39 protein-coding genes (1 of these 39 only partly in view) are annotated in these 42,770 nt (G+C 64.3%); 32 read left to right on the top strand and 7 right to left on the bottom strand.

Annotated elements, in window-relative coordinates:
• The first annotated feature begins 190 nt into the window (after positions 1-190).
• Positions 191-2,407, top strand: a complete 2,217-nt coding sequence (locus tag FXB40_RS17895) for a SulP family inorganic anion transporter (protein ID WP_148773512.1) — start codon at positions 191-193, stop codon at positions 2,405-2,407.
• A gap of 9 nt (positions 2,408-2,416) precedes the next feature.
• Here FXB40_RS17895 and FXB40_RS17890 read toward each other — a convergent pair whose 3' ends face one another.
• Both FXB40_RS17890 and FXB40_RS17885 read right to left on the bottom strand, forming a co-directional pair.
• Positions 2,417-2,782 carry a nuclear transport factor 2 family protein gene (locus FXB40_RS17890; protein WP_148773508.1) on the bottom strand — a complete coding sequence of 122 codons (366 nt, stop codon included), beginning with the start codon at positions 2,780-2,782 and terminating at the stop codon, positions 2,417-2,419.
• A gap of 35 nt (positions 2,783-2,817) precedes the next feature.
• Positions 2,818-3,699: an NAD(P)H-binding protein gene (locus FXB40_RS17885; RefSeq protein WP_148773507.1), complete on the bottom strand. Its 882-nt coding sequence runs from the start codon at positions 3,697-3,699 to the stop codon at positions 2,818-2,820.
• A 187-nt stretch (positions 3,700-3,886) separates the two neighbouring features.
• Between FXB40_RS17885 and FXB40_RS17880 the strand changes: the two genes are divergently transcribed.
• On the top strand, positions 3,887-4,645 hold the full coding sequence (locus tag FXB40_RS17880) for an AraC family transcriptional regulator (RefSeq protein WP_187436950.1): 759 nt from the start codon (positions 3,887-3,889) through the stop codon (positions 4,643-4,645).
• A gap of 10 nt (positions 4,646-4,655) precedes the next feature.
• On the opposite strand, the gene FXB40_RS17875 is transcribed toward FXB40_RS17880, so the two are convergent.
• Positions 4,656-6,149, bottom strand: a complete 1,494-nt coding sequence (locus tag FXB40_RS17875; RefSeq protein WP_148773505.1) for an NAD-dependent succinate-semialdehyde dehydrogenase — start codon at positions 6,147-6,149, stop codon at positions 4,656-4,658.
• A gap of 109 nt (positions 6,150-6,258) precedes the next feature.
• Positions 6,259-6,579, bottom strand: a complete 321-nt coding sequence (locus tag FXB40_RS17870; protein ID WP_148773504.1) for a hypothetical protein — start codon at positions 6,577-6,579, stop codon at positions 6,259-6,261.
• 340 nt (positions 6,580-6,919) lie between these two features.
• On the opposite strand from FXB40_RS17870, the gene FXB40_RS17865 reads away from it, so the two are divergent.
• Both FXB40_RS17865 and FXB40_RS17860 read left to right on the top strand, forming a co-directional pair.
• A complete protein-coding gene (locus tag FXB40_RS17865; RefSeq protein ID WP_187436949.1) occupies positions 6,920-8,113 on the top strand; it encodes a serine hydrolase domain-containing protein in 1,194 nt (397 codons plus the stop codon).
• A 98-nt stretch (positions 8,114-8,211) separates the two neighbouring features.
• A complete protein-coding gene (locus tag FXB40_RS17860) occupies positions 8,212-9,906 on the top strand; it encodes an AMP-binding protein (protein WP_148773502.1) in 1,695 nt (564 codons plus the stop codon).
• A gap of 114 nt (positions 9,907-10,020) precedes the next feature.
• On the opposite strand, the gene FXB40_RS17855 is transcribed toward FXB40_RS17860, so the two are convergent.
• Positions 10,021-11,022: an adenosine kinase gene (locus tag FXB40_RS17855; RefSeq protein ID WP_148773501.1), complete on the bottom strand. Its 1,002-nt coding sequence runs from the start codon at positions 11,020-11,022 to the stop codon at positions 10,021-10,023.
• A gap of 125 nt (positions 11,023-11,147) precedes the next feature.
• Here FXB40_RS17855 and murJ point away from each other — a divergent pair, with 125 nt between their 5' ends.
• The 16 genes from murJ (at position 11,148) to trmB (ending at position 26,156) form a co-directional block, all read left to right on the top strand.
• Complete coding sequence (murJ, locus tag FXB40_RS17850; RefSeq protein WP_148773500.1) at positions 11,148-12,680, top strand: murein biosynthesis integral membrane protein MurJ; 1,533 nt, start codon at positions 11,148-11,150, stop codon at positions 12,678-12,680.
• A gap of 94 nt (positions 12,681-12,774) precedes the next feature.
• Positions 12,775-13,827, top strand: a complete 1,053-nt coding sequence (gene trpS / locus FXB40_RS17845) for a tryptophan--tRNA ligase (protein ID WP_148773499.1) — start codon at positions 12,775-12,777, stop codon at positions 13,825-13,827.
• A 108-nt stretch (positions 13,828-13,935) separates the two neighbouring features.
• Positions 13,936-14,430 (top strand): universal stress protein, encoded by a 495-nt coding sequence (locus FXB40_RS17840; RefSeq protein ID WP_148773498.1) that lies wholly within the window; start codon positions 13,936-13,938, stop codon positions 14,428-14,430.
• 159 nt (positions 14,431-14,589) lie between these two features.
• Entirely contained in the window at positions 14,590-15,159 is a 570-nt protein-coding gene (locus FXB40_RS17835) for a NifU family protein (RefSeq protein WP_148773497.1), read from the top strand.
• A 152-nt stretch (positions 15,160-15,311) separates the two neighbouring features.
• A complete protein-coding gene (tsaB, locus tag FXB40_RS17830; protein WP_148773496.1) occupies positions 15,312-16,007 on the top strand; it encodes a tRNA (adenosine(37)-N6)-threonylcarbamoyltransferase complex dimerization subunit type 1 TsaB in 696 nt (231 codons plus the stop codon).
• On the top strand, positions 16,004-16,489 hold the full coding sequence (rimI, locus tag FXB40_RS17825) for a ribosomal protein S18-alanine N-acetyltransferase (RefSeq protein ID WP_148773495.1): 486 nt from the start codon (positions 16,004-16,006) through the stop codon (positions 16,487-16,489). Before tsaB ends, rimI begins: the two co-directional genes overlap by 4 nt.
• Positions 16,490-16,527: 38 nt before the next feature.
• Positions 16,528-16,983 (top strand): Fur family transcriptional regulator, encoded by a 456-nt coding sequence (locus FXB40_RS17820; RefSeq protein ID WP_148773494.1) that lies wholly within the window; start codon positions 16,528-16,530, stop codon positions 16,981-16,983.
• A 4-nt stretch (positions 16,984-16,987) separates the two neighbouring features.
• Positions 16,988-17,668, top strand: a complete 681-nt coding sequence (locus FXB40_RS17815) for an HAD family hydrolase (protein ID WP_148773493.1) — start codon at positions 16,988-16,990, stop codon at positions 17,666-17,668.
• Between the two features lie 137 nt (positions 17,669-17,805).
• On the top strand, positions 17,806-19,200 hold the full coding sequence (miaB, locus tag FXB40_RS17810; protein ID WP_148773492.1) for a tRNA (N6-isopentenyl adenosine(37)-C2)-methylthiotransferase MiaB: 1,395 nt from the start codon (positions 17,806-17,808) through the stop codon (positions 19,198-19,200).
• Between the two features lie 64 nt (positions 19,201-19,264).
• Positions 19,265-20,260, top strand: a complete 996-nt coding sequence (locus FXB40_RS17805; protein WP_148773491.1) for a PhoH family protein — start codon at positions 19,265-19,267, stop codon at positions 20,258-20,260.
• 61 nt (positions 20,261-20,321) lie between these two features.
• Positions 20,322-20,831 carry an rRNA maturation RNase YbeY gene (gene ybeY, locus FXB40_RS17800; RefSeq protein WP_148773490.1) on the top strand — a complete coding sequence of 170 codons (510 nt, stop codon included), beginning with the start codon at positions 20,322-20,324 and terminating at the stop codon, positions 20,829-20,831.
• Position 20,832: 1 nt separating this feature from the next.
• Positions 20,833-21,951, top strand: coding sequence for a hemolysin family protein (locus tag FXB40_RS17795; protein ID WP_246207680.1), 1,119 nt, complete (start codon positions 20,833-20,835; stop codon positions 21,949-21,951).
• Positions 21,948-23,561: an apolipoprotein N-acyltransferase gene (gene lnt / locus FXB40_RS17790; RefSeq protein WP_148773488.1), complete on the top strand. Its 1,614-nt coding sequence runs from the start codon at positions 21,948-21,950 to the stop codon at positions 23,559-23,561. Before FXB40_RS17795 ends, lnt begins: the two co-directional genes overlap by 4 nt.
• A gap of 231 nt (positions 23,562-23,792) precedes the next feature.
• Entirely contained in the window at positions 23,793-24,206 is a 414-nt protein-coding gene (locus FXB40_RS17785; protein ID WP_148773487.1) for a helix-turn-helix domain-containing protein, read from the top strand.
• Between the two features lie 85 nt (positions 24,207-24,291).
• Positions 24,292-25,449 carry a M20 family metallopeptidase gene (locus FXB40_RS17780; protein ID WP_148773486.1) on the top strand — a complete coding sequence of 386 codons (1,158 nt, stop codon included), beginning with the start codon at positions 24,292-24,294 and terminating at the stop codon, positions 25,447-25,449.
• The gene (gene trmB, locus FXB40_RS17775; RefSeq protein ID WP_148773485.1) at positions 25,446-26,156 is read left to right on the top strand and encodes a tRNA (guanosine(46)-N7)-methyltransferase TrmB; all 711 of its coding nucleotides are present in this window, start codon (positions 25,446-25,448) and stop codon (positions 26,154-26,156) included. The genes FXB40_RS17780 and trmB overlap by 4 nt, the downstream gene beginning before the upstream one ends.
• Here the strand turns inward: trmB and FXB40_RS17770 are convergent.
• The gene (locus FXB40_RS17770; protein ID WP_148773484.1) at positions 26,153-27,235 is read right to left on the bottom strand and encodes a DUF2336 domain-containing protein; all 1,083 of its coding nucleotides are present in this window, start codon (positions 27,233-27,235) and stop codon (positions 26,153-26,155) included. The two genes, trmB and FXB40_RS17770, sit on opposite strands and share 4 nt — an antisense overlap.
• Before the next feature lie 369 nt (positions 27,236-27,604).
• On the opposite strand from FXB40_RS17770, the gene rimP reads away from it, so the two are divergent.
• The 8 genes from rimP (at position 27,605) to pnp (ending at position 37,942) form a co-directional block, all read left to right on the top strand.
• Positions 27,605-28,360, top strand: a complete 756-nt coding sequence (gene rimP, locus FXB40_RS17765) for a ribosome maturation factor RimP (protein ID WP_148773483.1) — start codon at positions 27,605-27,607, stop codon at positions 28,358-28,360.
• 2 nt (positions 28,361-28,362) lie between these two features.
• Positions 28,363-29,973, top strand: coding sequence for a transcription termination factor NusA (gene nusA, locus FXB40_RS17760; protein WP_148773482.1), 1,611 nt, complete (start codon positions 28,363-28,365; stop codon positions 29,971-29,973).
• A gap of 23 nt (positions 29,974-29,996) precedes the next feature.
• Entirely contained in the window at positions 29,997-30,680 is a 684-nt protein-coding gene (locus FXB40_RS17755) for an RNA-binding protein (protein WP_148773481.1), read from the top strand.
• 69 nt (positions 30,681-30,749) lie between these two features.
• Complete coding sequence (gene infB / locus FXB40_RS17750) at positions 30,750-33,437, top strand: translation initiation factor IF-2 (protein ID WP_148773480.1); 2,688 nt, start codon at positions 30,750-30,752, stop codon at positions 33,435-33,437.
• 156 nt (positions 33,438-33,593) lie between these two features.
• Positions 33,594-34,025: a 30S ribosome-binding factor RbfA gene (gene rbfA, locus FXB40_RS17745; RefSeq protein WP_148773479.1), complete on the top strand. Its 432-nt coding sequence runs from the start codon at positions 33,594-33,596 to the stop codon at positions 34,023-34,025.
• A complete protein-coding gene (gene truB, locus FXB40_RS17740) occupies positions 34,022-35,134 on the top strand; it encodes a tRNA pseudouridine(55) synthase TruB (RefSeq protein WP_148773478.1) in 1,113 nt (370 codons plus the stop codon). Before rbfA ends, truB begins: the two co-directional genes overlap by 4 nt.
• Before the next feature lie 2 nt (positions 35,135-35,136).
• On the top strand, positions 35,137-35,406 hold the full coding sequence (rpsO, locus tag FXB40_RS17735) for a 30S ribosomal protein S15 (protein ID WP_008131787.1): 270 nt from the start codon (positions 35,137-35,139) through the stop codon (positions 35,404-35,406).
• Positions 35,407-35,785: 379 nt separating this feature from the next.
• Complete coding sequence (gene pnp, locus FXB40_RS17730; RefSeq protein WP_148773477.1) at positions 35,786-37,942, top strand: polyribonucleotide nucleotidyltransferase; 2,157 nt, start codon at positions 35,786-35,788, stop codon at positions 37,940-37,942.
• Between the two features lie 76 nt (positions 37,943-38,018).
• On the opposite strand, the gene katG is transcribed toward pnp, so the two are convergent.
• Positions 38,019-40,178, bottom strand: coding sequence for a catalase/peroxidase HPI (gene katG, locus FXB40_RS17725; protein ID WP_148773476.1), 2,160 nt, complete (start codon positions 40,176-40,178; stop codon positions 38,019-38,021).
• A gap of 113 nt (positions 40,179-40,291) precedes the next feature.
• Here katG and FXB40_RS17720 point away from each other — a divergent pair, with 113 nt between their 5' ends.
• The 4 genes from FXB40_RS17720 to FXB40_RS17705 form a co-directional block, all read left to right on the top strand.
• A complete protein-coding gene (locus tag FXB40_RS17720; protein ID WP_148773475.1) occupies positions 40,292-41,218 on the top strand; it encodes a hydrogen peroxide-inducible genes activator in 927 nt (308 codons plus the stop codon).
• 6 nt (positions 41,219-41,224) lie between these two features.
• Entirely contained in the window at positions 41,225-41,683 is a 459-nt protein-coding gene (locus tag FXB40_RS17715) for a GNAT family N-acetyltransferase (RefSeq protein WP_148773474.1), read from the top strand.
• Positions 41,684-41,774: 91 nt separating this feature from the next.
• Complete coding sequence (locus FXB40_RS17710) at positions 41,775-42,608, top strand: hypothetical protein (RefSeq protein ID WP_148773473.1); 834 nt, start codon at positions 41,775-41,777, stop codon at positions 42,606-42,608.
• A 16-nt stretch (positions 42,609-42,624) separates the two neighbouring features.
• A protein-coding gene (locus tag FXB40_RS17705) for a hypothetical protein (RefSeq protein WP_148773472.1) crosses the window boundary here: on the top strand, positions 42,625-42,770 show its 5' portion. 661 nt of this gene lie beyond the right edge of the window; the window shows 146 of its 807 coding nt (coding positions 1-146); the start codon lies at positions 42,625-42,627; its stop codon lies off the right edge, out of view.

Genomic DNA, 42,770 nt, shown 5'->3' with positions numbered 1-42,770 from the left:
TAGGGCGTTCGCCGGGACGACACTGAGTGTGAGGCTACCATTTCGGTTTTCCGTCCACCATATGATTGACCGTTCACACGCGGATTGCCGCGGAACTGTCGGATACTTCATATTTGCAAGAATCCTGTTGCGCTAGGCTCGTAGTCGTCTACCTCTCCGGACAGGACATTTCATGAGCGAGTTTCAGGACGTGACAGATCCGGCAATTGGCTTTGATCCGGTCGCTGGGATCAACCCGTCCGTCAAGCGTGCGCTGAATGATATGCTGGGCGGAGGTGCTGCGAGCATCCTCACCGTCACGTTCGGGCTGTCCTATTCGCTGCTGATCTTCGCCGGCCCGCTCTCGCCCTATCTGTCCTACGGCATCGCAGCGACCTTCATCAGCTCGGCGGTGCTTGCCGCCGTGATTGGCCTCGGCAGCTCGCTTCCCTTTACGATCGCCGCCCCCGACAGCTCGACCGCGGCCGTCACAGGAATTCTGGCGGCCTCGCTGGTCGAGCACATCGAAACGGCCAATCTCTCGGCCCCGCTGCTCTCGCCGGTCCTGATCACGCTCGGCCTGTCGACCGTGCTCACTGGCGTCGTGCTGTGCGGGCTGGGCCTGACGCGGCTGGGCCGCGCCATCCGCTACGTGCCCTATCCCGTGGTCGGCGGCTTCCTCGGTGCCACCGGACTTCTCATCGCCCTCGGTGCGGTCAGGGTCATCACCAATTACCCGGTGCAGCTCTCGACACTGCCGCGCTTCGCCAACGGCACCACGCTGCTGGAGCTCGGCGCCGCCTGCGCCATGGCGCTGGTGCTGTACCTGACCTGGCACCGCTCACGGAATCCGTTCGGTCTGCCGATCATCCTGGTCGGCGGCGTGGTCACGGCACATCTGGCGTTCTGGATCTCGGGTGTCTCGCTCGACGGGGCACGCAGTATGGGCTGGACGTTTCAGCCGCCGCCGCAGGCGGCGTTCATGCTGCCCTGGCACACCGGCGAACTCGCCCAATATCCCTGGTTTGCCGTGCCCGACCTGCTCGGCAATCTCGTCGCCGTCATCTTCGTCACCGCGTCGAGCACGCTGTTCAACACCACCGGCATCGAGGTCGCCGTGCACCGCGAGGCCAATCTGGAGCGCGAGTTGAACGTCACGGGCGCGGCCAACATCCTCTCCGGCGTGCTCGGCGGCTACACCGGCTGCAGCTCGATCAGCCGCTCGATCCTGAATTTCTCCAGCGGCGGCCGCGGACGGCTGTCCGGCCTCACCGCCTCGGTGCTGTCGCTGCTGATGCTCGCCATCGCGCCCGAGCTGCTCGGCTTCATTCCGAAATTCGTGCTTGGCGGCCTGCTGCTCTATCTCGGCGCCGACCAGCTGCACAAATGGATCATCGAGTCGCGCAAGCGGCTTTCGAAGCTCGAATATCTGTCGCTGGTGGCCATCATCGTCATCATCGTGGCCTGGGGCTTCGTGCCGGGCATCCTGATCGGGGTCATCATCGGCTGCGCGACCTTTGCCTTCAGCGCGGCGCGGGTGGAATCGATCAAGTACAGTTTTGACGGCTCCGAATACCGCTCCTCGCTCGACCGCTCGCGCGACGACCAGGAGGTGCTGCTGGCCCATGGCGGCAAGATCCAGGGCCTCAATCTGCAGAGCTATCTGTTCTTCGGCTCCGCCAACCGGCTCTACCAGCACGTCAAGCAATTGCTCCATGAGCGCCCGGAGTGCCGCTATCTGCTGTTCGACTTCAAGCTCGTCACCGGTGTGGATTCGTCGGCAGCCTACAGTTTCGCCCAGATCAAGCGCAGCGCAGCCGATCTCGGCGTCGAGCTGATCCTGGTGCATCTGTCGGTCGCGGCCGAGAAGGTGCTGCGCTCCAGCGATTTCGTTGGCGGCAGCGTCACCATCATCCCCGAGCTCGATCGTGCGCTGGAATGGTGCGAGAACGAACTGATCTCGCAGCACCAGGGCCTGGCGCAGGAAGAGGCCAGCCTGCGCGACTGGTTCACCGGCATTCTCGACAGCGAGGACGACGCCGACGAGCTGATCCGCCGCTGCCAGCGCATCGAGGTCGAAGCCGGCGAGGTCATCGTGCAGGCCGGCGATCCCGCCGATTCCATGCACTTCATCCTCGACGGCCGCGTCGGCATCATGGTCCCCGCCGAGGACGACCGCACCACGCGCGTGCGCAGCCTGGGCCGCTACACCACGATCGGCGAGATGGGCCTGGTGTCACAGACCCCGCGCAGCGCCACCATCCAGGCCGAGGTCGACAGCGTGCTCTACGTGCTGAACACGCACCAGTTCGACGCGATCCGGGAAGAAGACCCCGCGCTCAGCCACAAGCTGCTGACGTATTTCGTGTCGGTGATGGCGGAGCGGCTGACATTTGCGAACCGGACGATCGCGGTGCTGCGGCGATAGGGCTTCGAACTACTGGTCCCGCGGATTTACAAATCCATGAAGCTGCCGGATGCGGTCTCCATCCAGGACCGCCATGTCGATGCCGGTGGCAGCCGGCGTTGCGGCTCCGAGCGCGGCCAGTGTCCAGCCAAACAGGGCCTGATCGTGATGCGCATTCACGCGGCCCGCCAATGTGAAACGCAAATCCGGAACCCTTGCCTGCAACGCTTCCACCAGGCGCTCGATTGCATCCCGTCCGGCGACCGAGTCGTTCGGGTCGATATAGACGCATTCGTCGCTAAAAACCTTGTCGATCAGCAGCCGGCGTTTCCCGGCATCGCGCTCGTTCCAAACGGCGATGTAGTCCTGGACGAGATTTGTCACCTGTTCGCTCATTCTGTTTCCTTCCTAGTCACATCCATGCCTGTCACCTACGCGAGGGTGTCACGAACCATCGTGTCCAGGCTGCTCGCGGTGACACCCAGCAGTTTCTCTGTCTCGTCGGCGTCGAGCAGCAGCGGCTTTTCGAACAAATAGGCCATCTCGATTCCCTCGCTGAAGCCGATGGTTTCCAGATCGGCTGCGGTGAGGCGTAGCAGGTTTGGAACGTCGATCTTCAGCGCGGCCGCGAATCGTCGCACCAGCTCGCGTACGGATGCGGACTGCGACGGCACATGAAAGGCGCGGCCCCATTCTCCGGTGAAGCGCGCTGCGGCGACCAGCGTCTTCGCGGTGTCCTTGGTGAACGACCAGGCATGCGCCATATCGGGATCGCCAAGGAAAGAGACCGGCTCGTTCTTGAGCAGCGACGGCAATGCCAACAGTGAGAAATACGCGACCGCATCCTTGCCCAGATAGTCGCTTGCACGGACCTCGACGGCAGGAACGTTCGATCGCAGCGCGCGCTGCCACATGATGTGGCGCGTCGTTCCCTTTCGGGTGGTCGGGTCCGGCTCCAGGTCGGGAGTGAGAGGGCTCACAGCTCCCGCGCCATAGCCGTAGACGTTCCCGACCACGAGCAGCCTGGCGCCAACCTGTTCGGCCGCCTTGACCGTTCCGTCCATGATCGGAAAGAAATCGGTCGGCCATCGATGATAGGCCGCCATCGCGCACATGAAGATCGCATCCGCGCCCTTGCTGAGCGCCGCGAGCTGAGCGGCATCGGTGGCATCCGACGAAACCGTACGCACATCCCCGGCATCGAGCGACCCGGCATTCCTGCTGGTGAGGATGACGCTGTGTCCTTCCTCTGCCAGAAGACGAGCCGTCTCGCGCCCAACGGGACCGGCTCCGACGATCACGTAATGACTCACTTTGCATCCTCATTTACCACAAAACGACAGATGAGTTCTTTGACGCCGGCCCCGTTGAAAATCGCGCACGATCCGCCAAATATCGATCACGTTCCGCCAAGCCTTTGGAGCCCGAAGATTCTGGAGCCTGCCCATGCCTGCGAGATCGAATTGGGCGCCAACATCGACCGGCAGCACCGCCGCAGCCATGCGCACCGAGCCGGATTTCGTTGCGCTGGACCCGATCGGCGATCACCGGATCATCATCCACCTCAGCCCTACGACGCGCACAATTTGTCTCGAGACCGGAGACAAATTTCTGCGTCAGGCCGGCGATATCAATGTGATTCCGTCCGGCGCCGTCGGCGGCTTCGTTGCGGAAACGCCCTACCAGTCGCTTCAGATCCGGCTCGCGCCGGGCATGCTGGATCATGCGGCATCAAAGAGCCGGCAATTGGCATCCGCGCGGCTCGCGCACCATCACATGCTGAGGAATGACCGCATCGTTCTGCTTGGGCAGGCTCTCGAAAGCGACGTCAAGGCAGGCTCGCCGAGCGGCCCGCTGTTTGCCGAGAACGTTGGGATGGCCCTGGCGGTCGAGTTGCTCAACCTGGCGAATGATCCGCTTGATAAGGCCGTTCGCCTATCGAACTCGCAACTCCAGAGAGTTCTGGCCTATATCGATGCAAACCTCGACCAGCCGCTCACCATCGACATTCTCTGCCGCGAGGCCGGCGTCAGCAGCTCACATCTGCGGACCTGGTTCAAGGCGGCCACGGAGGTCACGATTCATCGCTACATCCTGAGACGGAGGTTGGAGCACGCACGCCAGCTCCTCCTCCAGGGCGATCGCAAGCTCAGCGACATCGCCCTGGAAGCAGGCTTTTCCCATCAGTCCCACCTGGCTAAATGGATGCGCCGCGAGTTCGGGCGCAGTCCTGGTGAACTGCGCCGAAGCAAGAACTGATTGGGGGTCCTCACACCCCCGCCATCATCACGTATTTGATCTCGAGATATTCTTCCATGCCGTGGCGCGAGCCTTCACGGCCCAGGCCGCTTTCCTTGACGCCGCCGAAGGGCGCGACTTCGGTGGTGATGAGGCCGGTGTTGACGCCGACCATGCCGGATTCCAGTGCTTCGGCCACGCGCCAGACGCGGCCGAGATCGCGGGAATAGAAGTACGATGCCAGGCCAAACGGCGAGGCGTTGCACATCGCGATCACGTCGGCTTCATCCTTGAAACGGATCACCGGCGCGAGCGGGCCGAAGGTTTCCTCCTGCGAGACCAGCGAGTCCGGATTGACGTCGGCGAGCACGGTCGGCTCGAAGAAGGAACGTCCGAGCTCGCTGCGCTTGCCGCCGGTGACGACCTTGGCGCCGCGCTTGACGGCATCGGCAATGTGGCGCTCGACCTTGTCGATCGCCTTCATGTTGATCAACGGGCCCTGCGTGACGCCGGCTTCGGTGCCATCGCCGATCTTCATCGCCGAGACCTTCGCCGACAGCTTCTTGACGAACTCGTCGTAGATCTTGTCCTGGGCGTAGATGCGGTTGGCGCAGACGCAGGTCTGGCCCATGTTGCGGTATTTCGAGACGATCGCGCCCTCGACTGCGGCGTCGATGTCGGCATCGTCGAACACCACGAACGGTGCGTTGCCGCCGAGCTCGAGGCCGAGCCGCTTCACGCCGACGGAAGCCTGCTGGTAGAGGATCTTGCCGACGGCGGTCGAACCGGTGAAGCCGACAAAGCGCACCGCCGGATGCTCGCACAGCACCTTGCCGATCGGCGGCGCGTCACCGGTGATGATGTTGAGCACGCCCTTGGGGATGCCAGCCTTCTCGGCAAGCACGGCCAGTGCCAGAGCCGACAGCGGCGTCTCGTTGGCGGGCTTCAGCACCACGGTGCAGCCCGCGGCCAGCGCCGGCGACACCTTTCGGGTGATCATCGAGTTCGGGAAATTCCACGGCGTGATCGCGCCGCAGACGCCGATCGGCTGCTTGATCGCAAGCAGGCGCGCATCGGGCCGTTGCGACGGGATGGTCTCGCCATAGACGCGGCGGGCTTCCTCGGCGAAGAACTCGATATAGGCGGCACCGATATCGACCTCGCCGAGCGCTTCCGACAGCGGCTTGCCCTGCTCGGAGGTGAGGATCAGCGCGAGGTCCTCGCGGTTGGCGGTGATCAGCTCGAACCATTTGCGCAGGATGTTGGAGCGCTGCTTGGCGGTATGCTTGGCCCAGGCCGGGAAGGCGCGCTGGGCGGCTTCGACCGCCTTGGTGGTGTCGTCCGCGCCGAGCTGCGGGACCTTTGCGATCTCGACGCCCGTGGCGGGATTGTTCACGGCAAAGACCGGCGCGCCGACCCAGGCGCCGTCGATGTAGCAGGCCTCCTTCAGGAGCGAAGGGTCCTTCAACCGGTCACGCAGGGTGGCGGTGGCGTGCTGGGCGCGTGCGGCGGCGGTCGGCGTCATGGCGTTACTCCATCGGGCGGTTAATCGGCCCGGAATATAGGGACAGACGGTGCGCAATGCACCGTCCCGCAACGCACATCTGCCGGCAGCTAAACTCGGAGCGCCAAGGTTACGCCGCGCCGCTCATATAGGTCTCGCGGCGGCCGATCATACGCTCGGCGGCGGCCTTGGCATCGGCCTTCGAGGAGGTCGCACAGGTCCGATATTCGAGATCGGGCGCATCGGAGGTGTCGCGGCGGCCGAACCAGGATTTTGAGCCGACCGGCAGCAGCGCCAGGGCCTGCGCCAGATTGTCGACCGCGCCGAAGGAATAGAGCGCGCCGGTGCCGGCGATGCGGACCTCGTAAATGCCGGGTGCGATCGGCGCTTCGAGATTGTCGCCCCGTCCGGGACGGGGATAGCGCTTCCATTCGCTCCAGGTCGAAATCATTTCAGGTCCCCTCGCGGCCGGTTAAGCGGCCGCCAAATTTGCTTCAAGTCTTAACGTCAGCCGCCCGTTGGGCCCGATGCTGAACGCCGCAACGCACAAAATGTTTCAAGTGCTTCAAACGCTCGAAACATATCGCCTGAGACCATCCATGGTCACGGTCAGTCGCGGCCATCCACCGCAGATTGTGAAGACGTGTTGCAAATCAGTCGTCCCGCGCCACGCCGGGACCGTCAAATCACGACATCGCGACCGGAGGCTGCATATCGCCACGCTTGCCGCGCAGCGGAGGCGGGAGGACAATCGGTCACTTCCAACAATAATCAAACCGGAGGAAACGCGTATGCAAAGCAAAGCTGAGATCGACGGGATTCTGAGCAAGACAAGCGACGCCAAGGAGATTCCCGGCGTTGTTGCGATCGCCGCGAGCGGCAACGAGGTTCTGTATCAGGGCGCGTTCGGCAAGCGCGATCTGTCCAAGCCCGATGCGATGACCGCGGACAGCGTGTTCTGGATCGCCTCGATGACCAAAGCGGTGACCAGTGCCGGCGCGATGCAGCTGGTCGAGCAGGGCAAGCTCTCGCTCGATGCGCCGATCGGATCGCTGCTGCCCGATCTCGCCAAGCCGCAGGTGCTGGAAGGCTTTGATGCCAAGGGCGAGCCAAAGCTGCGGCCGGCGAAGAGCGCGATCACGCTGCGCCAGCTGATGACCCACACCGCCGGCTTCGCCTACAACATGTGGAACGGCGACCTCGCGGTCTATCTTGAGAAGACCGGCATCCCTGCGATCACCACCTGCCAGAACGCCGCGCTGAAGACGCCTGTTATGACCGATCCCGGCACGCGCTGGGAATACGGCACCAATATCGATTTCGTCGGCAAAGCCGTGGAAGCCGTCAGCGGCAAGCGTCTTGACGCTTATCTGCGCGACAATCTCTTCGCGCCGCTCGGCATGTCCGACACCGGTTTCAAGATCACCGACGACATGCGCAAGCGCCTGGTCGGCATGCATGCCCGCGGCGAGGACGGCCAGCTCGCCGCGATCCCGTTCGAGCTCGAGCAGAACCCGGAATTCCACATGGGTGGCGGCGGCCTCTATTCGACCGCGGGCGATTACCTCAAGTTTACCCAGATGATCCTGAACAAGGGCCGCGGCAACGGCAACCAGGTGCTGAAGGCCGAGACGATCGCCATGATGGGGCAGAACCAGATGGGCGATCTCAACATGACCAAGCTCGCCACGGCGGCGCCGATCTACACCAACGACGTCGATCTCTATCCGGATCAGGTGAAGAAGTGGGGCCTCAGCTTCATGATCAACACCGCCAAGACCGCGGAAGGCCGCAGCGCCGGCAGCCTCGCCTGGGCCGGCCTCGCCAACACCTATTACTGGATCGACCCGGCGCGCGACGTCACCGGCGTGATCCTGATGCAGCTGCTACCGTTTGCGGATGCAAAATGTCTGCAGGCGTTCGCGGGATTTGAACGCGGCGTCTATGCCGGGCTAGATGCGGGCAGCGGGAAGAAGGCGGCCTGAGAGGCTGAGAACTCTCACCACACGTCATGGCCGGGCTCGTCCCGGCCATGACGACCGAGAGAGATCACGCCGACCATCTTTGACGAGAGGATTTCGATTTGGCGGATAAGAGCAACAGCTATGTTTGCGGCATCTCGGACACGCCGCTGCTCGGCGACACCATCGGTCGCAGTCTCGACCACGCCGTGCGGCGCTGGGGCAACCGTGAAGCACTGGTCTCGCCCAGCCACGGCGTACGATGGACCTGGAGGGAGTTTTCGGAGCGCGTCGACGCACTCGCTGCGGGCTTTCTCGCGCTCGGGCTCGAACGCGGTGAGCGGATCGGCATCTGGTCGCTGAACCGGCCGGAATGGACGCTGACCCAGTTCGCGGCGGCCAAGGCTGGCCTGATCCTGGTGACGATCAATCCCGCCTATCGGCTCAGCGAATTGGAATTCGCGCTGAAGAAAGTCGGCTGCGCGGCGATCGTCACCGCGACGGCATTCAAGACCAGCCAATACATGGAGATGCTCAACACGCTGCTGCCGGAGCTGGCGAGCGCAAAACCGGGACAGCTGCAGGCGGCGCGGCTGCCGGCTTTGCGGATGGTGATCCAGATCGGCGGACCTTCAGCGCCCGGCACGATCCCCTTCGAGGAGGTCGCACGCATGGGTGGGCCTGCGCATGGCGGACAGCTCGCCGCACTCGGCGCGGCGCTTCAGTTCGACGATCCCGTCAACATCCAGTTCACCAGCGGCACCACGGGATCGCCGAAGGGCGTGACGCTGACCCATCACAACATCCTCAACAACGGCTATTTCACCGGCCGCGCGATGCGCCTGACCGAGCAGGATCGCATCTGCATTCCCGTGCCGCTCTATCATTGCTTCGGCATGGTGATGGGCAACCTCGCATCCGTCACGCTCGGCACAACCATGGTCTATCCCGGCGAGGGCTTTGATCCGCTCGCGACGCTGCGCGCGATCGAGCAGGAGAAATGCACCGCGTTGTACGGCGTGCCGACCATGTTCATCGCGGAACTCGATCATCCCGAATTCGCGACGTTCAATCTGAAATCACTGCGCACAGGCATCATGGCCGGCGCGCCCTGCCCGATCGAGGTGATGAAGCGCGTCAACACCGAGATGAACATGCGCGAGGTCACCATCGCCTATGGCATGACCGAGACCAGCCCGGTCAGCTTCCAGAGCGCGACAGACGATCCGCTCGAGCGGCGCGTCTCCACCGTCGGGCGGATTCATCCGCACGTCGAGGTGAAGGTCGTCGATCTCGACGGCCGGATCGTCAAACGCGGCGAACGCGGCGAGCTCTGTACCCGCGGCTACAGCGTGATGCTGGGCTATTGGGAGGAGAAGGAAAAGACCGGCGACGTACTCGATGCCAACGGCTGGATGCACACCGGCGATCTCGCGACCATCGATGACGAGGGCTATTGCAACATCGTCGGCCGCATCAAGGATCTGGTCATCCGCGGCGGCGAGAACCTCTATCCACGCGAGATCGAGGAATTCTTGTACCGTCACCCGAAGATCCAGGACGTGCAGATCTTTGGCGTGGCCGACACCCGCTACGGCGAGGAGCTCTGCGCCTGGGTTCGTGTCAGGTCAGGCGAGACGCTGACCGCAGAGGAGGTCCGCGCCTTCTGCGATGGCCAGATCGCCCACAACAAGATCCCGCGCTACGTCGAGTTCGTCGACGAATTTCCGATGACCGTGACCGGAAAGATCCAGAAATTCGTGATGCGCGACGCGGTCGAGCAGCGGCTGGGGCTGAAGGCGGCGAAGACGGCCTAAATTGGCAACCCCGGCGTCATTGCGAGCGCAGCGAAGCGATCCAGAATCTTTCCGCGGAGGCAGACTGGATTGCTTCGTCGCTACGCTCCTCGCAACGACGGGGAGAAAGCGGAGTTAAACCGTCAGCCCGCGCTGCTGGGCCAGCTCCTTCAGCGACACCTGCGGGCGCGCGCCGATGTGCTGGATCACCTCGGCGGCCGCGAGCGCACCGAGTTCGCCGCATTGCTTGTGCGACAGATCGCGCGAGAGGCCGTACAGGAAGCCGGCCGCGAACAGATCGCCGGCGCCGGTGGTGTCGACCAATTGCGCGATGGGTGAGGCCGGCGCAGAAACGGCGTCCGTCGGCGTCACCACCACGCAGCCCTTCTCGCTGCGGGTGACCACGCCGAGCTTGACGTCGCTGCGCAGCTGCTTGAGCGCGGTGTCGAAGTCGGAGGTCTCGTAGAGCGAGTGCAGCTCGGATTCGTTGGCGAACACGATGTCGGCCGTGCCGTTGCGCATCAGTCCGAGAAATTCGTCACGGTAGCGGCCGACGCAGAAGGAGTCCGACAGCGTCAGCGCCACCTTGCGGCCGGCCTCGTGGGCAATCTTGGAGGCCTTCAGGAAGGCTTCCTTGGCGCCCGGCGGATCCCAGAGATAGCCTTCGAGATAGACGATCTTGGCGGCTGCGATCTCGGCCGGATCGATATCGGCGGGCGACAGATCCTGCGCCGCGCCGAGATAGGTGTTCATTGTGCGCTCGCCGTCGCCCGTGACCAGGATGTAGGAGCAGCCGGTGGCCGGGCCGTCTTTCGCGGCCGGCGTGTTGAAGGCGACGCCGGCGGCGCGGATGTCGTGGACATAGAGCTTGCCGATCTGGTCGTCCTTGACCTTGCCGACATAAGCGGCACGCGCGCCCAGGCTACCGATGCCGACGATGGTGTTGGCGGCCGAGCCGCCCGAGACTTCGGTCGCCGGGCCCATGTCGGCATAGATCGCGGCGGCCCGCGCCTCGTCGATCAAGGACATGCTGCCCTTGGTCATGCCGTGCTTGGCCAAAAAGGCTTCATCGGTCCGGACCAGCACGTCGAACAGCGCGTTGCCGATGCCGAGAACGTCATATTTCACGTCAGCCATTCACCTTGATCCTGTTTGCCGGATTGCGATACCCGCGGAAATCCGCTTCCTGTCGCCCTGAAATCTGGTCCGCGGCCTATCACGACCGGGCCTCCACGGGCAAGCAACGGTATTATGTCGGCACAATGATCCGCTCCTTCCTGACAGTCTCGACGGGAACACTGGCCTCGCGGCTGCTGGGCTTTGCCCGCGATTCCCTGATCGCGGCGCTGCTCGGCACCGGCGCCGTGGCGGATGCCTTTCTCGCCGCCTTCCAGCTCGTCAACGTGGTGCGGCGCCTGCTCAGCGAAGGGGCGCTGAATGCGGCCCTGATCCCGGCCTGGCTGCGCGTCCGTGACCGCGATGGCGAAGCGGCCTCCTCCGCGTTTGCGGGGCGGGTGCTCGGCACAGTCAGCGCGGCCCTGATCGTGATCTCGATTGCCATTGCCGTCGCAATGCCGCTGATCATCATGATCATCGCGCCGGGCTTCGTCGGCAGCCCCACGCTCGATCTCGCGGTCCAGAACGCACGGTTGATGCTGCCTTATCTGGCCTTTGCCGGTCCGGTCACGGTGCTGATGGGACTGCTGAACGCGCAAGGAAGATTTGCGCTCACGGCGTTCTCGCCGCTGCTGTTCAACATCGCGCTGATTGCAACAATCGCGATGCTGCTTGTCTGGCACGCCGATGCGTCCTTCGCCACATGGATGCTGGCGGCGACCGTCGGCATTGCCGGCCTGCTGCAACTCCTGATGCTGGCGTCGCAGCGAAGTGCGCATCTTGCGTCACCGTTGCGCGCAAGTTTCGACAAGGAGATGCGCGGCTTCTTCGCCAAGGCGATCCCCGGCATGATCGCAAGCTCGGGGCCGCAATGGCTGATGGTGGCCGGCGCAATCATCGCCTCGGCGACGCCGTCTGCCGTGTCCTGGCTCTATTTCGCCAACCGCCTGATCGAGCTGCCGCTCGGCATTGTCGGCGTCGCCATGGGCACGGTGCTGGTGCCGGAATTGACGCGCGCAGTGGGAGGCGGCGACCGTGAGGCCGTCGCGCATGCGGAATCTCGCGCGCTGGAGCTTGCGACCGGGCTGGCTCTGCCCGCCACGCTGGGCCTTGCCGTGCTGGCCGATCCTATCGTGCGGCTGTTGTTCGAGCACGGCGCGTTCAGCGCGGAGGACAGTACGGCAACCGCGCATGCACTGCTGTGGCTGGCGCTGGGCCTGCCGGCGCATGTGCTGATCAAGGCGCTGTCGCCGGCCTTCTTTGCCCGCAGCGACACGATGACGCCGCTGCTCGCAACCGCCAAAGGCTTTGTCGTCGCGGTCGCGCTCGCCGTCCTGCTCGGCCACTTCTTCGGCGCGAGCGGGGTCGCCGCGAGCATCGCCGCCGGCGCCTGGAGCAGCGCTGTCTCTTTGCTTCGGAACGGCACCAGCGAATTCGGCTTCTCGGTCGACGCCGCCGCCCGCAAACGGCTGCCGCGGATCGTGCTTGCGGCCGCCGCGATGGGCGCCCTGCTCTGGCTAACAGCGGGGCTGATGCCGGTCGAGGCCCACGGCCTCATCCGCTTCATTGTGCTGGGCTTGCAGATCGGCGCCGGAATCGCCGTCTACGGCCTGCTCCTGCAAATCCTCGGCGCGGTGTCCTGGCGCGAGGCGGTTAACGCCCTGAAGCGGCCCGCCTGACCGACCTCGGCCCGCGCGGGTTGATCGAATTACCCTTGACGGGGCAGCGCCGCTGTTGGAAACGACGGCCCGAATACCTCTGGGAACACTTGCCATGCCATTCGTTGAACGGGTTTTTTCGGGCGTCCAGCCGACCGGCAATCTGCACCTCGGCAATTACCTCGGCGCGATCGTCAACTTCGTGAAGATGCAAGAAACCCACAACTGCATCTATTGCGTCGTCGACATGCACGCGATCACGCAGGGCCTGGACGTCTGGGGCGGCCCGGCCGAGCTCGCGCGCAACACCCGCGAGGTGACCGCGGCGTTCATCGCCAGCGGCATCGATCCCAAGAAGCACATCGTGTTCAACCAGAGCCAGGTGTCCGGCCACGCCGAGCTCGCCTGGATCTTCAACTGCGTCGCGCGCATGGGCTGGCTCGGCCGCATGACCCAGTTCAAGGAGAAGGCCGGCAAGGACCGCGAGAACGCCTCGGTCGGGCTGTTCGACTATCCCGTGCTGATGGCCGCCGACATTCTGCTTTACCGCGCCACCCACGTTCCAGTCGGTGAGGACCAGAAGCAGCATCTTGAGCTCTCGCGCGACATCGCGCAGAAGTTCAACAACGACTTCGGCGATTCCATTCGCAGCCACGGCGCCAATGACGGCCTGTTCTTCCCGTTGCCGGAACCCTTGATCACGGGCCCGGCGACGCGCGTGATGAGCTTGCGCGACGGCACCAAGAAGATGTCGAAGTCGGATGCATCCGACAATTCGCGCATCAATCTGACCGACGATGCCGACACCATCGCGCAGAAGATCCGCAAGGCGAAGACCGATCCGGAGCCGTTGCCGAGCGAAGAGAAGGGCCTGGAAGCGCGTCCCGAGGCCGACAATCTCGTCGGCATTTTCGCCGCGCTCTCCGGCCGTTCCAAGGCCAGCGTGCTCACCGAGTTCGGCGGCGGGCAGTTCTCCAGCTTCAAGAACGCGCTGGCGGAGCTGTGCGTGACGAAGCTCGCGCCGATCGCCGGCGAAATGAAGCGCCTGGTCGCCGACCCCAGCCATATCGATACCATCCTGAACGATGGTTCCGACCGGGCCCGCGCCCTCGCCGGGGAGACCATGAACCTCTCCAAGGACATCGTCGGCTTCATCCGCCGTCGCTGATTATTGCGGTTGCGAACTTGGGCCTGCGCCACGGCGCGGGCCGCTTCGCCTCTCCCCAAGCGTGGGCGAGTATGGCAGCATGCTTCCCGTGCACTTTCCGGGACATGCATGACCAGCAAGCGACTTTGCTTCGAGCCGGGTCACAAGCCCAAATGCCTCGTCATCGTCGACGACACCGCCGAATGGGATCGCGCGGTCTATTACGCCAGCCGCTGGGCGATCCGCGCCGGCGGCGGCGTGGTGATGCTGCGCATCATCGAGATCGAGGACCAGAACCAGCAATGGCTGGGTGTCGCCGACATCATGCGCGCCGAGGCGCATGAAGCGGCGGAAGCCGCGCTCGACCGCGCCGCCGGCCGCGCCAACGGCATCGCCGCGATCACGCCGGAACGGCTCATCCGCGAGGGCGCCGCGATGGAGCAGCTGCTCGCGGTGATCGACGAAGACCCTGATATCGCCATGCTCGTACTCGCCGCCAGCCCCGGCGCGGAAGGGCCAGGCCCATGGGTGGCGCTGCTCACGCATGCGCTCGGCACGTTCCCGGTGCCGGTGACGATCATTTCAGGTGCGCTGAGCGACGGAAGCGTGGATTCGCTGGCGTAGCTGCCACTTACCCTCCCCTCCAAGGAGGATGGCACCGCCCTAACCCGCTGAAATAACAGCGGAACGGCCTCCCCTCCCCTTGACCGTGCGTTCGCCGTCGCCATCTGCTACTGGATGGAGTACGCGCCGGCCTTGAACCGGCGACGTCTGGAGAAAACCATGTTCATTCAAACCGAAGCCACCCCCAATCCCGCCACGCTGAAATTCATTCCCGGCCGCGTCGTTGTCGACGGCAGCCCGATGGAATTTGCGAGCCGCGAATCCGCAACGCGCTCACCGCTCGCGGAAAAGCTGTTCGAGGTGCCCGGCGTCACCGGCGTGTTCTATGGATCGGATTTCATCACCGTCACCAAGGCGAACGGTGAATGGCAGCAGCTCAAGCCCGCGATCCTCGGCGCCATCATGGAGCACTACATGTCCGGCGCGCCGCTGCTCGCCGGCGGCACGGTGCAAAGCGATGTCGATCTCGATGACGAAGACGAGTTCTTCGACGAGTCCGATGCCGAGACGGTCGACATGATCAAGGATCTGATCGAGACCCGCGTGCGGCCTGCCGTCGCCAATGACGGCGGCGACATCACCTTCCGCGGCTTCAAGGACGGCATCGTCTATCTCAACATGAAGGGCTCCTGCGCCGGCTGCCCGTCATCGACCGCGACACTCCAGCACGGCATCCAGAATCTGCTGAAGCACTTCGTGCCTGACGTGGTTGAAGTCCGGCCGATGTAATCTGGACGATCGACGCACTGAATTCCGTAATGCCCGGGCCTGTCCCGGGCATCCGCGTTTTGTGGCCGCAAAGTCGTGGATGGCTGGGTCAAGCCCGGCCATGACGGCAAGAACCTTGGGCATCATCCGATTGCCAATGCTATGATGGCTTTATGCTGATCCTTGCTCTCGACACCGCGCTGGAGGCGTGCGCGGCTGCCGTTCTGGACACCGACGCCGGCGAGCTCCTCGCGCAGGAGCAGTTGCTCATGAAGCGCGGCCATGCCGAGGCGCTGATGCCGATGATCGCGCGCGTGATGCAGTCGGCCAATCTCGCTTTCACGGCGCTCGACCGCATCGCGGTCACGGTCGGCCCCGGCAGCTTCACCGGCTTGCGCGTCGGCATTTCGGCGGCCCGCGGTCTTGCGCTCGCGGCCAAGCGGCCGGCTGTCGGACTGACGACCTTGTCGGCCTATGCGGCCGCCATTGTCGGCCAGAGCGGACCGGTGCCGGTGATCTCGGCGATCGATGCGCGGCACGACCACGTCTATTTCCAGATCGTGGCCGGTGACGGCAGCTTGCTGCTGCGGCCGGCCGTCGCTCCCATCGACGAGGCGATCGCAGCCTCGAAATTCGGCCCGCCGCATCTGGTCGGCAACGCCGCGAAAATTCTCGCCGAGCGCTGGCCGAAAGATGCGCCACAACCTGTTTCGATCGACGCGCAGCCCGCGCCCGACATCAGCTGGGTCGCCTGGCTCGGCGCCGCGGCAAATCCCGACACCAATCCGGCGCGGCCGTTCTATCTGAAGGCGCCCGATGCAAAGCCGGCGGCCCAGCCGCTGCTCGCAGCTCAAGCCGCAACGTCATGATGAGATGGCTTTCGGAATGGTGGCGCGGCGGCACCGCCGCCGTCGAACCGGCGTCCGCGCGCGACGCGGCGCGGCTGGCGCAGCTCCACGGCGCCTCCTTCGCGCACGGCTGGGGCGAGAGCGAGTTCGAGACCATGCTCAGCGAGCGCAACACACTCGTCCACCGCTTGCGGCTCGGTCGCAAGACGATCGGCTTTGCCGTGTCGCGGATCGGCGCGGACGAAGCCGAAATCCTCTCGGTCGCGGTCGACCAGTCCCATCGCGGCCGCGGCCTTTCCCGCACGCTGCTGATGACCCATCTCGGTCACCTCGCAGGGCGAGGCGTGCGCACGATATTTCTGGAGGTCGAGGAGAACAATCAGCCGGCACGACGGCTCTATGCGAGAGGCGGATTCGTGGTGGTCGGGCGCCGCGAACGCTACTATAAACAGGCCAACGGGGAACAATTGAACGCACTTCTGATGCGACGTGACTTGTCGTAATATTGATGGCAGAAAGCGCCCCGTCAGGCAGACATCACATGACTGGACTTAAACCCTCTCCCGCATCCAAGGCGTCCGGCATCGAGGCGCGCTGTGCCGCAACCGGCATGCGCATGACCGAGCAACGCCGCGTCATAGCCCGCGTGCTTGCGGAAGCGGTCGATCATCCCGACGTCGAGGAATTGTACCGGCGCTGCGTCGCGGTCGACGACAAGATCTCGATCTCGACCGTCTATCGCACCGTCAAACTGTTCGAGGATGCCGGCATCATCGAGCGTCACGATTTCCGCGAGGGCCGCGCACGCTATGAGACGATGCGCGACAGCCATCACGACCACCTCATCAATCTGCGCGACGGCAAGGTGATTGAGTTCACCTCGGAAGAGATCGAGAAGCTCCAGGCGGAGATCGCCCGCAAGCTCGGCTACAAGCTGGTCGATCACCGGCTCGAGCTCTATTGCGTTCCGCTCGACGACGACAAGCCGACATCCTGATCTCGTGGCCGTTGACCTCATCATCTTCGATTGCGACGGCGTGCTCGTGGACAGCGAGGTGATCTCCTGTCGCGCGCATGCGGATGTGCTGACCCGGCACGGCTATCCGATCACATCGGAGCAGGTGTCCGAGCGCTTCCTTGGCCGCTCGACAAAGCAGGCCAATCTCGAGATCGAAACCGAACTCGGCCGCAAGTTGCCCGAGGCCTATCACGGCGATCTGCAGGACGAGCTGTTTCGCGCATTCGAGGCCGACCTCGAAGCGATCCGCGGCATCCACGACGTGCTCGACGTCGTGACGCAATTTGTCTGCGTTGCCTCGAGCGGTTCGCATCCACGCATGCGGGTGAGTCTCGGACGCACGGGGCTCTACGAACGCCTCGCGCCGAACATCTTCTCGTCCTCGCAGGTGACAAACGGCAAGCCCGCACCGGACCTGTTCCTGTTTGCTGCGAAGGAAATGGGCGTCCCGCCCGAGCGCTGTGTCGTGATCGAGGACAGCCTTGCCGGCATCGCCGGGGCGCGGGCGGCCAGGATGAAAGTGCTCGGCTTTTACGGCGGCAGCCATTGCGGGGCCGGCCATGCCGAGACCCTGCGCCAGGCCGGTGCCGACCTGACCTTCTCGGACATGCATCAATTGCCCGAGCTGGTCCGGCAGGTCGCCGCGGACGCCCTGACGGGCTGAATCCGGCGCCAAACCTCCCGATTCCGCATTTCGCGGCTGCGTCGTACCTTGAAACGCCCCTTTCACGCCCCAATCGCTGGATTTTCGGGCCCCCAGCCTATATCTGAGGGCCGTCCTCCACCTCAATTCCGGGTTCCATGAAGCCGCCGCGCAAGCTGCACATCAAATCATATGGCTGCCAGATGAACGTCTACGATGCCCAGCGCATGGTGGACACGCTGGCTCCGGAAGGATTCGTGGAGACGGCCAACGCCGAGGACGCCGACCTCGTCATCCTCAACACCTGCCACATTCGCGAAAAAGCCTCCGAAAAGGTCTATTCCGAGCTCGGCCGCCTGCGCGTCGCCAAGGAAGAGGCCGCGCGCGAGGGCCGCGCCATGCAGATTGCGGTGGCAGGCTGCGTCGCGCAGGCCGAAGGCGAGGAGATCGTGCGTCGCGCGCCCACCGTCGACGTCGTGGTCGGTCCGCAGAGCTATCATCATCTGCCCGAGTTGTTGAAGCGCGCCGGCCATGAAGGCCGCGCGATCGAGACCGAGTTTCCGGCCGCGGACAAATTCGGCTTCCTCGCCCAGCCGAAGCCCGATGCGATCCGCGCGCGCGGCATTTCCGCTTTCGTCACGGTGCAGGAAGGCTGCGACAAGTTCTGCACCTTCTGCGTCGTACCCTACACGCGCGGCGCCGAAGTCTCGCGTCCGGTGGCAAAGATCGTCGACGACGTGAAGCGTCTCGCCGACAACGGCGTGCGCGAGCTCACGCTGATCGGCCAGAACGTCAACGCCTATCATGGCGACGGACCGGACGGAAAAAGCTGGGGGCTCGGCCAATTGCTGGAGCGCCTGGCCGAGATTCCCGGCGTCGCACGGCTGCGCTATTCGACCAGCCACCCCCGCGACGTCGATGACAGCTTGATTGCAGCCCATCGTGATCTCGCCGCACTGATGCCGTTCGTGCACCTGCCGGTGCAGTCGGGTTCGGACCGAATCCTGGCCGCCATGAACCGGAAACATACCGCCGATGATTATCGGCGTGTCATCGACCGTTTCCGGTCGGCGCGCCAAGACATTGCTTTTTCATCAGATTTTATCGTCGGCTTCCCCGGCGAGAGCGAGCAAGATTTTCTCGCCACACTCGCGCTTGTCACGCAAATCGGCTACGCTGCGGCATATTCGTTCAAATACTCCGCCCGGCCGGGAACGCCGGCCGCGGATATGCAGGAGACGGTTTCCCCCGTCGAGATGGACCAGCGATTGGAGCGGCTCCAGGAATTGATCGACAGCCAGCAATCGGCCTTCAACAAGGCTGCGATTGGCTCAACGGTCGACGTGCTGTTCGAACGTCCGGCGCGCAGGGAAGGCCAGATCGTCGGCCGCACCGCCTTCCTTCAACCTGCCCATGTCATGGCCTCGCCCGACATCATCGGACAGATCCTGCCGGTGCGGATCGACAGCCTCGAGCGTTACAGTTTCCTCGGCGAGCTCGCCACGCCGCGCACGCACGAGCCCGCTTTATCATTCATAGCCACTGGAGCCTGAACCCTTGCCAAAAAGCGCATCGGATTCGTCTTCTATCGCTCCCAGCCGCAAATTTGACCGCGACATGCAAGTTCCGCCCGAGACCCAGGTCGTCATCGACTTCGACGACAACCGCGCCGCATCCGCGCTGGTCGGACCCTATGGCCAGAATTTGGCGCAGATCGAGCGGCGGCTCGGCGTCGTCGTGGACTCCAAAGGCAATCACATCACCATCGGCGGCTCGCGCGATGGCTGCGATGCGGCGCGCCGCGTGCTGGAGACGCTCTACGCGCACGCCGTGAAGGGGCAGGATGTCGACCAGGGCGAGGTCGAAGGCGCGATTCGCGCGGTGATCGCGCAAGGGTCGCTGTTCGAGTTCGACGCCAAGTCAGCGAAGTCGACCTTCGACAGCATCAACTTGCGCAAGCGCCCGGTGCGCGCACGCACGGCTGCGCAGGACTCCTACATCCGCGCGCTGAAGCGCCATGAGCTCGTGTTCGGCATCGGCCCCGCCGGCACCGGCAAGACCTGGCTCGCGGTCGCGCATGCCGCGCAATTGTTCGAGCGCAAGGAGGTCGACAAGATCATCCTGTCGCGTCCGGCGGTCGAAGCCGGCGAGCGGCTGGGCTTCCTGCCCGGCGACCTCCGCGAGAAGGTCGATCCGTATCTGCGCCCGATCTACGACGCGCTCTACGACCTCATGGACGCACGCATCGTCGAACGCGCATTGCAGACCGGCGAGATCGAGATCGCGCCGCTCGCCTTCATGCGCGGCCGTACGCTGACCAACGCCGCGATCATCCTCGATGAGGCGCAGAACACGACATCGATGCAGATGAAGATGTTCCTGACCCGTCTCGGCGAGAACAGCCGCATGATCGTGACCGGCGATCCCTCGCAGATCGATCTGCCGAACGGCCAGACCTCGGGACTGGCCGAAGCAACCCGGCTTCTGAGCGGCGTCGAAGGCATTGCGCAAGTTCATTTTAAAGCCGAGGACGTGATCCGCCACGAGCTCGTGGCGCGGATCGTCTCTGCCTATGAAGGGCAGCCGCAGCGGCCGGCCGCCGGTAAATCCTGACGGGACAACAGCCGGACCCTGCGGGCGCGGACGAAGCGCCCTTTCGTTCCGAACAAAGACAATGTCACATCCCAACCTTCCCATGACCGAGGTTCTCGTCGTCGCCGATTGCTGGCAGAGCGAGCCCGATGCCGAAACCGTGATCCAGCGCGCCGTCGCGGCCGCCGCCGAATCCGTCGATGAAGATGTCGCGGAGGCGGAAGTGGCTGTGATGCTGACCGATGATGCCGGCATCCGCACGCTCAACAGCAACTGGCGGGGCATGGACAAACCGACCAACGTGCTGTCGTTTCCCGCGCTCCAGCCGGAGGGCGAGTGGAAGCCGGGCGATGCGCCGCGCATGCTCGGCGACATCGCGATCGCCTACGAGACCATGCGGCGCGAGGCGGACGAGGAACACAAGCCGTTCGACCATCATTTGAGTCATCTCGCGGTGCATGGCTTCCTGCATCTGATCGGCTACGATCACGAGAACGACGACGACGCGGAAGAGATGGAAACGCTCGAAACCGAGATCCTGGCTCACCTCGGCATCCCCGATCCCTATGCAGACCGCACGGGGACGCACTGAGATGCCGGATTCAGAGCCTATTCACGACAATCCGCGCAACACGGCCAATCTGCCGGCCGTGGTAGCGCCCGGCGAAGTGCTGCGCCCGACAGCGGATGGCTGGCTGCTGCGCGCCATCCGCACGCTGTTCGGTTGGAAGGCCGGATCGGTGCGCGACGATCTCCAGGTCGTGCTCGATGCGACGACACCCGACGACACCGGCTTCTCCGCGGTCGAGCGCACCATGCTGCGCAACATCCTCGGCCTGCACGAGCGCCGCATCGCCGACGTCATGGTGCATCGTGCCGACATCATCGCGGTGAAGCGCGACATCCCGCTCGGCGAATTGATGGACCGTTTCGAGAGCGCGGGCCATTCGCGCCTCGTGGTCTACAACGAGACGCTGGACGACCCCGTCGGCATCGTCCACATCCGCGACCTGCTCGCCTTCATGACCGCGCGTGCGCGCGTGTCGGAGGCCACCAAGACCAAGCGCAAGAAGCCGCTGCCGGCCGGGCTCGATTTGCGCACCGTCGATCTCGCACTGCCGCTGCATGACGCGCGCATCATCCGCAAGCTGCTCTATGTACCGCCGTCGATGCGGGCGATCGATTTGCTCGCGCAGATGCAGGCGACGCGCATTCATCTGGCGCTGGTCGTCGACGAATATGGCGGCAGCGACGGGCTGGTTTCGCTCGAGGATATCGTCGAGCAGATCGTCGGCGAAATCGACGACGAGCATGACAGCGACGAGCCGCCGTCGATCGTGCGGCTGCCCGACAACGCCTTCATCGCCGATGCCCGCGCCAGCCTCGACGACGTGCGCACCGTGATCGGCGAGGACTTTGTCACCGGCGAGGCCGGCGAGGAAGTGGAGACGCTGGGCGGCTATCTCGTCAGCTTCGTCGGGCGCCTGCCGGTGCGCGGCGAGGTGATCTCGGGCCCCGGCCATTACGAGGTCGAGGTGCTCGATGCCGATCCGCGCCGCGTCAAGCGGCTGCGCATCTCGACGCGGAAGGAACGCCCGGCGCCGCGCACCCAGCGCGAGAGCCGCCGCCGCGAGGCCCCGCCCGAGAGCGGCCAGCCGCCGGCCGGCGACACGCCAACCCCGCCGCCTGCCGACGGGACCGGCCCGCAGTGAGCGCGTTCCAGCGACTTCGGCAGATTGCGCTCGCTATCATCCTGACCTGGGGGTGGAAGCGCGCGCTGCTGGCGATGGCGTGCGGCGCGCTGTCGGTGCTGGCGCTGGCCCCGTTCAATTTCTTTCCGGTGCTGTTCATCACCTTCCCCGTGATGGTCTGGCTGATCGATGGCGCCGGGGCCGGGCGATATGGCGGCGTCCCCGCCGCGGCGCTGACCGGCTACTGGTTCGGGCTCGGCTATTTCGTCCCCGGCCTCTACTGGATCGGCATCGCCTTCTTCGTCGACGCGGATGTGTTCGCCTGGCTGACGCCGTTTGCCGTGCTGGGCCTGCCGGCCTATCTCTCGATTTTCACCGCGATCGGTTTTGCGCTGGCCCGCCTGCTCTGGACCAAGGATGCCACCCGCATTCTCGCGCTCGCCGCGAGCCTCACGGTCGGCGAATGGTTGCGCGGACACGTGCTGACCGGCTTCCCCTGGAACGCCTTCGGCTATGCGCTGTCGGAGCCGCTGGCGCTGGCGCAGACCGCCTCGCTGATCGGGCAGTGGGGCATGACCTTCCTCACGGTCGCGATCTTCGCGAGCCCGGCAGTGCTGATCGACCGCACGCGCGATCGCAGCCTGGCCTGGCGCGTGCCCGCCGCGGCCATTGCGCTGCTGGTCGTGATGGGCATCTTCGGCGCCATCCGCATGGCGCTGCATCCGACCACGATGGTCGCGGGTGCCAAGCTGCGCCTGATGCAGCCGAACCTGCAGCAGGACCTGAAATTCAACTACGCCGCCAAGGCGGAGGTGATGAAGAAATATCTCGCGCTGTCGGACCGCGCCTCCGGGCCGCAATCGACAGGCGTGAGCGCTGCCACGATTTTGATCTGGCCGGAATCCGCCTTTCCGTTCTTCCTGACGCGCGAAGCCGATGCGATGGCGCAAATCGCCGAGCTGCTGCCCAAGGGCACGGTGCTGATCACCGGATCGGTCCGCGCCCCCGATCTGCCGCCGGGCACACCGATCACGCGGGCCTATAATTCGATCTACGTGATCGATCATGATGGCAGCGTGCTTGCGGTCTACGACAAGCTGCACCTGGTTCCGTTCGGCGAATATCTTCCCTACCAGGGTTTGATGGAGAAGCTCGGCTTCGAACAACTGACGCGGATGCGTGGCGGCTTCATTGCCGGCACGGTGCGGCACGTGCTGCCGGTGCCGGGCGCACCGCCCGCGCTGCCGTCGATCTGCTACGAGGCGATTTTCCCCGGCGAGGTCGGGACGCGCGACGAGCGCCCGGGCTGGATGGTGAACCTCACCAATGACGGCTGGTTCGGCATTTCGACCGGTCCGTATCAGCATCTGGAGCAGGCGCGGATGCGCGCCATCGAGCTCGGACTGCCGCTGGTCCGCTCCGCCAATACCGGCATCTCGGCCGTGATCGATCCGGTCGGACGCACGGTGGCCAGCCTCGGTCTCGGAATCGAAGGCATTTTGGATGCAAACCTGCCCACCTCAATCCCGCCCACCATCTATGCGAGAGTCGGTGACATCCCCGCAGCCATGCTCGTCGCGCTGGCTGTGATTTTGGCGGTGCGACGACGTGTTGCCAAACGGCACCCCTGATCGTGCCGTCGCTAGCGGTTTCCGGCGAGGCGGCCGGAAACCTTTGACAACCGCAGTCCCACGGTTGACAGACTGCACGCGGGCTCCCCATTCTGCACCGGCTGCACAAGACAGCGGTGCATTGCTAAATTTCTCCGCAATGTTTCCCCAATCAGGGTGAAGTTTTGACGTCGCTGTCACCTGAGGCAATACTTCTATTGCGCCGACGGTGGTGTTTGGAGGGCTGAGGAAATGTCGAAAGCGCCCAACCCTGTTGACAAATATGTCGGCAGTCGCGTGCGCATGCGCCGCATCATGTTGGGCATGAGTCAGGAAAAGCTCGGTGAAGCTTTGGGCCTGACTTTCCAGCAGATTCAGAAGTACGAGAAGGGCACGAACCGCGTCGGTGCAAGCCGAATCCAGCAGATCGCCGAGATTCTGCAGGTGCCGGTGTCGTTCCTGTTCGAGGGCGGACCGAGCGGCGTCGCCGGGCCCAACGGCTTCGCGGAAGGTGCATCGCCCTCTTATGTCTCCGACTTCCTCGCGACCTCCGAAGGGCTCGCGCTGACCAGGGCGTTCACGCGAATCACCGATTCGAAGCTGCGCCGTTCGATCGTCGATCTCGTCGAGCAGATCGCCGCCCGCGAAGGCCCGGACAAGCGCTGAGGCGCCACCTCATTCCGATTTGAGACTGCGCCAAATCTGGCCTATGTCGTCATTTGCGGGCGCTCTTCAGCGCGCCTCCGCTGAGATGATGCGATTCGAAGGCACAGATACGTACATGGCGAACTCCAATTCGTTCGATTCCCAAACTATTCTCGCTGGTATCCGCCGCTGGGTGGAGATCGAGACGCCGACGGAAGTGCCTGACCAGGTCAACAGGCTGGTCTCCGTGGTTGCCGACCATTACCGCGATCTGCCCGTCACGCTCGAACGCGTCGCCGGCGTCGATGGCTGCGGCGATCATCTCGTGGTGCGTTCGACCTGGGGTCAGGACCGGCCCGGTATCCTGGTGCTCAGCCATCTCGATACCGTTCATCCCATGGGCTTCATCCAACGCCTGCCTTTCAAGGTCGAAGGCGACAGTGCGTTCGGTCCCGGCATCTACGACATGAAGGGTGGCGCCTACATCGCCTATCACGCCTTTCGCGAGCTTTGCGCTGCGCCCGAGCGTCCGCCGCTCGGCATCACCCACATGTTCACCTCCGACGAGGAGATCGGCAGCCCGACCTCGCGCGCGCTGATCGAGGCGGAAGGGCGCAAGGCCAAATATGTGCTGGTGACGGAACCGGCGCGCGACGGCGGCAAGATCGTCACCGGACGCAAGGGCGTCGGACGATTCAAGATTTACATCAAGGGCGTGCCCGCGCATGCCGGCTCGCGGCCCGAAGACGGCCGCAGCGCCGTGCGCGAGCTCGCCAACGTGATCCAGACGCTAGAAGGGATGAACGACCTGAAGCGCGGCGTCACCGTCAATGTCGGCGTGGTGCGCGGCGGCACGCGCCCCAACGTCACGCCGGAAGAGGCCTATGCCGAAGTCGATCTGCGCGTGCCGAGCTTCAACGATGCCGAAGAATTCGTCGCCAAGATCCTCGGACTGACTTCGAAGACCGACGGCGTGACCGTCACCGTCACCGGCGAGCTCAACCGTCCTCCTTACGAGAAGGGCAACGCGGGTGCCTCGCTCTATGAGCACGCCAAGACCATCGCCGCAGAGATCGGCTTCGAGCTGATCGACACCCACACGGGCGGCGGCTCCGACGGCAATTTCACCGCGCCGTACACCGGCACGCTCGACGGGCTCGGCGTCGACGGCAAGGGCGCGCATACTCACTATGAGCAGCTCTACGTCTCCTCGCTCGAGCCGCGCGCGCGGCTGCTCCATCGCCTGTACCAGACGCTGCGATGAGCGAACGCAAATCAGATCCTGATCGCGCCGACGGCGAGCGCGCCTTCTTCGGACGGCGCAAGGGCCACAAGCTCAGGCAACACCAGGCCGAGCTGGTCGATCATCTGCTGCCGCATCTTGCGCTCGACATCACGACGGAGAGGCCGGCGGACGCCGCCGAGATCTTCGATCCCGCGGCCGAAGACATCCGGCTCGAGATCGGCTTCGGCGGGGGCGAGCATCTCGCGGCGGAAGCGCAAAACTTCACGACGACGGGCTTCATCGGCTGCGAGCCCTATGTCAACGGCATGGCAAAGATCCTTGCGCAGATCGAGGCCGCCAACATCGCCAACATCCGCTTGTTCGCCGGCGATGCCGCCGAACTGCTGGCGTGGCTCCCGGACGCCTCGCTGTCGCGGGTCGATCTGATCCACCCCGATCCCTGGCCGAAGCGGCGACACTGGAAGCGGCGCTTCGTTCAGGACCGGACGATCGTCGCGATGGCGCGCGTGCTGAAGTCGGGCGGTGAATTCCGTTTCGTCTGCGATATCGACGATTACTGCGCCTGGACGCTGTCGCATCTTGCACGCGCGCCGGACTTTCAATGGCTTGCGGAACGCGCCGATGATTTTCGTCAGCCCTGGGCCGGCTACACCATGACGCGCTATGGACGAAAAGCCGCGCGCGAAGGACGCAAGGCGGCGTACTTGCGATTTCGCCGAAGCTAGATCGTTCGCCGGTTGCGCCAGAAATTCACGACGCGCTCGGCGGTCGCCGGCATCAGGCGGGTGAAATTCGTTCGGGCTTGCTCAAGATCGGCATCGGCCGGCATGCGATGCGGCCCGTACCACATCAGGATCAGCGCGCGCACCGTGGGCCAGCCGAGATTCAGGACACGGCCGAGGATCAGGATCGGATCGTAGCGGTCGCCCGCGATCAGGCGATCGAGCATCGAAAGCCTGACGCCGGCCATCGCCGAGAGCGTGGCGACCGATTCCTCGTATTTGTGCGCCTTGGCAAAACCAAGCAGCGCGCTTTCGCCGAGATGGCCGCCGCGATGCAGGCCAAGCACCGTACGTTGCGCGGCGGAGAAATCGCGCCGCGGGCCGGGCGGCAGCTTTGCTTCCTCGATCGAAGCCATGGCGCGCTTGATCTCGACCTGGCGCGTCGGATTGACCACGCTGGACAGGCGACGGCGAATGACATCGAGCGTGCCGTCCAGGAGTTCCTTGAGATGCTCGCCGGAGAGATCTTCGCGCTGGCCGATCTTGAGCGTCAGCACGCCATCCTGGCTGGCGCGCTTGATCAGCTCCGAATAGCCACCGGCTGAGAAGATCGCACCGGCATTGCCGGCGGCGCGACGCACCACGTCGCGATCGCCGCGCTCGACCAGCACGTCGGTGATCTCAGTCGACAGGGTCGGCCGTTCGGTCATCGCCAGCAGATGGCCCTGGCCCTTCAGCCGGGCAATCTCGACGAGCGCGGCTTCATCGAGCACGGGCGAACGGCGCAGCACCGGACCCGCCACCAGGATTTCGTTTTCACGAGCGAGCTGGCCGACCAGATGAGGCGGCGCATTGTCCAGCCGCGAGAAGCGCTCGGCGAGATCGACGCGCGAGGCAAGCTCCGCATGCGGGACGAGATCGATCAGGAGATTGTCGAAGAGATCGACGAGCTCGGGACGGAGTTTTGAGGCGTCCTGAAAGAACAGCGCGGCAATGGCGCTCGCGATCTCGCCACGACGACGCGGATCGCCGCGTTTGACGATATCGTCCAGTCCGGGAATGAGCGACGTGGCAACGGTCATAAAACGCAACTCGGATTCTGGCACGCCGTGGGCGCGCCATAAGCTCAAGCCGCCCCACAACCGGGAAATTTAGGCCCGTTTCGTGAAAGAAGCGTTGCTCCCGGGGGGCCTGCCGGGTCGCAAAAAGCCCGCATCCGGCTGCGATGGGCCTTGTCCGGGCAGGCGGAAAGGGCTATATCAGCGCCAATTCATCTTCTCATACGATCCGCGTAGTGAGAGTGGGCCCGAAAGGACCCGCTCTTTTTTATTACCTGAACGCGGCTTGGCGGAAGATGCGGCCCGACGGAGTGTCGGGAAAGTTCCGAAGCGGGCTTTGACGTTTTAACCAAGCCTTAACCATCGAGACTATCGAGCGCCTTGACCCCTGATATGACCGAACCGAACACTGGTTCCACCGATGCCGAGTTGCTGGCCGAGCCGAGGCTCGTGGTCGAGCCGGGCGCGGCGGCGCGGGTGTCTGCGGTCGCGGCTCCGGTGCTCGAGGGCATGGGTTATCGCCTGGTGCGGATCCGTATTTCCGGGGAATCCGGCTGCACCGTGCAGATCATGGCCGAGCGGCCGGACGGCTCGATGCAGCTCGAGGATTGCGAGGCGATCTCAAGGGCGCTGTCGCCCGTGCTCGACGTCGCCGACCCCATCGATCGCGCCTATCGGCTGGAGATCTCCTCGCCGGGGATCGACCGTCCGCTGGTGCGCCGCTCCGATTTCGAGCGCTATTCCGGCTATTTGGTGAAGATCGACATGGCGGTCGCCCATGAGGGGCGCAAGCGGTTCCGTGGCACGCTCGGTGCTGTCGAAGGCGACCGCGTGCATCTGCATCGCGACGACGCCAAGCCGAACGACGATGCCAACGTGCTCCTGACGATGGAGGATATCGGCGAGGCACGGCTGGTGCTGACCGATGAGCTGATCGCGGAATCCATGCGCCGCGGCAAGGCCGAGGAGCGCAAGATGCGCCGCGATCTCGGCATCGCGCCGCCGCAGGCACCGCACGCGGAGATCAGTGCGAAGACCACCAAGAACACCAAGCCGAAAAAGAAGCCGGCTCCGGCCAATACGAAGAAACATCGCCTTGCTGCCGAACGTGCGCGGCGCGGCGAGATCGAGCCTGACGAAGGAGACTAGCCATGGCAGTCAGCGCCAATCGACTTGAATTGCTCCAGATCGCCGACGCCGTCGCCCGCGAGAAATCGATCGACCGTGGCATCGTCATCGCGGCGATGGAAGATGCCATCGCCAAGGCCGCGCGGGCCCGTTACGGCAGCGAGACTGACGTTCACGCCGAGATCGACCCGAAGAAGGGCGAGCTGCGGCTGTCGCGCCACATGCTGGTGGTCGAGAAGGTCGAGAACCACTCCAACCAGATTTCGCTGGTCGATGCGCAGCGCGCCAATCCCGGCGCCCAGGTCGGCGACACCATCGCCGACACCCTGCCGCCGCTGGAATACGGCCGCATCGCCGCGCAATCGGCCAAGCAGGTGATCGTGCAGAAGGTGCGCGAGGCCGAGCGTGACCGGCAATACCAGGAATTCAAGGACCGCATCGGCGACATCGTCAACGGCGTCGTCAAGCGCGTCGAATATGGCAGCGTCATCGTCGATCTCGGCCGCGGTGAAGCCATCATCCGCCGCGACGAGATGCTGCCGCGCGAAGTGTTCCGCAACGGCGACCGCGTCCGCGCCTACATTTTCGACGTCCGCCGCGAGACCCGCGGTCCGCAGATATTCCTGTCCCGCACCCATCCCCAGTTCATGGCAAAGCTGTTCGCGCAGGAAGTGCCTGAGATCTATGACGGCATCGTCGAGATCAAGGCGGTCGCCCGCGATCCGGGCTCGCGCGCGAAAATCGGCGTGATTTCCCGCGATTCCTCCGTCGATCCGGTCGGCGCCTGCGTCGGTATGCGCGGCTCGCGCGTGCAGGCCGTCGTGAACGAACTGCAGGGCGAGAAGATCGACATCATTCCCTGGTCGCCCGACATCGCGACCTTCGTGGTCAACGCGCTGGCGCCGGCCGAAGTCTCCAAGGTCGTCATCGACGAAGACCGCGAACGCATCGAGGTCGTGGTGCCCGACACCAACAACCAGCTTTCGCTCGCGATCGGCCGCCGCGGCCAGAACGTCCGTCTCGCCTCGCAGCTCACCGGCTGGGACATCGACATCCTGACCGAGCAGGAGGAATCGGAGCGCCGCCAGGCCGACTTCGAGAACTCCACCCGCGTTTTCATGGAATCGCTCAATGTCGACGAAGTCGTCGGCCAGCTGCTCGCGTCCGAGGGCTTCACCTCGGTCGAGGAACTCGCGATGGTCGATCTCAAGGAGCTCGCCGGAATCGAGGGTTTTGACGAGGAAACCGCGCAGGAACTGCAGACCCGTGCCCGCGAATATCTCGATCAGCAGGAAGCCGAGATCGAGGCCCGCCGCAAGGAACTCGGCGTCGAGGACGCCGTCAAGGACGTGCCCGGCGTCACGTCGAAGATGCTGGTGAAGTTCGGCGAGAACGACATCAAGTCGGTCGAGGACCTCGCCGGCTGCGCCACCGACGATCTGGTCGGCTGGACCGAGCGCAAGGAAGGCGGCGAGCAGACCAAATTCGCCGGCGCGCTCGATGGCCTCGGCGTCTCCCGCGATGATGCGGAAGCCATGATCATGCAGGCCCGCGTCAAGGCCGGCTGGATCACCGAGGCTGACCTCGCCAAGCCGGCCGAAGAGGCTGAGGCGGCCGAAGATCAGCCGGCTTAAGGGCAAAGGAGAATGTCGCCCGGATGCTTGCCAGCATTGACAACGAACTCGACCATGGACCGCGGACCGAAAGGTCCGCGACCATGCGCATGTGCGCTGTCAGCCGCGAGGTCCGGCCGATCGACGAGCTGATCCGCTTCGTCGTCTCGCCGCAAGGCGACATAGTTCCCGATCTCAAGCGTAAATTGCCCGGACGGGGCATGTGGGTCACGGCATCGCGACAGGTGGTTGCGGAAGCCGTCCGTCGTCACCAATTTACTAAAGCCTTCAAGCGCGATCTGCGCATTCCCCAGACGCTTCCCGCCGACATCGATGCGCTCCTGGTTCGGAGCGTGACCGAAGCCCTTGGGATTGCCGCCAAGGCGGGCCAGATCGTTGCCGGCTTCGGCAAGGTCGAAAGCGCCCTGCGGGAAGGCACGGTCGAGGTCCTGATCCACGCCAGCGACGGGGCCGCGGACGGAATCCGCAAATTGGACATGCTGGCGCGTCAAAATGCCGGAAATCGCGGTGCCGAGCCGCAGATTCCCGTCGTCACGGCCCTGAAATCGATAGAATTGGATTTGGCACTTACCCGGTCAAATGTGATACATGCTGCCCTGCTCGCGGGCCCGGCGAGCAAGTCATTCCTGTCACGTAGCCAGATGCTGGTCCGATACCGGATGGCGGACGCTGACAAGACTGCCGAAAAGCCCGGCCAGGATTTCTGAAGATAACGACGACCCAATAGGACGGTGCGGCAACGCACAACACTGATAAATCAGGATTAGGACTGCTGAATGGTTGATACCAAGACCCCTGACGACAAGAAGCTGAGCGTTCCGAGCAAGACGCTATCGCTCAAGCCGCGCGTCGAAACGGGCACTGTGCGCCAGAGCTTCAGCCATGGCCGCAGCAAGCAGGTCGTGGTCGAGAAGCGTGGCAAGCGCCGTATCGACGGTAGCCCTGAGCCGCAGGCGCCGACGGTTGTTGCAAAGCCGGCACCGGCTGCACCTGCGCCCGCCCCGTCACGCCCGGCACCGCCGCGCAACGCCGGTTCCGGCGTGGTGCTGCGCACGCTCACCGAGGACGAACGTTCCGCGCGCGCCAGCGCGCTCGCGGACGCCAAGGTGCGCGAAGTCGAAGAGCGCCGCCAGGCCGAGGAAGAGGCCCAGCGCCGCACCGTTCGCGAGGCCGCCGAGCGCGCCGAGCGCGACGCCGCCGAATCCCGCCGCAAGGCCGAGGAAGAGCGCCACCGTCACGAGGACGAGGCCAAGCGCAAGGCCGAGACCGAAGCCAAGAAGCGTTTTGGCGAAGGCGAGCAGGCAGCATCGGCCGCGCGTCCCGCGGCAACCGCCGCCCCGGCGACCAGCGCTCCGCGTCCCGCGCCGACCACGACGCGACCGGGAGCGACGACGACCGCTCGCCCGGCCACCACCACCACGGCGCGGCCGGGTGTTCCGGCGGCTCGTGCCCCCGGTGTCGCAGCCGGACCGGACGAAGATGACGGTCCGCGCCAGATCCGTCGCGGCCCCGGCGGCGCCGCGCGTCCTGTGGTCGCGCCCAAGCCGACCCATAAGCCTGGCCCACAGAAAGAGCGTGGCCGACTGACCGTCGTCACCGCGCTCAACGCCGACGAGGTGCGCGAGCGCTCGATCGCCTCGTTCCGTCGCCGCACCCAGCGCCTGAAGGGCCACGTCTCGAACGAGCCGAAGGAAAAGCTGATCCGCGAGGTGATCATTCCGGAAGCGATCACCATCCAGGAACTCGCCAACCGCATGGCCGAGCGCGCGGTCGATGTCATCCGCATGCTGATGAAGCAGGGCGCGATGCACAAGATCACCGACGTGATCGACGCCGACACCGCGCAGCTGATCGCCGAAGAGCTCGGCCACACCGTTAAGCGCGTTGCCGCGTCCGACGTTGAGGAAGGCCTGTTCGACGCCACCGACGATTCCACCGATACCGAGACGCGCTCGCCTGTGGTGACCGTGATGGGTCACGTCGACCACGGCAAGACTTCGCTGCTCGACGCGCTCCGACATGCCAACGTGGTGTCCGGCGAAGCCGGCGGCATCACCCAGCATATCGGCGCTTATCAGGTGCTGTCGCCCGAGAGCGGCAAGAAGATCACCTTCATCGACACGCCCGGCCACGCCGCGTTCACCGCGATGCGCGCCCGTGGCGCCAAGGTCACCGATATCGTCGTGCTGGTGGTCGCGGCCGATGACGGCGTGATGCCGCAGACCGTCGAAGCCATCAACCACGCCAAGGCGGCGCGGGTGCCGATCATCGTTGCCATCAACAAGATCGACAAGCCCGATGCCCGGCCCGAGCGCGTCCGCACCGAGCTGCTCCAGCACGAGGTGCAGGTGGAATCCTTCGGCGGCGACGTCGTCGACGTCGAAGTGTCCGCCAAGAACAAGACCAATCTCGACAAGCTGCTCGAGATGATCGCGCTTCAGGCCGACATCCTCGACCTGAAGACCAATTCGGAGCGTCCGGCCGAAGGCACCGTGATCGAAGCCAAGCTCGATCGCGGCCGTGGTCCGGTCGCGACCGTGCTGGTCCAGCGCGGCACGCTTCGGGTCGGTGACATCATCGTCGCCGGCGCCGAAATGGGCCGTGTCCGCGCGCTGATCTCGGATCAGGGCGAGACGGTGCAGGAAGCCGGCCCCTCGGTGCCGGTCGAAGTACTCGGCTTCAACGGTCCGCCGGAAGCCGGCGATCGTCTCGCGGTCGTCGAGAACGAAGCCCGCGCCCGCCAGGTCACGAGCTACCGCGCGCACCAGAAGCGCGAGAACGCGGCTGCCTCGATCTCCGGCATGCGCGGCTCGCTCGAGCAGATGATGTCGCAATTGAAGACGGCGGGCCGCAAGGAATTCCCGCTGATCATCAAGGCCGACGTGCAGGGCTCGCTGGAAGCGATCCTCGGCTCGCTGGAGAAGCTCGGCACCGACGAAGTCGCAGCCCGCATCCTGCATGCCGGCGTCGGCGGCATCTCGGAATCCGACGTGACGCTCGCGGAAGGCTTTAACGCCGCGATCATCGGCTTCTCGGTTCGTGCGAACAAGGAAGCGGCTGCGGCCGCCAAGCGCAACGGCATCGAGATCCGCTACTACAACATCATCTACGACCTCGTGGACGACGTGAAGAAGGCGATGAGCGGCCTGCTCGCGCCGACCTTGCGCGAAACCATGCTGGGCAATGCTTCGATCCTGGAGATCTTCAACATCTCCAAGGTCGGCAAGGTTGCCGGCTGCCGCGTCACCGACGGCACCGTGGAACGCGGCGCCAATGTGCGCCTGATCCGCGACAACGTCGTCGTGCACGAAGGCAAGCTGTCGACGCTGAAGCGCTTCAAGGACGAAGTGAAGGAAGTCCAGTCCGGTCAGGAATGCGGCATGGCCTTCGAGAACTATCACGACATGCGTGCCGGTGACGTGATCGAGTGTTATCGCGTGGAGACGATCCAGCGCTCCCTGTAAGTCCAAATCTTACCGAAGCGCCCGGATCTTTTTGAGCTGAAATTGCGGGAGTGCGATGGCCGGATTTTTTCCGGCCATCCACGCCTCATTCGTTCCAACAGGACAAATGACAATGCTCGTGTCCCAAACGCGGGCACGACGAGGTGATTTTCGACTATGCCGCGCCATCATCAGAAGAAAAGTTCCGTGCCCGGCGGCTCGCAGCGTCAGCTGCGCGTCGGCGAGCAGGTTCGCCACGCGATAGCCGAGATTCTGGCGCAAGGCGGTGTGCATGATGCGGACCTCGAAGGTCACATCATCACCGTGCCGGAGGTGCGGATGTCGCCCGACCTGAAGCTCGCGACAATCTACGTGATGCCGCTTGGTGGCCGCGACACCGAGCTCGTCATCACTGCGCTCGATCGCAACAAGAAATTCCTGCGCGGCGAAGTCGCGCGGCGCGTTAACCTGAAATTTGCACCTGACCTTCGCTTCCGCGTCGACGAACGATTCGACGAGGCGGAACGGATCGAGAAGCTTTTGCGAACACCTGCGGTGCAGAAGGACCTGGAACAGGATCCGGACTCGGATCGGGAAGAAGAACAATGATGATGGACCCGGCTCACGGCACGATCGGCAGCGAAGAGGCCGATACGCGCGACCTGCAGAAAAATAATTTTGCAGATGCCGATGCTCAGCCGCATCAGGAGGCGCGTCGCGTCAACAACGATCCGCGCGCCAATAAGCAGAAGGGCAATCAGCCGCGCCGCGACCGGCGCGACGTGCACGGTTGGGTCGTGCTCGACAAACCGATCGGGATGACCTCGACGCAAGCCGTGGCCGTGCTCAAGCGTCTGTTCAACGCCAAGCGCGCCGGCCACGCCGGCACGCTCGACCCGCTCGCCTCGGGCGGTCTTCCGATTGCGCTCGGCGAAGCCACCAAGACGGTTCCCTTCGTCATGGACGGCCGCAAGCGCTACCGCTTCACCGTGTGCTGGGGGGCGGAGCGCGACACCGACGACATCGAAGGCCAGGTCACCGCGACCTCGGACCAGCGCCCGACCCGTGAGGCCATCGAAGCCCTCTTGCCCCGTTTCACCGGGGTGATCGAGCAGGTTCCGCCGCGCTATTCGGCGATCAAGGTCCAGGGCGAGCGGGCCTATGACCTTGCCCGTGACGGCGAAATCGTGGAACTGGCGCCCCGCCCGGTCGAAATTCACCATTTAACCCTTGTTGATCAACCGGATAACGACCGGGCCGTGTTCGAGGCCGAGTGCGGCAAGGGTACCTATGTCCGGGCGCTCGCCCGCGATATGGGCCGGATTCTGGGCACTTTCGGCCATATCTGCGCGCTGCGGCGGACCCTGGTCGGCCCGTTTGGCGAAAATGACATGATTCCACTGGATCAGCTGGAGGCTTTGTGCGATAGAGCCGCGTCCGGCGAGGGAAGCCTCGCCGACGCGCTGATGCCCGTTGAGACCGCGCTGGACGACATCCCGGCACTGGCCGTCACTCGGGCTGATGCGGCAAGGCTCCATCGGGGCCAGGCCGTTTTGTTGCGCGGACGGGATGCGCCCACAAGTAGCGGCACAGTCTATGTCACGGTAGCAGGCCGTCTTTTGGCGCTTGCTGAAGTCGGCAACGGCGAAATCATCCCCAAGCGTGTGTTCAACCTGACCGGCTTGACTGCCTCAACCGGTCGCAACGAGAGAAATTGACGATGTCGATTGCCGCAGAACGCAAAGCGGAAGTCATCAAGACGAATGCCAACAAGGCCGGCGACACCGGCTCGCCAGAGGTTCAGGTCGCGATCCTGTCGGAACGCATCAACAACCTGACCAACCATTTCAAGACCCACGTGAAGGACAACCATTCGCGTCGTGGTCTCTTGAAGCTGGTCTCGACTCGCCGTTCGCTGCTCGACTACCTCAAGAAGAGGGACGAGGCGCGGTACAAGGCGCTGCTCGAGAAGCACAACATTCGTCGCTAAGAGTTCTTGCGCGCGCCACCGGCGCGCGTTTTTGCGCGTGATTTCGAGCGAAAGCGCTTATTTTAAGGTTTTTGATCGAGGCTCACGCGTACGTCCGGTGCGGGCCAAATGTTGCTTCGCATCCGGGGGCACGATGAGCGAAGACCGCGGTTCGGTGTTCGCGCGCGTGCCGACTGACAGTCCAGCAGCAATCCGGCGGCTGGGCGCAACGGGCAAGGTGCCCGTATGACCCGAAAGGATGGACGCCATCCGACATCCAAAAACCATGGCAGGATCGCAGGACGCTGATCGCCCGCTCCGATCAGCGTCCTGCAATCTTGGCATGGTTTTTGTTTTTCGAGCCGTCCCTTCTTTCGAGAAACCATGAAAGAAGACTTCTATGTTCAATAAGCATTCAGTCGAGATCGACTGGGGCGGACGCCCTCTCAAGCTCGAAACCGGCAAGATCGCGCGTCAGGCCGACGGCGCCGTCCTCGCCACCTATGGCGAGACCGTGGTGCTCGCCACCGTCGTCGCTGCGAAGTCGCCGCGTGAAGGCGTCGACTTCCTGCCGCTGACCGTCGACTACCAGGAAAAGACCTACGCAGCTGGCCGCATTCCCGGCGGCTATTTCAAGCGCGAGGGCCGTCCGACCGAGAAGGAGACGCTGGTCTCCCGTCTGATCGACCGTCCGATCCGTCCGCTGTTCGTCGACGGCTGGCGCAACGAGACCCAGGTGATCGCCACCGTGCTGTCGCACGACATGGAGAACGATCCCGACATCGTCGCGCTGGTGGCCTCCTCGGCCGCGCTGACCCTGTCCGGCGCGCCCTTCAAGGGCCCGATTGGCGCTGCCCGCGTCGGCTTCGCCAATGACGAGTTCATCCTCAACCCGACGCTCGACGAGATGGTCGACACCCAGCTCGACCTCGTCGTCGCCGGCACCGCTGACGCCGTGCTGATGGTGGAATCGGAAGCCAAGGAGCTGAACGAAGACATCATGCTCGGTGCCGTGATGTTCGGTCACCGGCACTTCCAGCCGGTCATCAACGCGATCATCGAGCTCGCCGAGAAGGCCGCCAAGGAGCCGCGCGAAGTCACCGTCATCGACAATTCCGCGCTCGAAAAGGAAATGCTCGGCCTCGTCGAGCAGGAGCTGCGCGCCGCCTACGCCATTCCGGTCAAGCAGGATCGCTACGCCGCGGTCGGCAAGGTCAAGGAAAAGGTGATCGCCCACTATTTCCCCGAAGGGCAGGAGCCGAAATACGACAAGCTGCGCATCGGCGCCGTGTTCAAGGAGCTCGAGGCGAAGATCGTTCGCTGGAACATCCTCGACACCGGCAAGCGCATCGACGGCCGTGACTCAAAGACCGTGCGCAACATCATCGCCGAAGTCGGCGTGCTGCCCCGCGCTCACGGTTCGGCGCTGTTCACCCGCGGCGAGACCCAGGGCCTGGTCGTGACCACGCTCGGCACCGGCGAGGACGAGCAGTACATCGACGCGCTGTCGGGAACGTACAAAGAGACGTTCCTGCTGCACTATAACTTCCCTCCCTACTCGGTCGGTGAGACCGGCCGCCTCGGCGGCACCAAGCGCCGCGAGATCGGCCACGGCAAGCTTGCCTGGCGCGCGATCCACCCGGTGCTGCCGCCGCATCACGAGTTCCCGTACACGATCCGCGTGGTCTCCGAGATCACCGAGTCCAACGGCTCCTCGTCGATGGCTTCGGTGTGCGGCGCCTCGCTCGCACTGATGGACGCCGGCGTGCCGTTGAAGCGGCCGACCGCGGGCATCGCGATGGGCCTGATCCTCGAAGACAAGCGCTTCGCGGTTCTCTCGGACATCCTCGGTGACGAGGACCATCTCGGCGACATGGACTTCAAGGTTGCCGGCACGGAAGCGGGCATCACCTCGCTCCAGATGGACATCAAGATCGAGGGCATCACCGAGGAGATCATGAAGGTCGCGCTCGGCCAGGCCAAGGACGGGCGTATCCACATCCTCGGCGAGATGGCGAAGGCGCTCACCAACGCCCGCGCCGAGCTCGGCGAATACGCGCCGCGCATCGAGACCTTCAAAATCGCCACCGACAAGATCCGCGAAGTGATCGGCACCGGCGGCAAGGTGATCCGCGAGATCGTCGAGAAGACCGGCGCCAAGGTCAACATCGAGGACGACGGCACCGTGAAGGTCGCCTCCTCCGACGGCGAGGCGATGAAGGCCGCTATCAAGTGGATCAAGTCGATCGCGTCCGATCCGGAAGTCGGCCAGATCTATGACGGCACCGTCGTCAAGGTGATGGAGTTCGGCGCCTTCGTGAACTTCTTCGGCTCCAAGGACGGTCTCGTCCACATCAGCCAGCTCGCTTCGGCGCGCGTGCAGAAGACCTCCGACGTCGTCAAGGAAGGCGACAAGGTCAAGGTCAAGCTGCTCGGCTTCGACGATCGCGGCAAGACCCGCCTGTCGATGAAGGTCGTCGACCAGACCACCGGCGAAGACCTCGAAGGCAAGGGCGGCGACGGCGAGAAGGCCCCGCGCGAAGCGGCCGGCGAGTAATCGCTCCGCGACCCCAGATACACGAAGGGCGGCCTCGCGGCCGCCCTTTTTGTTTGTCGCTTGCTGTGTGCTGGCATCACGCCGCGAGGTCGAACCGGTCGAGGTTCATCACCTTGGTCCAGGCCTTGGCAAAATCCTGCACGAACTGCTGCTTGGCATCCGACGAGGCATAGACCTCGGCGAAGGCGCGGAGCTGCGAGTGCGAGCCGAAGATCAGATCGGCGCGCGTGCCGGTCCACTTCACCGCATTGGTCTTGCGGTCGCGGGCCTCGTAGGAGCCGTCAGCAGCCGGCGTCCACTGCGTGCTCATGTCGAGCAGGTTGACGAAGAAGTCGTTGGAGAGCGTGCCCACCTTGGTGGTGAAGACGCCGTTCTTCGAACCGTTCGCATTGGCACCGAGCACGCGCAGGCCGCCGACGAGCACCGTGAGTTCGGGGCCCGAGAGCTTCAGAAGCTGCGCGCGATCGATAAGCGCCTCTTCCTGCTGCAGGAATTGATGCCGCTTGCCGACATAGTTGCGGAAGCCATCGGCTCGCGGCTCGAGCGGAGCGAAGGACGCAGTATCGGTCTGCTCCTGCGAAGCATCCATGCGGCCCGGCGTGAACGCGACCTTGACGTCGACGCCGGCATCCTTCGCGGCCTTCTCGACCGCGGCAGAACCGCCGAGCACGATCAGATCGGCGATCGAGACCTTCTTCGCGCCCGCGTTGAAGTCCTTCTGGATCGCTTCGAGCTTGCCGAGCACCTTGGAGAGCTGGGCCGGCTGGTTCACCTCCCAGTCTTTCTGCGGGGCAAGACGGATGCGCGCGCCGTTGGCGCCGCCGCGCTTGTCCGAGCCGCGGAACGTCGAGGCCGAGGCCCAGGCGGTCGAGACCAGCTCCGACACCGAGAGGCCCGATGCCAGGATCTTGGTTTTCAGTGCAGCGATGTCCTGATCGCTGACCAGCTCGTGGTCGACCTTCGGAATCGGATCCTGCCAGATCAGCGTTTCCTTCGGCACCAGCGGGCCGAGGTAGCGCACGATCGGGCCCATGTCGCGGTGGGTGAGCTTGAACCAGGCGCGGGCGAAGGCGTCCGCGAACTGATCGGGGTTTTCCAGGAAGCGGCGTGAGATCTTCTCATAGGCCGGATCCATGCGCAGCGAGAGGTCGGTCGTCAGCATCGTCGGCCGATGCTTCTTCGACTTGTCGAACGCGTCCGGAATGATCGCGTCAGCGCCCTTGGCCGTCCACTGGTTCGCACCGCCCGGGCTCTTCGTCAGCTCCCATTCGAAGTTGAACAGGTTCTCGAAGAAGTTGTTGCTCCACTTCGTCGGCGTCGTCGTCCAGGTCACCTCGATACCGCTGGTGATGGAATCGCCCGCCAGGCCCGACGCGTGCTTGCTCTTCCAGCCGAGGCCTTGATCCTCGAGCGCGCCCGCTTCCGGCTCCGGACCGACCAGCGACGGATCGCCCGCGCCATGGGTCTTGCCGAAAGAGTGGCCGCCGGCAATCAGCGCGACGGTCTCTTCGTCGTTCATCGCCATGCGGAAGAAGGTCTCGCGGATGTCCTTGGCCGCGGCGATCGGATCCGGCTTGCCGTTCGGGCCTTCCGGGTTGACGTAGATCAGGCCCATCTGCACAGCGCCGAGCGGCTCGGCGAGCTGACGTTCGCCGCTGTAGCGCTCATCGCCCAGCCACGTGCCTTCGGGACCCCAATAGAGCTCTTCCGGCTCCCAGACGTCGGCGCGGCCACCGGCGAAACCGAAGGTCTTGAAGCCCATCGATTCCAGCGCGACGTTGCCGGCGAGCACCATCAGATCGGCCCAGGAGATCTTGCGGCCGTATTTCTGCTTGATCGGCCAGAGCAGCCGACGCGCCTTGTCGAGGTTGGCGTTATCGGGCCAGCTGTTGAGGGGAGCGAAACGCTGCTGACCGGCACCGGCGCCACCGCGACCGTCGGTGATGCGATAGGTGCCCGCACTGTGCCAGGCCATGCGGATCATGAGACCGCCATAGTGACCGAAATCGGCGGGCCACCATTCCTGCGAATCCGTCATCAGCGCGGTCAGGTCCTTGATGACCGCGTTCAGGTCGAGCGTCTTGAATTCCTTGGTGTAGTCGAATTCCTTGCCCATTGGATCGGAGAGGCCGGAATTCTTGTGCAGCATCTCGATGCTGAGTTGAGTTGGCCACCAGTCGCGGTTCGCTGGCACGCGTTTTCCGCCCGAAAACGGGCACTTCGAAGTGTCGTCCATGATTACCTCCTCTGGTGGCGTCCGACGGCGCCTTTGACCAGGTAGAACCACTCTAAGCGCCGCGTCCGATCAGGGGAAGTTGACTTTAATGATCGCTGCGATAGGATTTTCTGATGATCAACGTGACGATGCGCCAGCTGCGATATTTCGACGCGCTTGCGCGCCATGGTCATTTCGGCCGCGCCGCGGAGTCCTGTTCCATCTCGCAGCCGGCGCTGTCGATGCAGATCAAGGAACTGGAGGAGGCGCTCGGCGGACTGTTGCTGGAGCGCAGCGCCCGGCAGGTCGCGCTGACCCGGTTTGGCGAGGAACTCGCACAGCGCGTCCGCGACATCCTGCGCTCGGTCGACGAGCTCGGCGATTTCGCGCGCGCCTCGCAGGACCGCTTTGCCGGACGACTGCGCATCGGCATGATCCCGACGATCGCGCCTTATCTCCTACCCAAGATCACCAAAAACCTCACGCGCATGCATCCGGAACTCGACATCCGCGTGCGTGAGACGATGACGCCGCGGCTGATCCAGGAACTGGTCGAGGGCCGGCTCGACACCGCCATCGTCGCGCTGCCGGTGTCCGAGCCCTCGCTCACCGAGGTCGCCCTGTTTGAGGAAAAATTCCTGCTGGTACGGCCCGGCACGGATGCGGGCACGCCGGCGCCGTCGCGCGAGATGATGCGCGAGATGCGGTTGTTGCTGCTCGAAGAGGGCCATTGTTTTCGCGACCAGGCGCTGTCGTTCTGCAACATGCAATCGGCGCCGCCGCGCGAGATGCTGGACGCCAATTCACTCTCGACATTGGTCCAGATGGTCAGCGCCGGCATCGGTGTCACCCTAATTCCGGAGATGGCGGTGTCGGTGGAGACGCGATCGGCCTCGGTCTCACTGTCGCGATTCCGCGACCCCGAGCCCTCGCGCACCATCGGCATGGTCTGGCGCAAGACCAGCCCGCTGGCGCGGCAGCTGCTCCAGATCTCCGAGGTGGTGTGCCTGTCAGCCGGCAAGGCGCGGCCGCGGCAGGCCACGCGTAGCCAACGGGCGTGAGGCTCTATGTCAGATCTGACCATCCGCCTTGCCCATCACGACGAATATGACGAGATCGGCCGCGTCTGGATGGAGAGCTGGGTCTCGACCGGACTTGCCGAGGCGAGTGACTTTCTGCTGGCAAACCTGCGTGCACGGATCCGGCGCGAGATCGAGAACGGCTGGAGCCTGTTCGTCGCCGACGACAACGGCATCATCGCCGCGATGCTGGCGCTGCATCTGCCAAAACTCTATCTCGACATGCTGTTCGTCGGGCCCGCTTATCAGGGGCAATCGCTCGGTCGGAAGCTGCTCGCCTTCACGCGCACGCAGATGCCGGATGAAATGTATCTGCGCTGCATTCGCGAGAACGAAAAGGCCTGGCGCTGGTACGAACGCGAGGGCTTTGTGTTCGAGAAGGAAGAGGTCGAACCGTCGAACGGCTTCATGATGAAGTACTACCGGTGGAAGCGGCCCATCGGGTAGGCACCGATCTCCCGGCGCAGCTTGCGGTTGTCACGATCCCACCCTAGTGTGGCCTATCCGACAACCTCCTGCCGCCGATCTCCTGGAATCCATGTTTCGAATTGCCGTCTCGCTGATCGCGCTGCTGTCCCTTTTGAGCGCGGCAGTCGCGCAAACCCCTCCCGCACCCGCCGCGCCGCCCGCTCAGACTGCACCGGTAAAGCCAGTGGCCAAGAAACCGGCGAAGCCGAAGGCATCGCCGGCCAAACCCGCAGAGCAGACGGCTGCCGGTCCTTGCAGCGTCGGCGTGATCGCGGCGACCCAGGACCCGTTCGTTGTCGAAACGATCGGCCTCACCGTGTTCGGCAACGAATATACGGAAGTGCAGGTGTCCTGGGGCCTTGACGATCTTGTTTTCGCACGTGTGCGTGCGGTGGCGGGTACCACGCAGATCCGGCGAATTGCCTACGCCAAAGGCGCGTTCGACGCCTATTATCACCCGAAGCCCAGCCTGTTTCGCAACGAGCGCGAAGAGCTGTCGAACCTGATCCGCCAGATCGCGGGCAATGCGGGCTGCGAACGCTATGTCGTCGTCACGCGCAGCGAGGGCATGCTGCCCGGGACCAATCAGCCACTCCGGGGACTCGGCATTCTCCATCGTGGTGTCGGTCCCATCAGCTATTCGTTTCTGTACGCCTATGTCGGTGTGACCGTGCTCGACGGCCAGACCTTTGAAATCAAGAAGGGGCCTGCGGTGACGTTGGAAGGCGTCATGAAGCATATGGCTGACGGCTTCGGGCTAGACGAACATTTGCGCAAAGTGGACGACTCCCTGTATCCGGTTACGGCATCCGACGCCGCCAACAACACGGCCCTGCGGGACAACATTCGCGATTTCCTGACGGAGCGGCTCGACAAGATCATGCCGCCCTATTTCGCGCCGTGAAGCGCGAGAGCGTGTGATGATGACCCTGCTCGCTGCCGCATTGGTCTCATATGCCCTGCTGTCGCCGACAGGTGGGCAGGTGCAACCGGCGCCAAAGCCTGAAGTGGTCAGGCCTGCGGTCAGGAAGCCGGCAACCGTCACGCCGGCCAAGCCTGTAGAAAG

The sequence above is a fragment of the Bradyrhizobium rifense genome (assembly GCF_008123425.1).
Lineage (GTDB): Bacteria > Pseudomonadota > Alphaproteobacteria > Rhizobiales > Xanthobacteraceae > Bradyrhizobium > Bradyrhizobium rifense.
The sequence above is the reverse complement of the archived record's forward strand: the minus strand, read 5'-3'. Positions and strand labels throughout refer to the sequence as shown.

What these genes read in the sequence shown, in the direction of transcription:
- FXB40_RS17890 (WP_148773508.1), bottom strand. Translation starts at nt 2,782, where the DNA reads ATGAGCGAACAGGTGACAAATCTCGTCCAGGACTACATCGCCGTTTGG.
- FXB40_RS17880 (WP_187436950.1), top strand. Translation starts at nt 3,887, where the DNA reads ATGCGCACCGAGCCGGATTTCGTTGCGCTGGACCCGATCGGCGATCAC.
- FXB40_RS17875 (WP_148773505.1), bottom strand. Translation starts at nt 6,149, where the DNA reads ATGACGCCGACCGCCGCCGCACGCGCCCAGCACGCCACCGCCACCCTG.
- FXB40_RS17870 (WP_148773504.1), bottom strand. Translation starts at nt 6,579, where the DNA reads ATGATTTCGACCTGGAGCGAATGGAAGCGCTATCCCCGTCCCGGACGG.
- FXB40_RS17865 (WP_187436949.1), top strand. Translation starts at nt 6,920, where the DNA reads ATGCAAAGCAAAGCTGAGATCGACGGGATTCTGAGCAAGACAAGCGAC.
- FXB40_RS17855 (WP_148773501.1), bottom strand. Translation starts at nt 11,022, where the DNA reads ATGGCTGACGTGAAATATGACGTTCTCGGCATCGGCAACGCGCTGTTC.
- murJ (WP_148773500.1), top strand. Translation starts at nt 11,148, where the DNA reads ATGATCCGCTCCTTCCTGACAGTCTCGACGGGAACACTGGCCTCGCGG.
- trpS (WP_148773499.1), top strand. Translation starts at nt 12,775, where the DNA reads ATGCCATTCGTTGAACGGGTTTTTTCGGGCGTCCAGCCGACCGGCAAT.
- FXB40_RS17840 (WP_148773498.1), top strand. Translation starts at nt 13,936, where the DNA reads ATGACCAGCAAGCGACTTTGCTTCGAGCCGGGTCACAAGCCCAAATGC.
- FXB40_RS17835 (WP_148773497.1), top strand. Translation starts at nt 14,590, where the DNA reads ATGTTCATTCAAACCGAAGCCACCCCCAATCCCGCCACGCTGAAATTC.
- tsaB (WP_148773496.1), top strand. Translation starts at nt 15,312, where the DNA reads ATGCTGATCCTTGCTCTCGACACCGCGCTGGAGGCGTGCGCGGCTGCC.
- rimI (WP_148773495.1), top strand. Translation starts at nt 16,004, where the DNA reads ATGATGAGATGGCTTTCGGAATGGTGGCGCGGCGGCACCGCCGCCGTC.
- FXB40_RS17820 (WP_148773494.1), top strand. Translation starts at nt 16,528, where the DNA reads ATGACTGGACTTAAACCCTCTCCCGCATCCAAGGCGTCCGGCATCGAG.
- miaB (WP_148773492.1), top strand. Translation starts at nt 17,806, where the DNA reads ATGAAGCCGCCGCGCAAGCTGCACATCAAATCATATGGCTGCCAGATG.
- FXB40_RS17805 (WP_148773491.1), top strand. Translation starts at nt 19,265, where the DNA reads ATGCAAGTTCCGCCCGAGACCCAGGTCGTCATCGACTTCGACGACAAC.
- ybeY (WP_148773490.1), top strand. Translation starts at nt 20,322, where the DNA reads ATGTCACATCCCAACCTTCCCATGACCGAGGTTCTCGTCGTCGCCGAT.
- FXB40_RS17795 (WP_246207680.1), top strand. Translation starts at nt 20,833, where the DNA reads ATGCCGGATTCAGAGCCTATTCACGACAATCCGCGCAACACGGCCAAT.
- FXB40_RS17785 (WP_148773487.1), top strand. Translation starts at nt 23,793, where the DNA reads ATGTCGAAAGCGCCCAACCCTGTTGACAAATATGTCGGCAGTCGCGTG.
- FXB40_RS17780 (WP_148773486.1), top strand. Translation starts at nt 24,292, where the DNA reads ATGATGCGATTCGAAGGCACAGATACGTACATGGCGAACTCCAATTCG.
- trmB (WP_148773485.1), top strand. Translation starts at nt 25,446, where the DNA reads ATGAGCGAACGCAAATCAGATCCTGATCGCGCCGACGGCGAGCGCGCC.
- FXB40_RS17770 (WP_148773484.1), bottom strand. Translation starts at nt 27,235, where the DNA reads ATGACCGTTGCCACGTCGCTCATTCCCGGACTGGACGATATCGTCAAA.
- rimP (WP_148773483.1), top strand. Translation starts at nt 27,605, where the DNA reads ATGACCGAACCGAACACTGGTTCCACCGATGCCGAGTTGCTGGCCGAG.
- nusA (WP_148773482.1), top strand. Translation starts at nt 28,363, where the DNA reads ATGGCAGTCAGCGCCAATCGACTTGAATTGCTCCAGATCGCCGACGCC.
- FXB40_RS17755 (WP_148773481.1), top strand. Translation starts at nt 29,997, where the DNA reads ATGCTTGCCAGCATTGACAACGAACTCGACCATGGACCGCGGACCGAA.
- infB (WP_148773480.1), top strand. Translation starts at nt 30,750, where the DNA reads ATGGTTGATACCAAGACCCCTGACGACAAGAAGCTGAGCGTTCCGAGC.
- rbfA (WP_148773479.1), top strand. Translation starts at nt 33,594, where the DNA reads ATGCCGCGCCATCATCAGAAGAAAAGTTCCGTGCCCGGCGGCTCGCAG.
- truB (WP_148773478.1), top strand. Translation starts at nt 34,022, where the DNA reads ATGATGATGGACCCGGCTCACGGCACGATCGGCAGCGAAGAGGCCGAT.
- rpsO (WP_008131787.1), top strand. Translation starts at nt 35,137, where the DNA reads ATGTCGATTGCCGCAGAACGCAAAGCGGAAGTCATCAAGACGAATGCC.
- pnp (WP_148773477.1), top strand. Translation starts at nt 35,786, where the DNA reads ATGTTCAATAAGCATTCAGTCGAGATCGACTGGGGCGGACGCCCTCTC.
- katG (WP_148773476.1), bottom strand. Translation starts at nt 40,178, where the DNA reads ATGGACGACACTTCGAAGTGCCCGTTTTCGGGCGGAAAACGCGTGCCA.
- FXB40_RS17720 (WP_148773475.1), top strand. Translation starts at nt 40,292, where the DNA reads ATGATCAACGTGACGATGCGCCAGCTGCGATATTTCGACGCGCTTGCG.
- FXB40_RS17715 (WP_148773474.1), top strand. Translation starts at nt 41,225, where the DNA reads ATGTCAGATCTGACCATCCGCCTTGCCCATCACGACGAATATGACGAG.
- FXB40_RS17710 (WP_148773473.1), top strand. Translation starts at nt 41,775, where the DNA reads ATGTTTCGAATTGCCGTCTCGCTGATCGCGCTGCTGTCCCTTTTGAGC.